The sequence below is a fragment of the Xanthobacteraceae bacterium genome (assembly GCA_019454205.1).
GTDB lineage: Bacteria > Pseudomonadota > Alphaproteobacteria > Rhizobiales > Xanthobacteraceae.
The window spans coordinates 2731774-2786230 of sequence record CP075369.1 but is presented as its reverse complement, the minus strand read 5'-3'; the positions used below and the strand labels follow the sequence as shown (position 1 = coordinate 2786230).

At 62.5% G+C, this 54457-nt stretch carries 61 protein-coding genes and 1 tRNA gene (2 of these 62 running past the window's edge); 29 read left to right on the top strand and 33 right to left on the bottom strand.

The window, feature by feature from the left end; all coding sequences use genetic code 11:
- The 4 genes from KF794_14075 to KF794_14060 all read left to right on the top strand — a co-directional run.
- Window positions 1–1590, top strand: partial view of a 2-oxoglutarate dehydrogenase E1 component gene (locus KF794_14075; protein QYK44862.1) — the 3' portion only. Its footprint begins 1371 nt before the window's first position; the window shows 1590 of its 2961 coding nt (coding positions 1372–2961); its start codon lies off the left edge, out of view; its stop codon occupies window positions 1588–1590.
- Window positions 1591–1606: 16 nt separating this feature from the next.
- Window positions 1607–2860, top strand: a complete 1254-nt coding sequence (gene odhB, locus KF794_14070) for a 2-oxoglutarate dehydrogenase complex dihydrolipoyllysine-residue succinyltransferase (protein ID QYK44861.1) — start codon at window positions 1607–1609, stop codon at window positions 2858–2860.
- 64 nt (window positions 2861–2924) lie between these two features.
- Window positions 2925–3200, top strand: a complete 276-nt coding sequence (locus tag KF794_14065) for a nucleotidyltransferase domain-containing protein (protein ID QYK46718.1) — start codon at window positions 2925–2927, stop codon at window positions 3198–3200.
- Complete coding sequence (locus KF794_14060) at window positions 3197–4585, top strand: dihydrolipoyl dehydrogenase (GenBank protein ID QYK46717.1); 1389 nt, start codon at window positions 3197–3199, stop codon at window positions 4583–4585. Before KF794_14065 ends, KF794_14060 begins: the two co-directional genes overlap by 4 nt.
- A gap of 110 nt (window positions 4586–4695) precedes the next feature.
- Here KF794_14060 and KF794_14055 read toward each other — a convergent pair whose 3' ends face one another.
- Entirely contained in the window at window positions 4696–5694 is a 999-nt protein-coding gene (locus tag KF794_14055; protein ID QYK44860.1) for a tyrosine recombinase XerC, read from the bottom strand.
- Window positions 5695–5757: 63 nt separating this feature from the next.
- Here KF794_14055 and KF794_14050 point away from each other — a divergent pair, with 63 nt between their 5' ends.
- Window positions 5758–7932 carry a primosomal protein N' gene (locus tag KF794_14050; protein QYK44859.1) on the top strand — a complete coding sequence of 725 codons (2175 nt, stop codon included), beginning with the start codon at window positions 5758–5760 and terminating at the stop codon, window positions 7930–7932.
- Here KF794_14050 and KF794_14045 read toward each other — a convergent pair.
- Together KF794_14045 and KF794_14040 are read right to left on the bottom strand one after the other, a co-directional pair.
- Window positions 7929–8423 (bottom strand): hypothetical protein, encoded by a 495-nt coding sequence (locus KF794_14045; protein QYK44858.1) that lies wholly within the window; start codon window positions 8421–8423, stop codon window positions 7929–7931. The genes KF794_14050 and KF794_14045 overlap by 4 nt on opposite strands.
- 33 nt (window positions 8424–8456) lie before the next feature.
- Window positions 8457–9752, bottom strand: coding sequence for a sodium-independent anion transporter (locus KF794_14040; protein QYK44857.1), 1296 nt, complete (start codon window positions 9750–9752; stop codon window positions 8457–8459).
- Between the two features lie 284 nt (window positions 9753–10036).
- Here KF794_14040 and KF794_14035 point away from each other — a divergent pair, with 284 nt between their 5' ends.
- Genes KF794_14035 through KF794_14010 form a run of 6 tightly spaced genes read left to right on the top strand, consistent with a single transcriptional unit; the run spans window position 10037 to window position 15173 of the window.
- The gene (locus KF794_14035) at window positions 10037–10600 is read left to right on the top strand and encodes a F0F1 ATP synthase subunit delta (GenBank protein QYK44856.1); all 564 of its coding nucleotides are present in this window, start codon (window positions 10037–10039) and stop codon (window positions 10598–10600) included.
- Entirely contained in the window at window positions 10600–12132 is a 1533-nt protein-coding gene (atpA, locus tag KF794_14030) for a F0F1 ATP synthase subunit alpha (protein ID QYK44855.1), read from the top strand. The genes KF794_14035 and atpA overlap by 1 nt, the downstream gene beginning before the upstream one ends.
- Window positions 12133–12147: 15 nt before the next feature.
- A complete protein-coding gene (locus KF794_14025) occupies window positions 12148–13032 on the top strand; it encodes a F0F1 ATP synthase subunit gamma (GenBank protein ID QYK44854.1) in 885 nt (294 codons plus the stop codon).
- Window positions 13033–13054: 22 nt separating this feature from the next.
- Window positions 13055–14479, top strand: coding sequence for a F0F1 ATP synthase subunit beta (gene atpD, locus KF794_14020; GenBank protein QYK44853.1), 1425 nt, complete (start codon window positions 13055–13057; stop codon window positions 14477–14479).
- A gap of 21 nt (window positions 14480–14500) precedes the next feature.
- A complete protein-coding gene (locus KF794_14015) occupies window positions 14501–14743 on the top strand; it encodes a hypothetical protein (protein ID QYK44852.1) in 243 nt (80 codons plus the stop codon).
- A 13-nt stretch (window positions 14744–14756) separates the two neighbouring features.
- Entirely contained in the window at window positions 14757–15173 is a 417-nt protein-coding gene (locus tag KF794_14010; protein QYK44851.1) for a F0F1 ATP synthase subunit epsilon, read from the top strand.
- A gap of 60 nt (window positions 15174–15233) precedes the next feature.
- On the opposite strand, the gene KF794_14005 is transcribed toward KF794_14010, so the two are convergent.
- From KF794_14005 to rplU, 14 genes are all read right to left on the bottom strand, one after another.
- Window positions 15234–15749: a GNAT family N-acetyltransferase gene (locus KF794_14005; GenBank protein QYK44850.1), complete on the bottom strand. Its 516-nt coding sequence runs from the start codon at window positions 15747–15749 to the stop codon at window positions 15234–15236.
- Window positions 15746–16270 carry an RNA pyrophosphohydrolase gene (locus tag KF794_14000; GenBank protein ID QYK44849.1) on the bottom strand — a complete coding sequence of 175 codons (525 nt, stop codon included), beginning with the start codon at window positions 16268–16270 and terminating at the stop codon, window positions 15746–15748. Before KF794_14000 ends, KF794_14005 begins: the two co-directional genes overlap by 4 nt.
- Window positions 16271–16301: 31 nt before the next feature.
- Complete coding sequence (locus KF794_13995; protein QYK44848.1) at window positions 16302–17522, bottom strand: divergent polysaccharide deacetylase family protein; 1221 nt, start codon at window positions 17520–17522, stop codon at window positions 16302–16304.
- A 104-nt stretch (window positions 17523–17626) separates the two neighbouring features.
- The gene (locus KF794_13990; GenBank protein ID QYK44847.1) at window positions 17627–18946 is read right to left on the bottom strand and encodes a S41 family peptidase; all 1320 of its coding nucleotides are present in this window, start codon (window positions 18944–18946) and stop codon (window positions 17627–17629) included.
- Entirely contained in the window at window positions 18943–20238 is a 1296-nt protein-coding gene (locus KF794_13985; GenBank protein QYK44846.1) for a peptidoglycan DD-metalloendopeptidase family protein, read from the bottom strand. The genes KF794_13990 and KF794_13985 overlap by 4 nt, the downstream gene beginning before the upstream one ends.
- Window positions 20238–20723, bottom strand: a complete 486-nt coding sequence (gene rlmH / locus KF794_13980) for a 23S rRNA (pseudouridine(1915)-N(3))-methyltransferase RlmH (GenBank protein QYK44845.1) — start codon at window positions 20721–20723, stop codon at window positions 20238–20240. Before rlmH ends, KF794_13985 begins: the two co-directional genes overlap by 1 nt.
- A gap of 12 nt (window positions 20724–20735) precedes the next feature.
- Entirely contained in the window at window positions 20736–21158 is a 423-nt protein-coding gene (gene rsfS, locus KF794_13975) for a ribosome silencing factor (protein ID QYK44844.1), read from the bottom strand.
- Between the two features lie 64 nt (window positions 21159–21222).
- Complete coding sequence (locus tag KF794_13970) at window positions 21223–21795, bottom strand: nicotinate-nucleotide adenylyltransferase (protein ID QYK46716.1); 573 nt, start codon at window positions 21793–21795, stop codon at window positions 21223–21225.
- A 29-nt stretch (window positions 21796–21824) separates the two neighbouring features.
- Window positions 21825–23102, bottom strand: a complete 1278-nt coding sequence (locus tag KF794_13965) for a glutamate-5-semialdehyde dehydrogenase (GenBank protein QYK44843.1) — start codon at window positions 23100–23102, stop codon at window positions 21825–21827.
- 1 nt (window position 23103) lies between these two features.
- On the bottom strand, window positions 23104–24234 hold the full coding sequence (locus KF794_13960; GenBank protein QYK46715.1) for a glutamate 5-kinase: 1131 nt from the start codon (window positions 24232–24234) through the stop codon (window positions 23104–23106).
- A 2-nt stretch (window positions 24235–24236) separates the two neighbouring features.
- Window positions 24237–25274, bottom strand: coding sequence for a GTPase ObgE (obgE, locus tag KF794_13955; protein ID QYK44842.1), 1038 nt, complete (start codon window positions 25272–25274; stop codon window positions 24237–24239).
- Window positions 25275–25334: 60 nt separating this feature from the next.
- Window positions 25335–25955, bottom strand: coding sequence for a GNAT family N-acetyltransferase (locus tag KF794_13950; GenBank protein QYK44841.1), 621 nt, complete (start codon window positions 25953–25955; stop codon window positions 25335–25337).
- 122 nt (window positions 25956–26077) lie between these two features.
- Window positions 26078–26347 carry a 50S ribosomal protein L27 gene (rpmA, locus tag KF794_13945; protein ID QYK44840.1) on the bottom strand — a complete coding sequence of 90 codons (270 nt, stop codon included), beginning with the start codon at window positions 26345–26347 and terminating at the stop codon, window positions 26078–26080.
- A 47-nt stretch (window positions 26348–26394) separates the two neighbouring features.
- Window positions 26395–26832 carry a 50S ribosomal protein L21 gene (gene rplU / locus KF794_13940; GenBank protein QYK44839.1) on the bottom strand — a complete coding sequence of 146 codons (438 nt, stop codon included), beginning with the start codon at window positions 26830–26832 and terminating at the stop codon, window positions 26395–26397.
- A gap of 759 nt (window positions 26833–27591) precedes the next feature.
- Here rplU and KF794_13935 point away from each other — a divergent pair.
- The 4 genes from KF794_13935 (at window position 27592) to KF794_13920 (ending at window position 30131) form a co-directional block, all read left to right on the top strand.
- Window positions 27592–27681, top strand: a tRNA-Ser gene (locus KF794_13935).
- Between the two features lie 38 nt (window positions 27682–27719).
- Window positions 27720–28955: a hypothetical protein gene (locus KF794_13930; GenBank protein ID QYK44838.1), complete on the top strand. Its 1236-nt coding sequence runs from the start codon at window positions 27720–27722 to the stop codon at window positions 28953–28955.
- Between the two features lie 2 nt (window positions 28956–28957).
- Window positions 28958–29665 (top strand): rhodanese-related sulfurtransferase, encoded by a 708-nt coding sequence (locus tag KF794_13925; protein QYK44837.1) that lies wholly within the window; start codon window positions 28958–28960, stop codon window positions 29663–29665.
- A gap of 124 nt (window positions 29666–29789) precedes the next feature.
- Window positions 29790–30131: a hypothetical protein gene (locus tag KF794_13920; protein QYK44836.1), complete on the top strand. Its 342-nt coding sequence runs from the start codon at window positions 29790–29792 to the stop codon at window positions 30129–30131.
- Between the two features lie 18 nt (window positions 30132–30149).
- On the opposite strand, the gene KF794_13915 is transcribed toward KF794_13920, so the two are convergent.
- Window positions 30150–30296 carry a hypothetical protein gene (locus tag KF794_13915; GenBank protein ID QYK44835.1) on the bottom strand — a complete coding sequence of 49 codons (147 nt, stop codon included), beginning with the start codon at window positions 30294–30296 and terminating at the stop codon, window positions 30150–30152.
- Between KF794_13915 and KF794_13910 the strand changes: the two genes are divergently transcribed.
- Together KF794_13910 and KF794_13905 are read left to right on the top strand one after the other, a co-directional pair.
- Window positions 30296–30610 carry a hypothetical protein gene (locus KF794_13910; GenBank protein QYK44834.1) on the top strand — a complete coding sequence of 105 codons (315 nt, stop codon included), beginning with the start codon at window positions 30296–30298 and terminating at the stop codon, window positions 30608–30610. The genes KF794_13915 and KF794_13910 overlap by 1 nt on opposite strands.
- Before the next feature lie 283 nt (window positions 30611–30893).
- Window positions 30894–31556 (top strand): porin family protein, encoded by a 663-nt coding sequence (locus KF794_13905; GenBank protein QYK44833.1) that lies wholly within the window; start codon window positions 30894–30896, stop codon window positions 31554–31556.
- 78 nt (window positions 31557–31634) lie between these two features.
- Here KF794_13905 and KF794_13900 read toward each other — a convergent pair whose 3' ends face one another.
- The 4 genes from KF794_13900 to KF794_13885 form a co-directional block, all read right to left on the bottom strand.
- Entirely contained in the window at window positions 31635–32396 is a 762-nt protein-coding gene (locus tag KF794_13900; GenBank protein ID QYK44832.1) for a TerC family protein, read from the bottom strand.
- A 60-nt stretch (window positions 32397–32456) separates the two neighbouring features.
- Entirely contained in the window at window positions 32457–32912 is a 456-nt protein-coding gene (locus tag KF794_13895; protein ID QYK44831.1) for a YbaK/EbsC family protein, read from the bottom strand.
- 47 nt (window positions 32913–32959) lie between these two features.
- Window positions 32960–34330: a chromate efflux transporter gene (gene chrA, locus KF794_13890; protein QYK44830.1), complete on the bottom strand. Its 1371-nt coding sequence runs from the start codon at window positions 34328–34330 to the stop codon at window positions 32960–32962.
- A 103-nt stretch (window positions 34331–34433) separates the two neighbouring features.
- Window positions 34434–34961, bottom strand: coding sequence for a thermonuclease family protein (locus KF794_13885; GenBank protein QYK44829.1), 528 nt, complete (start codon window positions 34959–34961; stop codon window positions 34434–34436).
- Window positions 34962–35065: 104 nt separating this feature from the next.
- On the opposite strand from KF794_13885, the gene KF794_13880 reads away from it, so the two are divergent.
- From KF794_13880 to KF794_13870, 3 genes are all read left to right on the top strand, one after another.
- A complete protein-coding gene (locus KF794_13880) occupies window positions 35066–35548 on the top strand; it encodes a hypothetical protein (GenBank protein QYK44828.1) in 483 nt (160 codons plus the stop codon).
- A 126-nt stretch (window positions 35549–35674) separates the two neighbouring features.
- Window positions 35675–36460 carry a hypothetical protein gene (locus tag KF794_13875; protein ID QYK44827.1) on the top strand — a complete coding sequence of 262 codons (786 nt, stop codon included), beginning with the start codon at window positions 35675–35677 and terminating at the stop codon, window positions 36458–36460.
- A gap of 55 nt (window positions 36461–36515) precedes the next feature.
- Window positions 36516–37298 carry a hypothetical protein gene (locus KF794_13870; protein QYK44826.1) on the top strand — a complete coding sequence of 261 codons (783 nt, stop codon included), beginning with the start codon at window positions 36516–36518 and terminating at the stop codon, window positions 37296–37298.
- Here the strand turns inward: KF794_13870 and KF794_13865 are convergent.
- Genes KF794_13865 through KF794_13845 form a run of 5 tightly spaced genes read right to left on the bottom strand, consistent with a single transcriptional unit; the run spans window position 37295 to window position 41664 of the window.
- Entirely contained in the window at window positions 37295–38908 is a 1614-nt protein-coding gene (locus KF794_13865; GenBank protein ID QYK44825.1) for a molybdopterin-binding/glycosyltransferase family 2 protein, read from the bottom strand. The genes KF794_13870 and KF794_13865 overlap by 4 nt on opposite strands.
- A complete protein-coding gene (locus KF794_13860) occupies window positions 38905–39597 on the bottom strand; it encodes an XdhC family protein (protein ID QYK44824.1) in 693 nt (230 codons plus the stop codon). The genes KF794_13865 and KF794_13860 overlap by 4 nt, the downstream gene beginning before the upstream one ends.
- 1 nt (window position 39598) lies before the next feature.
- Window positions 39599–40225 (bottom strand): LysE family translocator, encoded by a 627-nt coding sequence (locus KF794_13855; protein QYK44823.1) that lies wholly within the window; start codon window positions 40223–40225, stop codon window positions 39599–39601.
- Window positions 40226–40546, bottom strand: a complete 321-nt coding sequence (locus KF794_13850) for an XdhC family protein (protein QYK44822.1) — start codon at window positions 40544–40546, stop codon at window positions 40226–40228.
- Between the two features lie 59 nt (window positions 40547–40605).
- A complete protein-coding gene (locus tag KF794_13845) occupies window positions 40606–41664 on the bottom strand; it encodes a hypothetical protein (protein ID QYK44821.1) in 1059 nt (352 codons plus the stop codon).
- Between the two features lie 134 nt (window positions 41665–41798).
- Between KF794_13845 and KF794_13840 the strand changes: the two genes are divergently transcribed.
- Window positions 41799–42740, top strand: a complete 942-nt coding sequence (locus KF794_13840) for an ROK family protein (protein QYK44820.1) — start codon at window positions 41799–41801, stop codon at window positions 42738–42740.
- Here the strand turns inward: KF794_13840 and KF794_13835 are convergent.
- Both KF794_13835 and KF794_13830 read right to left on the bottom strand, forming a co-directional pair.
- Window positions 42727–43263 (bottom strand): O-acetyl-ADP-ribose deacetylase, encoded by a 537-nt coding sequence (locus tag KF794_13835; protein ID QYK44819.1) that lies wholly within the window; start codon window positions 43261–43263, stop codon window positions 42727–42729. The genes KF794_13840 and KF794_13835 overlap by 14 nt on opposite strands.
- A gap of 38 nt (window positions 43264–43301) precedes the next feature.
- Entirely contained in the window at window positions 43302–44423 is a 1122-nt protein-coding gene (locus KF794_13830) for a patatin-like phospholipase family protein (protein QYK44818.1), read from the bottom strand.
- 75 nt (window positions 44424–44498) lie between these two features.
- Between KF794_13830 and KF794_13825 the strand changes: the two genes are divergently transcribed.
- A complete protein-coding gene (locus KF794_13825) occupies window positions 44499–44987 on the top strand; it encodes a transcriptional repressor (GenBank protein QYK44817.1) in 489 nt (162 codons plus the stop codon).
- Window positions 44984–46246 (top strand): flavodoxin-dependent (E)-4-hydroxy-3-methylbut-2-enyl-diphosphate synthase, encoded by a 1263-nt coding sequence (gene ispG, locus KF794_13820; GenBank protein ID QYK44816.1) that lies wholly within the window; start codon window positions 44984–44986, stop codon window positions 46244–46246. The genes KF794_13825 and ispG overlap by 4 nt, the downstream gene beginning before the upstream one ends.
- Here ispG and KF794_13815 read toward each other — a convergent pair whose 3' ends face one another.
- Complete coding sequence (locus tag KF794_13815) at window positions 46247–46924, bottom strand: DUF1345 domain-containing protein (protein QYK44815.1); 678 nt, start codon at window positions 46922–46924, stop codon at window positions 46247–46249.
- Window positions 46924–47832 (bottom strand): polyprenyl synthetase family protein, encoded by a 909-nt coding sequence (locus KF794_13810; GenBank protein QYK46714.1) that lies wholly within the window; start codon window positions 47830–47832, stop codon window positions 46924–46926. The genes KF794_13815 and KF794_13810 overlap by 1 nt, the downstream gene beginning before the upstream one ends.
- A gap of 185 nt (window positions 47833–48017) precedes the next feature.
- Between KF794_13810 and mtgA the strand changes: the two genes are divergently transcribed.
- The 3 genes from mtgA (at window position 48018) to KF794_13795 (ending at window position 49525) form a co-directional block, all read left to right on the top strand.
- The gene (mtgA, locus tag KF794_13805; GenBank protein ID QYK46713.1) at window positions 48018–48797 is read left to right on the top strand and encodes a monofunctional biosynthetic peptidoglycan transglycosylase; all 780 of its coding nucleotides are present in this window, start codon (window positions 48018–48020) and stop codon (window positions 48795–48797) included.
- 102 nt (window positions 48798–48899) lie between these two features.
- Window positions 48900–49085, top strand: coding sequence for a 50S ribosomal protein L32 (locus tag KF794_13800; GenBank protein QYK44814.1), 186 nt, complete (start codon window positions 48900–48902; stop codon window positions 49083–49085).
- A gap of 83 nt (window positions 49086–49168) precedes the next feature.
- Entirely contained in the window at window positions 49169–49525 is a 357-nt protein-coding gene (locus KF794_13795) for a hypothetical protein (GenBank protein ID QYK46712.1), read from the top strand.
- Between the two features lie 4 nt (window positions 49526–49529).
- Here the strand turns inward: KF794_13795 and KF794_13790 are convergent, their stop codons facing one another.
- Window positions 49530–49787 (bottom strand): hypothetical protein, encoded by a 258-nt coding sequence (locus tag KF794_13790; protein ID QYK44813.1) that lies wholly within the window; start codon window positions 49785–49787, stop codon window positions 49530–49532.
- 169 nt (window positions 49788–49956) lie between these two features.
- Here KF794_13790 and KF794_13785 point away from each other — a divergent pair, with 169 nt between their 5' ends.
- Window positions 49957–51702 (top strand): bifunctional diguanylate cyclase/phosphodiesterase, encoded by a 1746-nt coding sequence (locus KF794_13785; GenBank protein QYK44812.1) that lies wholly within the window; start codon window positions 49957–49959, stop codon window positions 51700–51702.
- A gap of 50 nt (window positions 51703–51752) precedes the next feature.
- Here KF794_13785 and phaR read toward each other — a convergent pair whose 3' ends face one another.
- A complete protein-coding gene (gene phaR / locus KF794_13780; protein ID QYK44811.1) occupies window positions 51753–52313 on the bottom strand; it encodes a polyhydroxyalkanoate synthesis repressor PhaR in 561 nt (186 codons plus the stop codon).
- A gap of 226 nt (window positions 52314–52539) precedes the next feature.
- Here phaR and KF794_13775 point away from each other — a divergent pair, with 226 nt between their 5' ends.
- Window positions 52540–53718 carry an acetyl-CoA C-acetyltransferase gene (locus tag KF794_13775; GenBank protein QYK44810.1) on the top strand — a complete coding sequence of 393 codons (1179 nt, stop codon included), beginning with the start codon at window positions 52540–52542 and terminating at the stop codon, window positions 53716–53718.
- Window positions 53719–53854: 136 nt separating this feature from the next.
- Window positions 53855–54457, top strand: the 5' portion of a protein-coding gene (gene phbB, locus KF794_13770) for an acetoacetyl-CoA reductase (GenBank protein QYK44809.1). 123 nt of this gene lie beyond the right edge of the window; the window shows 603 of its 726 coding nt (coding positions 1–603); the start codon lies at window positions 53855–53857; its stop codon lies off the right edge, out of view.

Sequence of the window (54457 nt, the reverse complement as noted above, 5' to 3'; positions counted from 1 at the left end):
CACGTGAACGGCGACGACCCGGAAGCGGTGGTGTTCTGCGCGAAGGTCGCGACCGAATTCCGGATGAAATTCCACAAGCCGGTCGTGATCGACATGTTCTGCTACCGCCGCTTCGGTCACAACGAAGGCGACGAGCCGGCGTTCACGCAGCCGCTGATGTACCAGAAGATCCGCGCACATGCGTCCACGCTCGATCTCTACGGCAAGAAGCTGGAAGAGGAGGGCGTTGTTGCTTCTGGCGAAGTCGACGCGATGAAAGCCGAGTGGCGCGCGAAGCTGGAAACTGAATTCGAGGCGGGCCAGAGCTACAAGGCGAACAAGGCCGACTGGCTGGACGGCCGCTGGGCCGGCATGAAGGCCGCGAAGGAAATCGACGATCCGCGCCGCGGCGATACCGGCGTTTCGCTCGACGTGCTGAAAGAAATCGGCAAGCAGATCACTTCCGTTCCGGAAGGCTTCAACGCGCACAAGACGATCCTGCGCTTCCTCGAAAATCGCAAGAAAGCGATCGAGACGGGTCAAGGCATCGACTGGGCTACTGGCGAGGCGCTTGCGTTCAGCACTCTGCTGCTCGACGGTCATCGCGTGCGGCTATCCGGTCAGGACGTTGAGCGCGGCACCTTTTCGCAGCGTCATTCGGTGCTGACCGATCAGGTAAACGAAGACCGCTACACGCCGTTCAACCACATCCGCAAAAAACAGGGCCGCTACGAGGTCATCAACTCGATGCTCTCCGAAGAGGCGGTGCTCGGTTTCGAATACGGTTACTCGCTCGCCGAGCCGAATGCGCTGACGCTCTGGGAAGCGCAGTTCGGCGATTTTGCGAACGGCGCGCAGGTCGTGTTCGATCAGTTCATCTGCTCCGGCGAACGCAAGTGGTTGCGCATGTCGGGCCTCGTCTGCCTGCTGCCACACGGTTACGAAGGGCAGGGACCGGAACATTCCTCGGCGCGTCTGGAGCGCTATCTCCAGCTTTGCGCCGAAGACAATATGCAGGTCGCAAACTGCACCACGCCCGCGAACTACTTCCACATCCTGCGCCGTCAGCTGAGGCGCGACATCCGTAAACCGTTGATCCTGATGACGCCGAAGTCGTTGCTTCGTCACAAGCGGGCGGTTTCGCGCCTCGACGAACTCGGTCCGGAAACCTCGTTCCACCGCGTGCTGTGGGATGACGCCCAGTACCTGAAGAATCAGCCGATCAAGCTGGTCGCCGACGACAAGATGCGCCGTGTGATCCTGTGCTCCGGCAAGGTCTATTACGACCTTTACGAGGAGCGCGAGAAACGCGGCCTGAACGACATCTACATCCTGCGCGTGGAGCAGCTTTACCCGTTCCCGTTGAAGGCGCTGACCACCGAGCTTTCGCGCTTCAAGAACGCGGAAGTGATTTGGTGTCAGGAGGAACCGAAGAATCAGGGTGCCTGGGCGTTCGTTCAGCCTTACGTCGAATGGCTGCTAGAAAACGTGGGTGCCAAAAACAAGCGGGCGCGCTATGTCGGCCGCGCGGCATCGGCCTCGACGGCCACCGGCCTAATGTCGATGCACCTGAAGCAGTTGCAACAATTCATGGAAGAAGCGCTGGGCTAAAGCGCTGGAGAAAAAAATGGCGACCGAAATCCGCGTGCCGACCTTGGGCGAGAGCGTTACCGAAGCTACCATCGGCAAATGGTTCAAGAAACCGGGCGATGCGGTGAAAGCCGACGAGCCGCTGGTCGAACTCGAAACCGACAAGGTGACGGTCGAAGTGCCTGCGCCTGCCGCCGGTGTGCTCGAGGAAATCATCGCGAAGGATGGCCAGACCGTCACCATCGGCGCGGTGCTCGGCTCCATTAAGGAAGGCGCTGGCGGTGCCACCGCTCCGGCCGCCAAGGATAAGGCGACGCCTGCCGCTGCGGGCCGTCCCGACCAGAAAACCGAAACTGCGAAGCCGATCGCAGCCGGCCCCGTGCCGGTTACGCCGCGTGCCGGCGCGGAAGGGCAGGCTCCGTCCGTGCGCCGCCTCGGCGCGGAAAGCGGCGTCGATCCCGCAGGCGTTGCCGGCACTGGCCGCGATGGCCGCGTGACCAAGGGCGACATGCTCGCCGCCATCGAGCGCGGTCCTTCCGCTTCGCCGCAGCCGGTGGCGCAGATGCGCGCGCCTTCTTCCGCCGACGATGCGTCGCGCGAGGAACGCGTGAAGATGACGCGGTTGCGCCAGACCATCGCGCGCCGCCTGAAGGACGCACAGAATACCGCGGCCATGCTCACCACGTTCAACGACGTGGACATGAGCGCGGTCATGAAGATGCGCGCGGAATACAAAGACGCTTTCGAGAAGAAGCACGGCGTGAAACTCGGCTTCATGGGCTTCTTCGTGAAGGCTTGCATTCAGGCGCTGAAAGAAGTGCCCGCGGTGAACGCGGAAATCGACGGCACCGATCTCGTCTACAAGAATTATTATCACATCGGCGTTGCGGTCGGCACCGAGAAGGGCCTCGTGGTTCCGGTGGTGCGCAATGCGGACATGATGTCGATTGCCGAGATCGAGAAGAAGATCGCGGAATACGGCAAGCGCGCGCGCGACGGCCAGCTTTCCATCGACGAGATGCAGGGCGGCACGTTCACGATCTCGAACGGCGGCATCTACGGTTCGCTGCTCTCGACGCCGATCCTGAATGCGCCGCAGTCAGGTATCCTCGGCATGCACCGCATCGAGGAGCGTCCGGTAGCGATCAAGGGTCAGGTCGTGGTGTGCCCGATGATGTATCTCGCGCTCAGCTATGATCATCGCATCGTCGACGGCCGCGAGGCGGTGACCTGCCTTGTCCGCATCAAGGAAGGCCTTGAGGATCCTGCAAGGCTAGTTCTGGATTTGTGAGCTTAGGTAGCGAGCAAAAAACTGGAATGAGCAGTTAGCTGCTTGGGCTCGAAGTAAGCCTACGATAGCAGAGCTTTGGATTTTCGGTAGCCGCGCTCGCGGCGATCACAAGCCGGATAGTGATTTGGATGTGGCTGTCATAATGGCAGAAACGTCTGAAAATTCCCGTTATACAAACTGGTTTTTTGCTTGCGATGGTTGGCGTGCAGAACTGTCATCCTTATTGCCAGTTTCCATTGATCTAGATATCGGTGATGCCGATATCTCAACCACAATTGTCGCGCCTGCCTTGAAGAAAGAGGGCGTTCGTATTTACAGCCGGCAAGAGGAAAAACTCTGATGTCCTACGATCTCGTCGTCATCGGCTCCGGCCCCGCGGGTTATGTCTGCGCCATTCGTGGCGCGCAGCTCGGTTTGAAAACCGCGGTGATCGAGAAGGACAAGACTTTCGGCGGCACTTGCTTGAACGTCGGCTGCATTCCCTCGAAGGCGTTGCTGCATGCTTCGCATCTGTTCGAGGAAGCGGGACACGATTTCGCCGGCATGGGCATCGGCGTTCCGAAGCCGAAGCTCGACGTGAAGCAGATGCAGGCCTTCAAGCAGGAAGGCGTCGACGGCAACGTGAAGGGCGTCGATTTCCTGTTCAAGAAAAACAAGATCGACACCATCAAGGGCACCGGCAAGATCGTCGCGCCCGGCAAGGTCGAAGTGGATGGCAAGACTATTGAAGCCAAGAGCATCGTGATTGCGACCGGCTCGGACGTGACGCGCCTCAAGGGCATCGAGATCGACGAGAAGCGCGTGGTGTCGTCCACCGGCGCGCTCGCGCTCGACAAGGTGCCGGGAAAACTGCTCGTCGTAGGTGCGGGCGTGATCGGGCTTGAGCTTGGTTCGGTGTGGCGGCGCCTGGGCGCGGAAGTGCAGGTCGTCGAATTCCTCGACCGCATTCTTCCGGGCATGGACGGCGAAGTCGCGCGCCAGTTCCAGCGCATTCTCGAAAAGCAGGGCATGACCTTCAAGCTCGGCTCGAAGGTCACGGGCATCGACGCGAAGGGCAAAACGCTGAAAGCCAGCGTCGAACCGGCGGCGGGCGGCAAGGCCGAATCCATCGAAGCGGATGTGGTGCTCGTTGCCGTGGGCCGCGTGCCGTACACGCAAGGCCTCGGCCTGAAAGAATCGGGCGTCGAGATGGACGAGCGCGGCCGCGTGAAGATCGACGATCACTTCCAGACGAATGTGAAAGGCATCTTCGCGATTGGCGACGTGGTGCGCGGCGCGATGCTTGCGCACAAGGGCGAAGATGAAGGCGTCGCAGTTGCCGAGCTGATCGCAGGCAAGGCGGGTCACGTAAACTACGATGCGATCCCGAACGTGATCTATACCTATCCGGAAGTGGCTTCCGTCGGCAAAACCGAGGAAGAACTGAAGCAGGCGGGGGTCGCCTACAAGGTCGGAAAATTTCCGTTCACCGCGAACGGCCGCGCCAAGGTGAACAAGACCACCGATGGCTTCGTGAAAATTCTTGCCGACGACAAGACGGATAAAGTGCTCGGCGCGCATATCATCGGGCCGGACGCGGGCACGATGATCACCGAGATCACGATTGCGATGGAGTTCTCAGGCTCGGCGGAAGACATCGCGCGCACCTGCCATCCGCATCCGACGTTGTCGGAAGCGGTGAAGGAAGCGGCGCTCGCCGTCGACAAGCGCGCGATTCATATGTGATTTTTTACCTCATCCTGAGAAGCGGGCCGCAGGCTCGCGTCTCGAAGGATGAGTAAAGTCGCTCAAGGTTCGAGACGCATCGCCTCGCGATGCTCCTCACCATGAGCTTGCTACCGCGCTCTTGGATGCGCGGCGCGATACGCTTCCAGCAAATGCGTGCTGTCGACTTGCGTATAGATCTGCGTGGTCGCTAGTGAAGCGTGGCCGAGCAATTCCTGAATCGACCGGAGATCGCCGCCGCGCGCGAGCAGGTGCGTGGCAAAGGAATGGCGCAGTGCGTGCGGCGTTGCGCTGTCGGGCAGGCCCAGCGCGCCGCGCATGCGTTCCATCGCAAGCTGCACGATGCGCGGGCTGAGTGGCCCGCCTTTCTCGCCGCGAAAAACGGGTTCGTCTTTCGGAAAGTCGAACGGGCAAATCGCGATGTAATCGGCAATCGCCTGCGTAATCTGCGGCAGCAGCGGCACCATGCGCGTCTTGTTGCCCTTGCCGGTGACCGTGATGGTGTCCGCGGTGCCCGGCGCGGGAATCTCGCCGCGCTTCAGCGAAAGCGCTTCGGCGATGCGAAGGCCCGCGCCATATAAAAGCGAAAGCACCGCCGCGTCGCGCGCGAGCACCCACGGCTCACGCTCTTCATGTGCGCGGCTTGCGGGGTCGGCGAGTGCGCGGGCGGATTGCGCATCCAGCGGCCGCGGCAAACCTTTCTGAATCTTCGGCGCACGGACCGCGTTCAGCGCCGCGACGCTGCCACGTCCCTCGCGCTCCAGAAAGCGCGCAAAGGAGCGCGCGGCGGCAAGCGAACGAACCAGCGTGCGCGGCTGGACGTCCTGCTTGCGGCGATGCGCGAGAAAGGCGCGGACATCGGCAGGTGTCAGCTTCGCGAGCGCCGCGAGTTTCGGCGCTTCGCCGAAATGTTCGCGCAGGAAAGCGAGGAAGAACGCCACGTCGCGGGCATAGGCTTCGCAGGTTTTCGGCGACATGCGGCGCTCGTCGCGCAGCGAACCGAGCCAGCGTTGCGCGGCGGCGGATGTATCCTGCGCAGCGACTGCTAGCAGCGCTGCTTCCGCAAAGTCGCGGGCATCCCCATTTATGCGTTTCGTGCGGCTTGACATGGAATCTCGTTGTCGCTCCGCTTCGCTTAACTTCCGCTTAAACCCCGTAAACCCGCAAGAATCATGGCCGCAAAGAAACTGGCCGAACGAATCATCGACGTGCTCGTGCCGCTCGCGGTGGACCGGCCTTATTCCTATATGGCGGGCGAAGCGCTGGAGCCGGGCGACATCGTGCATGTGCCGCTGGGCAATCGCGAGGAAACCGGCGTGGTGTGGCCGGGGAGTTTCGACCGGCCCGCAAAAGCGAAACTGAAAGAAGTCATCGCGAAATCCGACCTGCCGCCGCTGCCGCTCGAACTCGTCAAGCTCATCGGCTGGATCGCGGATTACACGCTGGCACCCCGCGGTATGGTGCTGCGCATGGCGCTGAGGCGAAGCGAACTGGGCGCTGCGCGCGAAAAGATCGGCGTGCGCGTGACCGGGATAAAGCCCGAACGCATGACGGAAGCGCGCGCGCGCGTGCTGTCTCTGCTCGAGAACGGCTTGCTGCGTTCGAAATCGGAAGCGGCGGAGGAGGCCGGCGTTTCGCCGGGCGTGATCTACGGTCTGGTCGATCAGGGTGCGCTGGAAGCGGTCGCGTTGCCGCCGGAGCCGATTGCGCTGCCGCCGGATGCAGACTTCGCGGTGCCCGAACTGAATCCGGCGCAGACATCTGCGGCGAAGGAATTGCGCGAGGCCGTACGCGTGAAAAAGTTTTCCGTCAGCCTGCTCGACGGCGTCACCGGTTCCGGCAAGACGGAAGTCTATTTCGAGGCGGTAGCGGAGGTCATCAAGGCAAAGCGGCAGGCGCTAATCCTGCTCCCCGAAATCGCGCTGACGACGCGCTTTCTCGATCGCTTCGCAAAGCGTTTCGGCGTGCGTCCGGCGGAATGGCATTCGGAGATCGCGCCGCGCAAGCGCGCGAGAACATGGGAAGGTGTTGCGAAAGGCGAAATCAGCGTGGTCGCGGGCGCGCGTTCGGCATTGTTTCTGCCGTTCCGCGATCTCGCGCTGATCGTGGTCGATGAGGAGCACGATCCTGCCTACAAGCAGGAAGACGGCGTGCATTACCACGCGCGCGACATGGCGGTGGTGCGCGGGTCGCTGGCGCAATCCGCCGTCGTGCTCACCTCCGCGACGCCAAGCATCGAAACCGAAAACAACGCGCGTCGTGGCCGGTACAAGCGGCTGCAACTTTCCGAGCGCTACAGCGGCACCGAAGTGCCGCAACTCGAAGCGATCGACCTCAAGAAAGAAGGTCCGCGCAAGGGCCGCTGGATTTCGCCGCGTCTCGAACAGGCGATCCGCGATACGACTGCGCGCGGCGAGCAGTCGCTCCTGTTCCTGAACCGGCGCGGGTATGCGCCGCTGACGCTTTGCCGTTCTTGCGGGTTTCGCATTCGCTGCGTGAATTGCGACACCTGGCTGGTCGAGCATCGCTATCGCAAACGGCTGGTGTGCCATCACTGCGGGTTCGACATGCCGCCGCCCCAGCATTGCCCGAAATGCGAAGCGCCGGATTCTTTCGTGCCCATCGGTCCCGGCGTCGAACGTCTGGAGGAAGAAGTGCGCGCGATGTTTCCCGAAGCGCGCACGCTTGTGCTGTCCAGCGACATGGCGGGCGGCGTCGAGCGGCTGCGAGCCGAACTCGAAGCAGTGACGAACCGCGACGTCGATATCGTGATCGGCACGCAGCTTGTCGCGAAGGGGCATCATTTCCCCGGCCTTGCGCTGGTCGGCATCATCGATGCCGATCTCGGCCTCAACTACGGCGATCCGCGCGCGGCGGAACGCACGTTCCAGCTTCTGCATCAGGTTGTCGGCCGGGCGGGGCGCGAGAAAGCCGGCGGGCGCGGTTTGTTGCAGACCTATCAGCCCGATCATCCGGTGATGAAGGCCTTACTCGCGGGCGACCGCGACGCTTTCTACGACAGTGAGATTGCCGCCCGCGAGGAAGCGGGGCTGCCTCCGTTCGGACGCATGGCGGCGGTCATCGTTTCCGCAAAGGATGGGCCAAGCGCCGAAAAGCACGCGCGTCATCTTGCGGCGAGTGCACCGCTATCAGACGAAGTGCGCTTGCTTGGGCCGGCGGAAGCACCGCTCTCGATGATCCGCGGGCGGCATCGCTGGCGGTTGCTGGTCACCTCGCCGCGCGACTTCGATCTCTCGCATTACGTGCGCGAATGGCTCGAAGGCGCGCCGCCTGCAAAAGGCAGCGTGCGCGTGCAGATCGACGTCGATCCGCAGAGTTTTCTCTAATTCTTCGGACCCTTGAAATCGTCGAGTGCCGCGCTCGGAATCACGATCCATCCGGTCGGCGCGGGCATCGCGGTGACGTTCTGTGTCTTTCCGTAAAGGCGAACGAAGAACAACGAAGGGCCGTCCTTTCCGCCGAGTGCAAATGAATTATTCGCCGCCTCCAGCCGTGCGCCCGCATAGAACACCGTTTCCGCAATCAGGCCGCCGTTCTGCGTGCGGCCGATGATCGTGAGGCAGAGGTCTTCATTCGCATCACAGGTAGTCTTGCCGGTGACGCGAACGAGAAAAACCTGTTTGGTCAGTTGCCAGTATCGCGTTGAGGCGGCGAGTTTGTCCGCGTCCTTCCAGCCGGTCGCCGCGAGAAACGCGGCAAGCGGCTTATGCAGGGAATCCGGCAGCGCGCTGACGATTTCATCCTGCGCGCGTGCGCCGACGGCGAAAGCGCCTTGCAGCGCAAGCGTGACGGAGAGAATCCGGAACAGGTTTCGCATAGCCGAGACCTAGCAGGTTTCGTGCCGGTCCCGTCAGGTTTTGCGCTTCATCTGGATCGCGCGAAGCAAGAAGACGAGCGCGGTACCGACGCCGATTGCCACCACCAGATCCTCGAAGGCGGTGAGCAGGAAGGTGACCAGCAACACCAGCGCGTCGGCCCAGTTGTTTTTCAGTAGCGACCAGAATTCGTGCCGCTCCGCCATGTTCCACGCGACCACCGCGAGCACGGCGGCAAGCGCCGCAAGCGGGATGTAAACGGCGAGCGGTGCTGCGATCAGCATGAACAGCAGCAGATAGAGGGAGTGCAGCATGCCGGAAACCGGGCTGCGCGCGCCGGCGCGTACGTTGGTCGCGGTGCGCGCGATGGTGCCGGTTACGGGAATGCCGCCGAAGCAAACGGAGGCGATGTTGGCAAATCCCTGCGCGACCAGTTCGCCGTTCGGGCGGTGTTTTTGTCCGCTCATGCGGTCGGCGACGACGGCGGAGAGGAGCGATTCGATGGAGCCGAGCAATGCAATCGCGATGGCATCGGGCAATACGGCTTTCACCTTCTCCCAGCCGAAAACCGGCAAGGCCGGCGCAGGCAGCGAGTTCGGCACCGCGCCGAAGCGCGAACCGATGGTGGCGATGTCGAGATGAAACAGCGCGGTGATGGCCGCGCTTGCGATCACTACGATCAGGAAGCTGGGCCAGTTCGGGCGAACCTTCCGGATCAGCCACACCGCAGCGATGCATCCGAGCGCCACTGCAACCGCCGCAGGCTTGATGGTGCCGAGCGCACCCCAGAGTGCGGCGAGCTTCGCGGCAAGCGGTCCGGGTTCCTTTGTCAGTTCCAATCCGAGCAGGTCGCGCAACTGGCTCGCAAAGATGATGACCGCGATACCGGCGGTGAAGCCGACCGTCACGGTGAAGGGGATGTGGCGGATGTAGCTGCCGAGCCGCAGCAGGCCGATTGCCAGCATGATCGCGCCCGCCATCGCGGTCGCGAGCACGAGGCCGTCATAGCCATGCCGCTCCACGGTCGCCGAGACGAGGACGATAAAGGCGCCCGCGGGGCCACCGATCTGGAAGCGGCTGCCGCCGAGCAGCGAGATCAGGAACCCCCCAATGATCGCGGTGTAGAGACCCCGCTCCGGCGGCACCCCGGAGGCGATGGCAAGCGCCATCGAGAGCGGCAGGGCGACCACGGCGACCGTCAGCCCCGCGATGATGTCCGCCCGCAGGCTTGTCAGGCCGTAGCCCCGCTTGAGCACGGAAATCAGTGCGGGTTTGAACAGGAAGTCCTTGTCCGTTCCCGGGCTTTGGCTGCTGGAATCGTATGGAATCATCGCAAGTTCCCATCGTCAGCGTTGCATTCCGGGGGCGCTACCGGAAAGTCGCATCGGCTGCGGCCAAATGGGTGATTTTTCCTGCGCCCATGCGGCAAATCGGACGGGGGAAAACATTGCGTAACGGCGCGCCCGCATGGTAGCAAACGCCCGATTTTGCAGGGGTTTCGGGGGCATTCCGGCGCGTTCCGCAAAATCGGAATTCCCACTTGGATTCCAATAGTTTACGGGGCCGCCTGCGGTGGCACCGGACGCTTGGAGCGGGCATACAAGAACAGACACAGATGGCGGCTGAACAACCCATCATTTCCGGCATGGCCGGTCGTTATGCGACGGCTCTTTTCGAGCTGGCGCAGGAAGCCAAATCCGTCGATGCCGTGAAGGCCGATCTCGGCCGCTTCTCGGCTCTTCTCGCCGACAGCGGCGACCTTCTCCGCCTTGTCCGCAGCCCGGTCTTTACCGCGGAAGAGCAGACCAAGGCGGTCGAGGCCGTGCTCGCGAAAGCGAAGATTTCGGGTCTGGCCGGAAAATTCATCTCGACGGTGGCGTCCAACCGCCGCCTGTTCGCGATCTCGCAGATGATTTCCGGCTTCAACGCGCTGGTCTCGCAGGCCAAGGGCGAAACCCGCGCCGAGGTGACGGTCGCCGAGAAGCTCGACGACAAGCATCTCGCCACGCTGAAGGATGCGATTGCCGCGTCCACCAAGCAGAAGAACGTCGAACTCGACGTCAAAATCGATCCCTCGATCCTCGGCGGCCTCAAAGTGAAGATCGGCTCCCGCATGATCGATGCGTCTCTGAAAACCAAACTCAACTCCATTCGTAACGCGATGAAAGAGGTCCGCTGATGGACATCCGCGCCGCTGAAATTTCGGCAATCCTGAAAGAGCAGATCAAGAACTTCGGCGAAGCCGCCGAAGTGACCGAAGTAGGACAGGTGCTTTCCGTCGGTGACGGTATCGCCCGCGTCTATGGTCTCGATAACGTCCAGGCCGGCGAAATGGTCGAGTTCGAGAACGGCATCCGCGGCATGGCGCTCAACCTCGAGAGCGACAACGTCGGTATCGTGATCTTCGGCTCCGACCGCGACATCAAGGAAGGCCAGACCGTCAAGCGCACCCGCGCAATCGTGGACGTTCCGGTCGGCAAGGAATTGCTCGGCCGCGTCGTCGACGCGCTCGGCAATCCCATCGACGGCAAGGGTCCGATCAAGGCCGCCAAGCGCGCCCGCGTGGACGTGAAGGCGCCGGGCATCATCCCGCGGAAATCGGTGCATGAGCCGATGGCGACGGGCCTGAAGGCCATCGACGCGCTGATCCCGATCGGCCGCGGCCAGCGCGAGCTGATCATCGGCGACCGTCAGACCGGCAAGACCGCGGTCGCGCTCGACACCATCCTCAACCAGAAGCCGCTCAACGCCGCCGGTTCGCCGGAAGCGCAGAAGCTCTATTGCGTCTACGTCGCCGTCGGCCAGAAGCGCTCGACGGTTGCGCAGTTCGTGAAGGTGCTCGAAGAGCAGGGTGCGCTGGAATATTCCATCGTCGTCGCCGCGACTGCTTCGGACGCAGCGCCGATGCAGTTCCTCGCGCCGTTCTCCGGCTGCGCGATGGGCGAGTTCTTCCGCGACAACGGCATGCACGCGGTTATCATCTATGACGACCTTTCCAAGCAGGCCGTCGCGTACCGCCAGATGTCGCTGCTGCTCCGCCGTCCGCCGGGACGCGAAGCCTATCCGGGCGACGTGTTCTATCTCCACTCGCGCCTGCTCGAGCGCGCGGCGAAGATGAACGACACGCAGGGCGCAGGCTCGCTGACCGCGCTGCCGGTCATCGAGACGCAGGCGAACGACGTCTCGGCCTACATTCCGACCAACGTGATTTCGATCACCGATGGCCAGATCTTCCTCGAAACCGACCTGTTCTATCAGGGCATCCGCCCGGCGGTGAACGTCGGCCTCTCGGTGTCGCGCGTCGGTTCTTCGGCGCAGACCAAGGCGATGAAGAAGGTCGCCGGCAAGATCAAGGGCGAGCTGGCACAGTACCGCGAAATGGCGGCGTTCGCGCAGTTCGGCTCCGACCTCGACGCTGCGACCCAGCGCTTGCTGAACCGCGGTGCGCGCCTGACCGAACTCTTGAAGCAGGCGCAGTTCTCGCCGCTGAAGATGGAAGAGCAGGTCGTCGTGATCTGGGCCGGCACCAACGGCTACCTCGACCAGCTTCCGCTCAACCGCGTGAAGGCATTCGAGGACGGCCTGCTCGGCAACATCCGCTCGCAGCATGCCGGTTTGCTCGACTCGATCCGCAACTCGAAGGATCTGTCGGACGCCGATGCCGCCACGCTGAAGGCGGCGGTCGACGCTTTCGCCAAGTCGTTCGCGTAAGGAAAACGCCCGCCAATGGCTTCGCTCAAAGAACTTCGCAATCGCATCGCCTCGGTGAAGGCGACGCAGAAGATTACGAAGGCGATGCAAATGGTCGCCGCGGCGAAGCTGCGCCGCGCGCAGATGGCCGCGGAAGCCGCGCGCCCCTATGCCGAACGCATGGACGAAATCCTTGCGAGCATCGCGGGCAAGGTGGCCGGACAGGCCGGCGCTCCCGCGCTGCTCGGCGGCACCGGCAAGGACGACGTGCACATGCTGCTCGTCTGCACTGCCGAACGCGGCCTTTGCGGCGCGTTCAACTCTTCGATCGCACGCCTCGCGCGCGACCGCGCCAATGCGCTGATGGCTGCCGGCAAGACCGTCAAGATCATCTGCGTTGGCCGCAAGGGCTACGACATTCTGCGCCGCACCTTCGCGAAGCAGATCGTCGAGGTCATCGACCTGCGCACGGTCCGCACGCTCGGTTACGAGAACGCCGCTGAAATCGCGCAGAAGATCGTGGCGCGCTACGAAGCGGGCGAGTTCGACGTCTGCACGCTGTTCTATTCGCGCTTCAAGTCGGTGATCGCGCAGATCCCGACCGCGCAGCAGATCATTCCGCCGCAGCTTCCCGAAACCAAGGCCGAAGCCGCGGGCACCAATACGCCGGTTTACGAATACGAGCCGGAAGAAGACGAGATTCTCGCCGAATTGCTCCCGCGCAATCTCGCGACGCAGGTGTTCCGCGCGTTGCTGGAAAACGCAGCCTCGGAGCAGGGCGCGCGCATGTCCGCGATGGACAACGCGACCCGCAACGCCGGCGACATGATCCGCAAGCAGACCATCACTTACAACCGCACCCGTCAGGCGATGATCACGAAGGAACTGATCGAGATCATCTCCGGCGCGGAAGCGCTCTAAATTTCAGGTACGAGGTCGAACAATGGCAACGAATACTACCGGAAAAATCACGCAGGTCATCGGCGCCGTCGTCGACGTGCAGTTTGACGGTTATCTGCCGGAAATCTTGAACGCGCTGACCACGAAGAACGGCGAACAGACGCTGATCCTCGAAGTCGCGCAGCATCTCGGCGAATCGACCGTCCGCACGATTGCGATGGACTCGACCGAAGGTCTGGTGCGCGGCCAGAACGTCACCGACACCGGCCAGCCGATTGCGGTGCCGGTCGGCGACGGCACGCTCGGCCGCATCATGAACGTGGTCGGCGAGCCGATCGACGAAGCTGGTCCGGTGAAGGCTTCGGGCACACGCCCGATCCACGTGCCTGCGCCGAGCTACACCGACCAGTCGACGGAAGCGGAAATTCTCGTCACCGGCATCAAGGTCGTCGATCTCCTCGCGCCCTACGCAAAGGGCGGCAAGATCGGCCTGTTCGGCGGCGCGGGCGTCGGCAAGACCGTGCTCATTCAGGAACTGATCAACAACGTCGCGAAGGCACACGGCGGCTATTCTGTGTTCGCCGGCGTGGGCGAGCGTACCCGCGAAGGCAACGACCTTTATCACGAGTTCATCGAGTCGGGCGTGAACAAGAAGGGCGGCGGCGAAGGCTCGAAGTGCGCCCTTGTGTTCGGTCAGATGAACGAGCCGCCGGGAGCGCGCATGCGCGTCGCTCTCTCCGGACTCACGGTCGCAGAACACTTCCGCGACCAGGGCCAGGACGTGCTGTTCTTCGTCGACAACATCTTCCGCTTCACGCAGGCGGGTTCGGAAGTGTCGGCGCTGCTCGGCCGTATTCCTTCGGCGGTCGGCTACCAGCCGACGCTCGCCACCGACATGGGCGCGTTGCAGGAACGCATCACCACCACGCAGAAGGGTTCGATCACTTCGGTGCAGGCGATTTACGTGCCGGCCGACGACTTGACCGACCCGGCGCCGGCGACCTCGTTCGCGCATCTTGACGCGACGACCGTGCTGTCGCGCTCGATCGCTGAAAAAGGCATCTACCCGGCGGTCGATCCGCTCGACTCCACCTCGCGCATGCTCTCGCCGCTGATCGTCGGCGAGGAGCACTACGCGGTGTCGCGTCAGGTGCAGCAGATTCTCCAGCGCTACAAGGCGTTGCAGGACATCATCGCCATTCTCGGCATGGACGAGCTTTCGGAAGAAGACAAACTCGCGGTCTCGCGCGCGCGCAAGATCGAGCGCTTCCTCTCGCAGCCGTTCCACGTCGCCGAAGTCTTCACCGGCTCGCCGGGCAAGTTCGTCGACCTCGCCGACACCATCAAGGGCTTCAAGGGTCTTTGCGAAGGCAAGTACGACCACCTGCCGGAACCGGCCTTCTACATGGTCGGCACCATCGAAGAGGCGGTCGAGAAGGGCAAGAAGCTGGCTGCGGAAGCAGCGTAAGCTTTCAGCGCGGTGGGACGGATGAATATTAAAGTCATCGGTCTGGTGCTCGGTATCGTCGCCGGTCTCCTGATCGGCTATGTCACCCGGCCCGTCACGACCGCCGCCATTCGCGTGCCGGGCATCAACCTCGAAATCAAGACGGATGCGCCCGCGAATTCCGGCGGCCTGAATCAGGAGCAGACCCAGCACCTCGTGATCTGGGCGATCATCGGCGCCATCGTCGGTTTCGGCGGCGGCTATATCGCGGAACGCCGCCGCTAAGGATTGACGCAAGATGGCAACCTTCAAGTTCGAACTCGTCTCGCCGGCCAAGCTGCTGTTCTCCGGCGAAGTGGATGAAGTGATCGTCCCGGGCACGGAAGGCGAGTTCACCGTGCTGCCCGGTCACGCGCCGGTGGTCTCGACGCTGCGTCCTGGCATCCTCACCGTGAAGGCGGGTGCCGACGTGAAGCGCCTCTATGTCCGCGGCGGCTTTGCGGAAGCGAGCGAGCGCGGCCTCACCGTGCTGGCGGAAGATGCGACGCCCGTGGAAGAAGTGAACGCCACTGCGTTCGCTGCCGCTATCGCGGACTACGAAGGCAAGATCGCCTCGGCTTCTTCTGAAGAAACGAAGTACAAGATGGCTGAGACACTCTACCAGCTCAAAGCGGTACAGGCGCAGCTCGGCGGCAGCGCTTCCGCCGGACACTAGGACTTCGCTGAAGAGGTTTACGGGCCGCGCTTCAACAGTGCGGCCTTTTTCGTTCCCGCCTCACGCGGGATCGAGTTCGCGGGTCATGAAGACGGCGGAGCCGTAACCGGCGGTCTGGGCTTTCAGTTTTTCGTCCATGATGGTGCGGCGGAATCCGTAGCGGAACCACACCTCCTCCGAACCATAGACGGCGGCGAGGGTCATGCGCTGCAAACCCAGATCGCGTGCGGCGATGCTCAGTCTGGCCAACAGTTCCTGCAATAGACCGAGGTGGCGCGCGCGGGGCAGGAGCGCGACGTCGTGGATGAACAGCACGTCCGCATCTTCGGGCAGCTTGCCGAACAGGGTGTCGAGTTTCGGCACGTCGTTATCGCGCCAGGGGTAGGCGATGGCGTAGCCCCGCACGTTGCGGCCGTCGCAAACCACCAGACAGGTCGAAGGAGAAAGGCGGCATTTTTCCGCGAATGACTCTGCATCTTCCGGCAGGTCGGGATGAATGATCTTCGCGATCCGGTCGATTTCGGAAATGTCGGCAGTCGTCGCCGCGCGCCAGCGTGGATCGCCTGTTTCCGTCATGATCCGTTTGCGAATCCCATAAAGCCTCTGACGACGTCATCGTAAACCGGCCGCTTGAACGGCACGATCAGTTGCGGGGTATTCTCGAGGCGCTCCCAGCGCCATTCCACGAACTCGGGCTTGTGCGCGCCGCCGCCCGGTGTCGCGACGTCGATCTCGCTCTCGTCGCCGGTGAAACGCAACGCGAACCATTTCTGTTTCTGGCCGCGGTATTTGCCCTTCCACGCCTGTCCCGCGATGCCGCGCGGGATGTCGTATTTCAACCAGCCGTCGATTTCGCCGAGTCTCTTGATCGAGCGGATGTTCGTCTCTTCGTAAAGTTCACGCAAGGCTGCCTCGAACGGGTCTTCGTTCTCGTCGATGCCGCCTTGCGGCATCTGCCAGGAATGGGTTGCGTCCACATGTTCGGGACCGCCCAGCCGGCGGCCGACGAATACACGGCCTTCCGGATTGAAGACCGCGAGGCCGACGCAGGCACGATAGGGCAGGTCTTCGAAGTTTTGCTTTTCGCTGTTCTTCATGGGCGCGTTCTACAACGCGGCCGCGTCACAGTCAGCTTTGTTTGGCGCGGCGGAGGAAGGCGGCGCTGACCGGAACCAGCCGGATACCACGGGCTTCAAGTGTCTTTGCCCACCGCGCGATCCGTTCCAGCGTGACCGGCAAGGCGGCCGCCGTGGCGATGGCGACGCCTTTTTCGTTGGCCATGGTTTCGAGGCGCGCAAGCGCCGCGTCGATCTCCGACCAATCGGTTTTCATGTCCAGCACGGCATCCGCGCGCAGCAACAGGTTCTTCGGATTGCCGGGAACCGTGCGCACCGTGGAACGTGGCGAGGAACCGTCGTCGAGATATAGCAGCCCGCGCTTGTTGGTATCGGCGATGACCGGGGCGAGCGCGTCGGCGCTGGCGGTGAAGCGTGCGCCCATGAAGTTCATCACGCCGACATAGCCCTGCGCGCGGCTCAGGAAGAAATGCAGGCGGTCGATGTTCTGGTCTTTCGGTGCACTGGTGATCAGGGTTTGCGGACCGGGGTCGTTGTCGGGGTAGTCGAACGGCTCCATCGGAATCTGGAGCAACACCTCGTGGCCGGTGCTGCGCGCACGTCCGATCCAGCGCTGCAATTCGCTGCTGTAGGGAATGAAGGCGAGGGTGACGCCGGGCGGCAGTTTCAAGATCGCGTCATTGGTCGCGCTGTCGCTGACGCCGAGGCCGGTAATGACGATTGCGATCAGGGAGTCGGCGCTGCCGGCCGGGACGGGAAGCGGGCTGGCATAGACATCCAGCGGGCGGCTGCCGTCGGTACCGGTCTTCGGGATCGAGCCGTGCTTGCCCGGTTCGATCAGGCGGGGATCGGCGCCCGGCAAATTGCTGTTGTCGGGTACGGTCTGCAACTGCGGCGCATTCGGATTGTCCTGCGGCTGCTGTTGCTGTTGCGGCGGGTCGTTGACCAGCACTTCGCGCTTCTGGCCGGTCTTGCCGTCGATGATGGTGACGGTGCGGTCGTTCGCGGAGGGCGGTTTGACCGGCTGCTGGTCTTTTGTCTTTTGCTGCGGCGGTTGCTGGGGTTGATCCGCAGGCGGCGCGGTATTCTCGATCTTCACGATGGCGCGCGGCTCGCCGCCGAGCGGGTCGTCGTGCAGGAGAATCCAGATCATCGCGCCCGCGAAGGCAAGCGTCAGCCCGCCCGCGATCAGCGTCAGCGGACGCACGGGAAACCGGAAGCGCGGGGCCTCCGGGGTCTTCGCTTTCAGGGGCTTTTCGAGATCGTCCGCCACAGCGATCTCCTTCGTTTCCGAATCAAGCGGCAGTTTATCACGCCAAAGCAAAAGCCCCGCCGGGATGCGGCGGGGCTTTCGATTTTATCTTCGTTTGCGAAGGCTTAGTTCGGGACCGCCTTCGGGTTCGGCGGGAAGGCCGAATGCTTCTGAATACCGCGCAGGAGATCGAGCGCGAGGTTCAGCTGCTTGTCGTCCTTCGGATCCGGCGGGATGTAGGCCGGAGAACCCGCCTGTTCCTCGCCTTCCTGGGTCTTCAGGTGGCCCTTGAGCGAAGCCTCGCCCTTCGGCTCGAACTTGCCTTTCAGCTCATCCGGCAGGTCCTGCACCAGCTCGATGTCGGGCGTAATGCCTTTCGCCTGAATCGATTTGCCGGAGGGCGTGTAGTAGCGGGCCGTGGTCAGCTTCAGCGCACCGAAGTTGCCGATCGGGATCACGGTCTGCACCGAGCCTTTGCCGAAGGTGCGCGAGCCGAGCAACGTCGCGCGCTTGTGGTCCTGCAACGCGCCGGCCACGATTTCGGAAGCCGAAGCCGAGCCGCCGTTGGTCAGCACGATCAGCGGCTTGCCGTTGATCACGTCGCCGGGACGCGCGTTGTGACGCTGCGCGCCGTCGGTGCGGCCGCGGGTCGAGACGATCTCGCCGCGTTCTAGGAAGGCGTCCGAAACCGCGATTGCCTGGTCGAGCAGGCCGCCGCCGTTGTTGCGCAGATCGAGGATGTAGCCCTTGAGCTTGTCGTTCGGGATCTTTTCCTTGATCTCCTTCACCGCTTCGAGAAGCTGCGTGATGGTGCGTTCGCCCTGGAAGCTGACGAGGCGGATGTAGCCGACGTCATCCTCGATCTTGAAGCGTACGTTGCGGATCGAGATGACTTCGCGCACCAGCTTGATTTCGACGGGCTTCTCGACACCCTTGCGCTGGATGCGGATGGTGATCGGAGTATTCACCGGCCCGCGCATCTTCTCGACCGCCTGTTCGAGCGAAAGGCCCTTCACTGGTTCGCCGTCGAGATGCGTGATCAGGTCGTTCGGCTGCACGCCGCCGCGCGCGGCGGGCGTGTTGTCGATGGGGGAGACCACCTTCACGAGGCCGTCTTCCATCGTGACCTCGATGCCGAGGCCGCCGAACTCGCCGCGGGTCTGCGTCTGCATATCGCGGAAATTCTTGATGTCGAGGAAGGCGGAGTGCGGGTCGAGCGACGAGAGCATGCCGTTGATGGCCGCCTCGATCAGCTTGGCGTCGTCGACCTTCTCGACGTACTGCGCGCGGACATGCTCGAAAATATCGCCGAACAGATTGAGCTGGCGGTATGTGTCGGACGTCGCGGCGCGCGCGCCCGAGAACAGCTGCGGCTGGGCGGCCACGGCTGCAAGCAAGGCGCCGGTTACGGCGCCAATCAGAAACAACGAAAGTTTACGCATCATCCGCGAGCCTTCTGGTTGTCGGTTGCCAGCCACCACGGGCCGGAATCAATCGATTCGCCGTCCTTGCGAAATTCGACATAGAGAATCGATTTTGGGGTCTTGGCCTCCTTGCGGGAGGCTGCTTCAGGTCCTGGTCCCATCACTGCCACGGGTTCGCCCGAGCGGACGAATTGCCCAAGTTCCACAGTGAAATTTCCCACCCCCGCCAATAAGACATGATACCCGCCGCCTACGTTGAGGATCAAGAGATTGCCGTAGCCACGGAAAGGTCCGGCAAACACGACCCGGCCGTCGGCGGGGGCAATTACGTCGCTTCCGGCGCTGGTTTCGATGGAAATACCGGCCGATTGCGGCTTCGGATCGGTGCCGGAAGGATTTTCTCGTAAAATTCTGCCCCGGACCGGTAACGATAATTTGCCCCGCGTTTTTGCGAAGGGGATCGCCGGGTCCTGCCGGGTGGGGTCGGCGAGCGTGGGGTCGATGGCCGTCTCCCGGTTCGCGCTGGCTGCCTTGGTGGAGGCTTCGATTTCGCGCTCCATGCGCGCAACCAGATCCTGCACGTTGCCGGCCTGCTGGCTCAGGGCGAGCGCGCGATTTTTCTGTTCGCGGAGCTTGGCGTCGTTCGCGTTGATCGCGCGCTGGCGTTCGGCGACCAGCGCGGCGAGGCGGCGACGCTCCAGATCGAGTTCGGCGCGGGATGCGGTGAGTGTGCTGCGCTCGGCGTCTATCTTCGTTCGGGTAGCGGAAAGTTCGGCAAGCTGCGCGGTTAGTTCGCTCGCCTGTTCGCGGAGAACGGGTGCGGCTTCGCCAAGCAGCAACGCTGCGCGCGCAGACGCGACTGCATCGCCCGGATGCAAAAGAAGCGCGACCGATTGCTGGCGGTTCATGCGCAGCAACGCGCCGAGCGCCGCCTCCAGCGCCGTGCTTTGCGTTTGCAGGGAGGCGGATAGCTGCGCTTCGCGTTTCAGGAGCGGTGCCAGCTCTCGTTCGATGGCTGCAAGGCGCGTTTCGATTTCACGAATGCGCGCGACGGTATTCGTCAATGCCTGCGAAAGCCGGACGCGGTCGCCGCGCAGCGCTTCCGCCTCGGTTTTCAGTTTCGCGTTGATGGCTTCCGCGCGCTTGAGGTCGTCTTTGAGGATTTCGAGTTCGCGCTCGCGTTCGAGCTTCTCGATTTCCTTCGCGGACTGCGGGGTCTGCTGCGCAAGCGAAATCGCGCCGCCGGCGAGCGCGGCGGCGAGAACGGAGATCGTAAGCGCTACTACTTTCCTTGCCGCATTGCCGGGAAGCATCAGTCGCCGCGGTGATAGGGGTGTCCCGAAAGAATCGTGACGGCCCGGTAAATCTGCTCGGCCAGCAGGATACGGACGATCTGGTGCGGAAACGTGGCGGCGCCGTAAGCGACGGTGAGATCGGCTTTTTTCCGGACGGTATCGTCGAGGCCGTCGGCGCCGCCGAGCAGGAAGGCGACGCTACCCGCGCCGTCGTCGCGCAGCCGCGCCAGCTTCTTCGCGAAATCCTCGCTGGAAATGCTTTTCCCGCGCTCGTCGAGCGCGATGATTTTCGCTTTCGCAGGCAAGGCCGCGAGCAGCGCTTTCGCCTCGTCGGATTTTCGCTTCATCGCGGTTTGCGCCGGGCTTTCCGGAATCTCGGCGATTTCCAGCGGCGCGAGCGAGAGTGCTTTTCCGGTTGCGTTGGTGCGCTCGACATAGCGCGCAAGCAATTCGCGCTCCGGTCCCGCCTTCAGGCGGCCGACGGCAGCGATCAGCAGCCGCATCGCGTGCGCGCTTTACGCCTTGGCGGTGGCGCGGGAGCGCACCGACCACATCTTCTCTAAATTGTAGAACTCGCGCACTTCGGGGCGGAAGATGTGCACGATCACGTCGCCGGCGTCGATCAGTACCCAGTCGGCGGCGGGCAGGCCCTGCACGCGCGTTTTTATGCCGTGCTTGCCGAGCGTTTCGGTCAGGTGATCGGCAATCGCGGCAACATGACGGTTCGAGCGTCCGGTGGTGACGACCAGATCGTCGGCGATGGACGTTCGCCCGCGGACATCGATCGAAACCGTGTCCTCGGCCTTGTCGTCCTCAAGCTGTTGCAGGATAGTGGGAAGAAGGGCGGGCTGTTCTGTGCGCGCCACAACTTTGGGCTTCGCGGCCTTTCGTGCCGTTACGCTGCGTACCTTGGTTGCCAGGCTATCGATTCCTTCCATCAGGCCTCGGGTAGCGAATCGGTACTGAGGGAAAGCATACGCCTCTCCTGTTACCGTTCAATTACTAACCCTGCCGTGTTCCCTTCATGCGTAAGCTGGTGGAAGAGAGCGGCGATTTCAAGCCGTGCAGATAAATCCACGCAGGCGGCTGCATGGACATCAAGAGAGCCGCATCGCTTTCGTCCATGCGGTAGCGGGCGAGCGCATGTGAGGCTTTCGAGGAAAGCGGTGCGTCCTCGTCGCCGGGCCGCTCGATCACGGCGAAGGGCATCATGCGCGCAATTTCCTGCCAGCGCTTCCAGCGGTGGAACTGCGCGAGGTTGTCCGCGCCCATCAGCCAGACGAAGCGCACGCGCGGATGTTCCGCGGCGAGACGTTTCAAGGTGTCGAAGGTGTAGCGAGTCCGGTAGGCGACTTCCGGTGCGCATACATCGATATAGGGAGAAGCCGCGACCGCGCGCGCCTGTTCGATGCGCTGCTCGACCGGCGGCAACGCGGCGTTCTCCTTCAGCGGATTGCCGGGCGAGACCAGCCACCACACGCGGTCGAGGCCAAGGCGTTTCCATGCGAGTAAACTGAGCGCGCGGTGCGCTTCATGCGCGGGATTGAAACTGCCGCCGAGCAGGCCGATCCGCATTCCGGGCGAAGCGATGGGCGCGCGGAAATTCAAGGGCGGGTCTGGCCGTTGCCGTGGACGCGATACTTGAACGAGGTGAGTTGCTCGACGCCGACCGGGCCGCGCGCGTGCATGCGCCCGGTGGCGATGCCGATTTCCGCGCCGAAGCCGAACTCGCCGCCATCCGCGAACTGCGTGGAGGCGTTATGCAGCACGATGGCGGAATCGACTTCGCGGAGAAAAACTTCCGCTTCCGAAGGATCGTCGGTCACGATGGCGTCGGTGTGCTGCGAGCCGTATTTCGCGATGTGATCCATCGCGGCCTGCAAGCCGTCGACGACCTTCACCGCGATGATCGCGTCGAGATATTCCTTCGGCCAGTCTTCCTCGCTCGCCGCCTTCACGCGCGGATCGGCGGCGCGGGTCGCTTCGTCGCCGCGCACTTCGCAGCCGGCCCCGAGCAGCATTTCGACCAGCGGCTTCAGGTGCGTGGCCGCGGCCTTTTTATCGACCAGCAACGTTTCGGCGGAACCGCAGACGCCGGTGCGGCGCATCTTAGCGTTGAAGACGATGCCTTTCGCCATTTCGAGATCGGCGGGCGCGTGCACGTAAACGTGGCATACGCCTTCGAGGTGCGCGAACACGGGTACGCGCGCTTCCTTCTGCACGCGCGCGACCAGGCTTTTGCCGCCGCGCGGCACCACGACGTCGATGTTGCCGTCGAGGCCGGAGAGGATTTCGCCGACGGCGGCGCGGTCGGTGGTCGGCACAAGCTGGATTGCGTCTTCGGGCAGGCCCGCTTCCTTCAGGCCCGCGACGAGACATTCATGGATCGCGCGGCTGGAATGGAAGCTGTCGGAGCCGCCGCGCAGAATCACCGCGTTGCCCGCTTTCAGGCAAAGCGAACCGGCGTCCGCCGTGACGTTCGGGCGGCTTTCGTAGATCACGGCGACGACGCCGAGCGGCGTGCGCACGCGCTGGAAGATCAAGCCGTTCGGCTGCTGCCAGTCGGCGATGACTTCGCCGACAGGATCGGGCAGCAGCGCGACCTGCTCGACGCCCGCGGCAATCGCATCGACGGATTTTCCGGTCAGCGTGAGGCGGTCGAGGAATGCCGCGGAGATGTTCTGGCTTTTCGCGGCCTCGATGTCCTTGGCATTGGCCGCGAGGATTTTATCCTTGTTCGCGCGGATGGCCTTCGCCGCGGCTTCCAGCGCATCGGTCTTGCGCGCGGATTCGGCAAGGCCGAGCACGCGCGCGGCCTTGCGCGCACGAACGCCGATGTCGCGCATCAGCACCGTCACGTCGCCGGTTTCGCGGACGTTCATCTCACTCTCCCGCCATCGCGAGATCGTCGCGATGGATCATGGCGGCGCGGCCTTCGTAGCCGAGAATAAGCACGATCTCGTTCGTGGACTTCTTCACGATCTTCGCCGCGTCTTCCGAGTCGTAGGCGATCAGCCCGCGCGCGATTTCCTCGCCGTCAGGACCGCGCACCAGCACGGCGTCACCGCGCGCGAACTCGCCGGAAACTTTTACCACGCCCGCGGGCAGCAGGCTCTTTCCCTTGCGGAGTGCGGCGACCGCGCCGGCATCGACATGAATGATGCCTCTCGGTTCCAGATTGCCGACGATCCATTTCTTGCGCGCCGTCACCGGATTAGCGGGGGTAAGGAACCACGTGCAGGCTTCTCTCGCCGCGATGGCGCGAATGGGATGCAGCTTCCGGCCCGATGCGATGATCATGTGCGCGCCCGCGAGGGTCGCGATCTTCGCGGCTTCCACTTTCGTCACCATACCACCGCGCGAAAGCTCGGAGCCGGCCGCGCCGGCCATGCCTTCGATCTCGGCGGTGATGCGCGGAATGACGGGGATGAGTTTCGCATCCTTGTTCGCGCCGGGCGGCGCGCTGTAGAAGCCGTCGATGTCCGAGAGCAGGACCAGCAGGTCCGCGCCGATCATGGACGCCACGCGCGCGGCAAGGCGGTCGTTGTCGCCGTAGCGGATTTCGCTGGTCGCGACGGTGTCGTTCTCGTTGATCACCGGCACCGCGCCGATTTCGAGGAGCTTGCCGATGGTCGCGCGCGCGTTGAGGTAGTTGCGGCGCTCCTCGGTGTCTTTCAGCGTGAGCAGCACTTGCCCCGCAATGAGGCCGACCTTGCCGAGCGCTTCCGCCCATGCGCGCGCCAGCGCGATCTGGCCGACCGCGGCGGACGCCTGGCTCTCTTCCAGTTTCAGCGCGCCTTTGGGCAGCTTCAGCACGGTGCGGCCGAGCGCGATCGCGCCGGAGGAAACCACGACAATCTGCGCGCCGCCTTTCGCGCGCTCGGCGAGATCTTCCGCGAGCGCGTTCAGCCATTCGCTTTTCAGTTCACCGCGCGCGGAATCGACTAGCAGCGACGAACCGACCTTGACCACGATGCAGCGAAATCCCGCGAGATCGGGCGTGACAGAAGCCATGCTTACGGACGCCATGCGGTTCTCTTTTCGGTTACTTCTTCTTCCGCCTGCTTACGTTTCGCGGCGAGCTTGAACAGTGCGCGCAGCGCTTCCGGCACGCCCTTCTTCGATTGGGCGGAGAGGGCGAGCGGTTTTTTCTTCGTCACCTTCTGCAGCTTCTTCATCTGCGATTCGATTTTCTTCGGCGTTAGCGCGTCGATTTTCGAGAGCGCGACGATTTCCGGCTTGTCCACGAGGCCGCCACCATAGGCTTCGAGTTCGTGGCGCACGGTGCGATAGGCTTCCGCGACATCCTCCTGCGTTGCATCGACGAGATGCAGCAGCGCTGCGCAGCGTTCGATGTGGCCGAGGAAGCGGTCGCCAAGGCCCGCGCCTTCATGCGCGCCCTCGATCAGGCCGGGAATGTCGGCCAGCACCAGCTCGCGGTTGTCCGCGCGCACGATGCCGAGCTGCGGGTGCAGCGTCGTGAAGGGATAGTCCGCGACTTTCGGCTTCGCGGCGGTGACGCTCGCGAGAAACGTGGACTTGCCCGCGTTCGGCAAGCCGACGAGGCCTGCGTCGGCGATCAGTTTCAGGCGAAGACGGATGGTGCGCTCCTGTCCCTCCTGTCCGGGATTGGCATGGCGCGGCGCGCGATTGGTGGACGACTTGAAATGCGCGTTGCCGAAACCGCCGTTGCCGCCTTCCAGCAATACGATGCGCTGGCCGATCTCGGTCATGTCAGCGAGGACGGTCTCGCCGTCCTCTTCCAGAATTTCCGTGCCTTTCGGTACTTTCAGCACGGCATCTTTCCCGCGGCCGCCCGCGCGATTCTTGCCCATGCCGTGGATGCCGGTGCCGGCCTTGAAGTGCTGCTGGTAGCGGTAGTCGATCAGCGTGTTCAGGCCGCTCACGCATTCGATGACGACATCGCCGCCGCGGCCGCCGTCACCGCCGTCGGGTCCGCCGAACTCGATGAATTTCTCGCGGCGGAACGAGACCGACCCCGCCCCGCCATTGCCGGACCGGACATAAACCTTGGCTTCGTCGAGAAATTTCATCGCTCATCACGCTGTAAAACCGCGTCCCATGTAGCGCACACGGGATGCGGTATCAGTTCTCTATCCCGCCTTGGTAAACGTAGGCAAAGCGGAAGCGCCCCATGCGCGCAGGCTCTCCCATGTCCGCCGCTCCAGCACGAAGCGGTCCACCGGCACGGAAGCGTTCAGCGCCTTCACCTGATTCAAGCCGGTGCCGGTCCACTGGAAGCCGCACTTCTCGATCACGCGGCGCGAGGCCGCGTTCTGAATCCGGCAAGCCGCGTTCAGCGCGTCGATGTCGGTTTCCGAGAAGGCATGGTCGATCAGCGCGCGCGAGGCTTCGGTCGCATAGCCGCGGCCCCAGAACGGCTCGCCGATCCAGTAGCCGATCTCCGGAATGTGCTCCTCGCCGCGATGGCCGAAGCCCGCGACGCCGGCCAGCACGCGCGTTTCTTCCTTCGCGAACACCACCATCGAGTGGCCGCGGCCGCTGTTGACCTTTTCCAGCCAGCTTTCGGCGTCCTCGCGAGTGTATGGATGCGGAATCGTCGCGGTCATCTCCGCGACGCGCGGATTGTTCGCAAGCTCCACGATGCCGTCGAGATCGCGTTTGCACGGCGCGCGCAATACGAGGCGGGCGGTCTCGATGATGAGGCCGCCTCTGTTCTCGCGGGGGATGCTCGCTTCCATCTGCAACGTCATGACGGATCTCCGGTCTTCAAAAACAATTCAGGGGAGACACCCGTCTCCCCTGAAATTCAGACCCGTCTTTTTCTTGGGGTCCCGCGGAGCGACGAGTGCCGGCGGGACTTTTAAGGTCTCGCCTATTCGGCTGCTTTCGGCATCGGTACGATCGATACGTGGTTGCGGCCTTTGCCGCCGGCCTTGAACTCGACAATGCCGTCGGTAAGCGCAAAGAGAGTGTGGTCGCGGCCGATACCGACGCCGGCACCCGGATGAACCTTGGTGCCGCGCTGGCGGATAATGATGTTGCCGGCGAGCACGGCTTCACCGCCGTAGCGCTTCACGCCGAGGCGGCGGCCAGCCGAGTCGCGGCCGTTGCGCGAGGAGCCGCCTGCTTTCTTATGGGCCATCGTAGAAACTCCGAATTCGTGCGGGGCCTATACCCCAAAATGCTCGATTAGTCTTTCTTTTTTGCCTTGGAGGCCGTTTTGGCCTTCTTGGCAGGCTTTTCCGTGACTTCGCCTTCGGCCGTTTCCGGCTTGGCCTTCTTCTCCGGCTTCGGACGCGCGGTCTTGGTGGGCTTCGCGCCGTCGAGCAGGATTTCGGTCACGCGGACCAGCGCATAGTGATCACGATAGCCGCGCTTGCGCTTCGAGTTCTGGCGGCGGCGTTTCTTGAAGGCGATGACGGTGCGGCTGTGGGTCTGGGCCAGCACTTCCGCCGCGACGGTCGCGCCTTCCACTACCGGGGTGCCGAACTTCGGCGTGTCGCCGCCGTGGGCAATGACGGGGAAGGTGACGATGTCGCCGACCTTCGCGTCGTGCAGGTGAACCTTGAGAGTCTGGTCGGCAACAACGCGCTGCTGTTTGCCGCCGGTCTTGATGACCGCGAACATGGTTTGTCTCTTTCTCCGGTCTCGATGGACCCGGCTTCTTGCGGTCAGCCCCGGAAATCCGGGCCTGCCGGGACGTCGTTCATGCGTCCTGCTTGGATGGCGGGGGTGATAGAGGCGGGGGGTGGGGGTGTCAAGGAAGCATGGCTTCCGGCCCCTTCCGGCACGCCGATTGCTCCATTTTCAGGCGTAAGAACCCCGAATCCGGCCTTCCCGCTGAGGGCGTAAACGCCGCCGCCCTCCAGCCTTTCGAGCCGGTCTGGAGATGGCGACATGGACGCAAGCAACTTCATTCCCTGGCTGATGATGGCGGGTACGCTCGCCTTCATTCTGGTGGCGCCGCTGCTCAGCCGCGAGATCCCCGACTACGAACCCGCGCCGATACGGAAGAACCGGCAGAAAAAGTAACCGGTCCACCGCGCGGGAGCGCAGAAATTACTGCCGAATTTAGGTGCCGGGCCTGCGCGGCCTCTGGAGGCTTTACGCGGCCTGCCCCTAGCTTCGCGGGGATGGACCTCACCTGGACTCCGGTTTTCCTGATGGCGGCGCTGTTGGCGCTGATCCTTGTCGCGCCGCTGATCGAGGGCAGCCCGCCGGATTTTCCGGACCGGCGCAACGACCCGAAATAGGCTTTTGCCCTTAAAACCCGCTCCGCTCTTGTTCGGGAACAAGAAGTTCGAGCTTCAGCTTGTGCCGGACGGGACGCTTCGTTAAGTAGCGGCCCTTACGAATGGACCCCGGATCGACCCGGTCCATCGGCGCGGAGAGGTGCCAGAGTGGTCGATTGGGACGGTCTCGAAAACCGTTGTGCGTGCAAGCGTACCGTGGGTTCGAATCCCACCCTCTCCGCCATTTTCCATTTTATCATATCGTAGACTGCGGAGAGCTAGATGGCAGAGAAGTCCTCAAGCCAACCGTTTTATGTATTTCCTGATGAAACCGGAACAGAGAACTTAATATTTGGAAGTCAGGCGGATTTTCAGAAGTGGGTTGAAATTCAGTCAGGCAAGTGGGTACGGGTACTCGAATTTCCAAGCGAGAAGGTGCCTAAGTCGCTTCGTAGATACTTTGATGCGAATCGAAATTTGCTTCGTCGATTTCTTAACGCAGCATACGCACTCGCGAGTAATCCGACTGACGAAGCTAGAGCACAGTTGCAAAGTGCATACTCGCAAGCAGTCGTTCAGAATGGAATTCCGCTGCTTAAACCTGAGTACGAAAGTTTCCTCTCTAATATCGAGAATGTCGCTAGCGAAAGTGCTGCGATGTCGGCCTTTGCAAGCAACGGAACATTGAGAGCTGAGGGCGTTGCATCAACCATCGATTTTGCAAATCCCGATGTCCGACTAGGCGTAATTGCCGCGGAGATGTTTCGTCTTGGAGTTAATTCACTCGTTCAAGACGCATCGTCAGATAGACTACGCTATCTCACCAACCAATACGAAACCGCAATAGCTCAATTGCACTCATCGTTCGATGATTTTGAAAAGAATTATCGTTCGGTTTTGTCAGACTTGCGAACCAAGTCTGAACTTGCGCGCCAACAAGACCGCGCAGAAACCGATCAAGCGGTGGCTGAGTTTGAAGTGTCGGGCGCAAGCGCTCTCGAAAGCATTAAATCCACGGAAGCAGCATTCACCAAGCAGATGCAGTTGCAGGCCTCCGTCAACTATTGGGGGGACCGCGCAAAAAGTCAGCAGGCTTCCGGCTGGATATACTTGGGCTGCTTAGCGCTATTCGTTCTGGTTTCCTACCGCGTGGGTCAACATTTAGCGGAAATGTATCTACCGATCTTATTGAAGGTGCCGCTAAACGAGCAGCCCGCGCGCTATGGCGTAGCACTAACAATAACACTCCTTCTCACTACGGTGTTCTTTTGGGCTGCACGAGTTCTCGTACGACTGTTTCTTAGCTCTCATCATCTATCGAATGATGCTCGCGAGCGAGTGGTAATGATCGAAACTTACCTGGCATTGCTTAAAGAAGGAAAATTGGAAGAGAGCGATAAGGCACTTGTGCTTACTCCTCTGTTTAGAGCGTCCTCTGATGGTATTGTGAAGGATGAGGGTGCTCCAGACACATCAGCGGCCTCGCTGCTCGCTCGTCTCCTAGACAGAAATAAGTAAGCATGTGGACCGTCGCCGCCCTTTATCGCTTTCAAACCGTTGCCGACGCGGAAGCGCTGGCGGCCACCTTGCGCGCGGCGTGCGATGAATTTGAGATCTGCGGCACGCTGATTGTCGCGAGCGAAGGCATCAACGGAACGATTGCTGCAGCACACGGCGCGCAGATGGATAACATCCTGCGCGTTATCCGCGCGCATTTCGATCAACTCGAACTGAAGATGTCGAGCGCTTCCGAAAGGCCGTTCCAGCGCATGAAGGTCAAGGTAAAGCCGGAAATCGTGACCATGCGGACGCCGCATATCGACCCGACAAAAAATGTCGGCGTCTATGTGGACGCCAAAGACTGGAACGATCTCATCGCCGATCCCGACGTGGTCGTGATCGACACGCGCAATTCTTTCGAATTCGAGAAAGGCACGTTCGCGCGCGCCATCGACCCCGGCACAACGAGCTTCGGAGAATTTCCGGACTTCGTCGAGAAGTCGCTCGACCCCGCGAAGCACAGGAAGATCGCGATGTTCTGCACCGGCGGCATCCGCTGCGAAAAAGCGTCGAGCTATCTGATCGCGAAGGGCTTCAGTGAAGTCTATCACCTGAAGGGCGGCATCCTGAAATATCTGGAAGAGGTGCCGGAAGCGCAGAGCAAATGGCAGGGACGCTGTTTTGTGTTCGACGAGCGCGAGTCGCTCGGCCATGGCCTCTCCGAGTAAAAACAAATGGCAAAAGACAAAAAGAAACCCTGCAAGAATTGCGAAGGCCGCGGGTTGCTTAAAGTGGGCGACCGTAAAGTGAAGTGTCAGCGCTGCGGCGGCACGGGCGTGCAGTCGTGACGCGATGATCGCGCGCGTTCTTTTTATTCTGCTGGCAGTCTCCTTCGTTTCGCGGGCGGCGAGCGCGCAGTCCGCGTTTGAGCCTGCGTCCGTCACTTACGTCGTCTGCGTCACCAGCGAAACGAAGAAGCTTGCATTGCGCGTGCCGCCATTGGCGAAAGACGGCGTGATCGAGCAGGCGTTTGCCGCCTGCGTGGCGGAAGAAAAGGAATTGCGGAAGCTGCTGATGGAGAAGGGTGCAACAAACGCTGGCGCAGATATGCAGCTTTCGCAGATCAGGAAGTTCATTGCGCAGAGCGCACACGTCGATATCGACCGTGTACGCGCGAATATCAAACCGCGTTGATGCAGCGCGCTTAATTCTTCAGCAGCGCTTGCGGATATTGCCGTTGAACACGGCAGTTTTCATCTTTCTGGCCTCCGAAAAACTACGCATGCGCGCAGCCGCCGCAGGCTGCGCCATATTCACGTTGTTAAACTGTCGCCGGGCGGCAAGGAAAAGGAAATCCAATGCTGAGATCCAAGATATACGGCGCGGCGGCTGCGGGATTACTCGTCGTCGCGGGAGCGCTGGCGGTGCCTGCCTCTGCCGCGCCTGCGGCTCCGGCGGCAACGATCGCGCCAGAGTCCGCGCAAGCAACCGATGTGCACTGGCGCCATCGTCACCGGCGGCATCGCCACTGGCACCGCCATCACTGGCACGCGCCTTACTACTACGGCTATCACCGGCCGTATTACCGTCCTTATTATCGTCGGCACTATTATGCGCCGATCCCGTTTTACTTCGGCCCCGGCTTTCATCGTCACCGCCATTATCATTGGTGACGTTAAGGGCGCTCGCGCGCCCGGGTCGTAATCGCCGCAAACGAAAACCGCCGCAGGTTTGCCCGCGGCGGTTTTTTTTGCTTTCCGCGCGCCGTGCCCGCGGCACGCATGCGAGCCAGAACCAGCAACCGTGGTGGAAAATTTCTGTGTCTTCCAGGTGACAGCGCTTTGAAAAGTAACGGCTACCCAGCCCTGTGCCGCAGCGGCGGCTTGTGGATCACCCGGCGCTCGCGCAAAAAGGTTCCATAAAGAACAAATCAAGTTCTCCGGGGGCTTTCCTAATATGAAATTCCGTCTCGCTCTGGCTGCGATCGCATTTGCGTTTGCGGCCTCCGCGGCTTCGGCCGCCGATCTTAAGCCGGTCTACAAGGCACAGCCTTACGCGGTGAACTGGAACGGCTGGTACGCCGGTCTGGGTGTCGCCTATCACCAAGGCGACATCAACGAGAGCGGTTGCGTGGGCGCTTGTCCGGTGAACCAGAATATCGACGGCGCATTCCTCGCGGTTCAGGCCGGCTTCGACCGCCACCTCAACCGTAACTGGGTGCTCGGCGCGTTCGTGACGACGCCGATCACGAAGGTGAAGGACGAGCTTGCGCTGACGCCGCCGGTCGCGACCTTCGCCATCGATCCGCGCTTCGCGGTGCTCGGTGCGGTGCGCGTCGGCTACGCCACCGGCAATGTGTTGCCTTATGCGTTCGGCGGCATTTTCGTAGCCAACCAGCGCGCGACCGCGAGCTTCGGCGGCACGGACTCTGCCACGCATGTCGGGCCGGCGCTCGGTGTCGGCATCGAGTATGCGCTCAACCCGCGCTGGAGCCTCGATCTGCGTTACACCTACACCGATCTCAGCAAAGAGCCTTACGACTTCGGCGGCGGCATCACGCGCCTCGGCGAAGAAGGCCACACCGTGCAGTTCGCGATCAACTACCGCTTCGGCCGCTAAGCGCCGCGCGAAGAAAGTTAAGGGCGCCCGCGATTGCGGGCGCCTTTTTTCTTTGTTGGCGAAGTTGCTGCGCTTCGTTCAGCGCTTCACGTTCATCCGCGCCGCGTCCGTTCGCTTCTTCTTCGCGCGGCGGGAGAAGATGTTGAGCGCTTCGACGAAGCCGGAGAACAGCATCGCGGCGTAGACGTAGCCTTTCGGCACTTTCGCGCCGAAGCCTTCCGCGATCAGCAACATGCCGATCATCAGCAGGAAGCCGAGTGCCAGCATCACCACGGTCGGATTGGCGTTGATGAAGTTGGCGAGCGGGTTGGCTGCGACCAGCATCACCGCGACCGTCACCACCACGGCGATAATCATGATGAGGATCTGGTCGGTCATGCCGACCGCGGTGATGATGCTGTCCACCGAGAATACGAGATCGAGCAGCAGGATCTGGCCGATGGTTGCGGCATAGGTCATGCCCGCGCGGCCGCTGAATACGTCTTCCTTCGGGTCGGGATCAACGTTGTGATGGATTTCCTTGGTCGCCTTCCAGACCAGAAACAGGCCGCCCGCGATCAGGATCATGTCGCGCCAGGAAAAGCCCTTGCCGAAGATGGTCAGCACCGGTGCGGTTAGCTGCACGATGACGAACACGGTGCTGAGCAGCGCGAGCCGCAGCACAAGCGCGGCGCTGATGCCGATGAAGCGCGCGCGGGCGCGCTCCGCTTCCGGCAGTTTGTTGGTCAGGATGGAAATGAAAATCAGGTTGTCGATGCCGAGCACGATTTCCATTGCGATCAGGGTCGCGAGCGCGGCGAGGTTGGCGGGATCGGAGAAGATGGCGACCGGATCGAACATCGGTTTCTCGCTTTCGTGCGCAAACGGCCCGGAAATATACAGTATCGGCGGCGGACAATCTCAGCAGACTTCAACCCATTCGGCCCGGATAAGTTCGGCCATGCGTTGCGTGCCGATCTTCACGGCGGCATTGCCCGCGCCCGCCGCTGGCACGACCATCTCATATTTTTTCAGCGAAACATCACAATAAATCGCGAGTGGCGCCGCCAGCCCGAACGGGCACACGCCGCCTACCGGATGGCTGGTCAGCGCCAGCACTTCTTCCGCACCGAGCATCCGCGGGCGCACGCCAAAGACGTTCTTGAACTTCTTGTTATCGAGCCGCGCGGCGCCGCTGGTCACAATCAGCATGACGCGCTCGCCCGCGCGTACGCAGATGGTCTTCGCGATCTGGCCCGGCTCGACGTTATGGGTGCTCGCCGCGTCCGCAACGGTAGCAGACGAGGTTTCGGTCACCAGCACTTCGATGTCGGGGGCATGTTCCGCGAACCATGCGCGGACGGAGGAAAGGCTCATGGTTTCCGGTTAGTCGAAAGTCGGGTGAGGCACAAACGAAAATTCGATCAGACGAAGCCGAGGAGATGCAGCGCGATCCCCGCGAATGCGCAGGCGACAAGTACCGGAATCATGCGTGCCTTGAACAGGAACATCGCGACGATGGCCGCGGCGGCGAGCAGGGCCGCCCAGGGATTGATGCTTGCGAAAACCGGGGCGTCGAAACTCACCGGGCCGAAAGCGATGTCGCGGGTTTGCGCGAAGATCGTATGGACCGCGAACCAGAGTGCGAGATTCAGAATTACGCCCACGACGGCGGCGGTGATCGCAGCCAGCGCTGCGGCGAGCGCGCGGTTCGCGCGCATCGTTTCGACATAGGGCGCACCTGCGAAAATCCACAGGAAGCAGGGCGCGAACGTCACCCATGTCGCCAGCAAGCCGCCGAGCGTCGCGGCAAGCAGCGGATGCATCATGCCGGGATCGCGGAAACCGGCGAGGAAGCCGACGAATTGCAGCACCATGATCAGCGGTCCCGGCGTGGTCTCGGCAAGGCCGAGGCCGTCCAGCATTTCGCCGGCCGAGAGCCATGCGTAGTTATCGACCGCCTGCTGCGCGACATAGGCGAGCACCGCATAGGCACCGCCGAAGGTCACCATCGCCATCTGGGAAAAGAAAACCGCGATACGGCTGAATACATGCGCTTCGCCGAGCGCGAGCAACAATGCGGCGACGGGAACCAGCCAGATCGCGAGCCACGTCAACGACACGCGGATGAAGCGCAGAAGCGATGGCTTCGTATGCTCCGGTTGCTGCTGATCGAGCAGCGCATCGACCACGGCATCGGATTTCGACGGGCCGTGCAATACGTTCACGTCGAAGCCGGGTGCGCCGAGTTTGCTGCCGAGGTATCCGATCAGCCCCGCGCCGAGCACCACGACCGGGAACGGTACTTTCAGAAAATAGATCGCGATGAATGCGCCGCCCGCAAGCGAAACGAGCGACGGGTTCTTCAGTGCGCGTTTGCCGATGCGGACGACGGCTTCGAGCACGACAGCCAGGATCGCGGCTTTCAGGCCAAAGAAGATCGCGGCGACGAAACCGACCTTGCCGAACAGTACATAAATCCAGCTCAGCGCCATGATCGAAGCGACGCCGGGAAGGATGAACAGAAGGCCAGCGACCAGCCCGCCGCGGGTTTTGTGCAGGAGCCAGCCGACATAGGTTGCGAGTTGTTGCGCTTCGGGGCCGGGCAGCAGCATGCAGTAGTTCAATGCGTGCAAAAAACGGCTGTCGGAAATCCAGCGCTTCTCATCCACCAGTACGCGATGCATGAGTGCGATCTGCGCGGCGGGGCCGCCGAACGATAGCAAGGCGATCTTCAGCCATACGCGGGTGGCTTCGGCAAAGGTGGGATGTGCTGGCGCTTCGGCTCGCTGCATGGCGGTGTTCTTCGGTAGGCTTTTTACCACGCCGCCAGAACACAGGGAGGCCGCGCGCTGCGTTCACCCATGTTTATTGCGAGAACAACGCCGCGTTACACCTTTATGACGGGCACCAAGGTTCGCGGCGGCCATTCCAGCGGCGGGCCAGGCCTTCGGTAATCAGAATGTCGCCGAGCGATTTTCCGTCGCGCATTACGACACGGAGCTTGCGGCCGTAGCGGTCGGTGTCGCGGCTCTTGTACGATTGCAGTTCGAACGGTCCTGCGTTCAGCAATTCGCGCAGGCGCCGTGTCGCGCGATTGCCGAGTTGGGATTCATAAGAGCAGCGAGCGCCTCCGGTCTCCGGTGCGTCGATGTCGGCAATGCGGATTTTGTCGCCCATGAGGTAGAACGTATCGCCATCGACCACGCAGTTGTCGCGCAGTACTGCCCCGCATGCAGAGAAGCGTACGGTTTTCGTTTCCGGGGAAACTGCGGGGAGGCTGTGTCGCGCGAAAGCGTAATACCCGGCCATACCAAGCGTCGCCGCCAGCACAAGCAGGAGAAGCGGCAGCGTGCTTCCCTTGCGCGTGCCGCGGTATCTTGCGCGTGGATAGAGTTGGCGGCGGAGCGGCCCGACGATTCCCATAAGCGAATCGGTAGCTGGAAACGCTTCCCGATGCGTTAATACGGATGAATGCCTTATACGAAACGCAATCCGGCGACAGGGTATCCGCGCAACAAGGAGGTCCGATGAAGCGAATCATCCTGCTCGTGGTTTTTCTCGTCTCATGCGTTCTGCCGGTACGGGCCGATGAATATAAATGGCTCGGCAACCAGGACGAGGAAGCGGCAACGCTGAGCTACGCGATACCGGAAAGCGACGCGCTGAAAATCGACTTCCGCTGCGAACGAAAGACCCGCCGCGTCACGGTGACATTCGAGCATGAACCGCCGGTCGCGAAGGACGGGGTTCGCGCGACGATTCGTCTTTCCTCGCGGGGAACCGGATCGGACGCGGTAGTGAATGTGCCTGCAACCGGCGAGCGGCTGGAACTGGACGACAAGTTCGTGTTTCAGGGCGAGACGCCGATGAGCGGGAACCTGCGGCGTATTCTTCTCGATGGCAAAGTGCTGGTGGTCGCGATCGACGGGCGCCGGGAAGAAATTCCGCTGAAAGGTGCCGCGCAGGCAGCCCGGCATTTGCTCGCGGCATGCCCGCCTGCGAGCAGTTGAAGCAAGGGACAAGGTACTGTCGCGCCTTGCGATTACTGCGAAAAAGCAGCACTGTAGCGCGCGTTTTGGACGGGTTTCGGTGCGCCGGCCGGGGTTGGCCCTGCACCTGCTGACAGGGGACGGCGCGTGGCGAAAGAAGCGAAGAAAACGGAAAAGTCGGGCGGCGGTAAGCAGAAACCGGCCGTCATTATCGTTGGCGCGGATAAGGGCGGTGTCGGCAAGACCACAGTCGCGCGCACGTTGCTCGATTATTTCGCGGGCAAGAACGTGCTGGCGCGCGCCTTCGATACCGAAAGCCCGCGCGGCACGCTGAAGCGCTTTCATCCCCGCAATACCGAGATCGTCGACATCACGCAGGTCGCCGACCAGATGAAGATTCTCGACACGCTCACTTCTTCCGAAGTGAAGGTGACGATCATCGACGTGCGCGCGGGCCTGCTGTCGCGCGTGCTGAAAGACCTGACCGATGTCGGCTTCTTTGACGCGGCCAAGGAAGGCGACTTCAAGTTCGCGCTGTTCCATGTGCTCGGCCCGTCGGTCGCTTCCCTCAGCGAGATCGAGGAAATCCTGCCCTTCACTTCCGACGGCGATTATTACGTCGTGAAGAACCACATCAACGAAACCAACTTCTTCGAGTGGGATCAGGCGACCTACGACCGCTATTTCAAGAAGGCGAAGAAGACCGCCACCGAAATCACCGTGCCGAAGCTCAACGAAATGGCCTACGAGCAGGTGGAAATCGCGGGCGTGCCGTTCGCGGCATTCGGAAAGAACAAGAACGCGAAGAACCAGAACGCGGATTATTCGCTGGTGCTGCGCGGCTATACCCGGACCTGGCAGAAGAACGTCAACGAACAGTACGACGATGCCGGGTTGCTGGAATGGGCGACCGAAGGCGCGCAGGCTTCGTAATCGAAGCGCGCTTTTAGCGGGCCGCGTAAAAGACGCGGCGTGATGTAGGGGCGACATGCTCGGAAAGAGCCTTGCGATCATCGTCGCCTCGCCGCGCGAGAAATCCGGAACCACGTTGCTCGCCCGGCTGTTCGCGGACTTCTTCATGCTGGCCGGCGACGCGCCGCTGCTGTTCGACACCGATACGAAGAAGGCGAAGCTCTCGAAGTATTTTCCCGGCCGCGCCGAGCTGATCGACCTGGAGAATACCAAGGGGCAAATGTCGCTGTTCGACCGGCTGCCGCTGCGCGCGCATGTGCCGAAGATCGTCGATGTCTCGTCGCGCTCGTTCGCGACCGTGTTCAGCTTGATGCGCGACATAGAGTTCATCCGCGAGGCGCGCGCGAACGCGGTCGAACCTGTGATCGTCTACCTGCCGCACTACGAGGCGGAAGACTTCGAGCGCGGATTCCGGATGCGCGAGCACTTCGATTGCCAGTTCGTGGTGGCGGAGAACGCATTTCTCGGCGCGGCGCCCGCCAGCCTGCATCAGCTCACGGCATACTGGGCGCTGAAGGCGCATCCCGTGCACCTGATGTTGCCGGTGCTCGATACGATGAACATGGTGCTGCTCGAAGACGAACGGATTTCATTCGGGGAGTTCTTGCGCCAGACCGCGCCGAAAGTGCCGATGCCGACGCCGGGGCAGGCCGCGCACATGCCGCTCGCTTATCTCTCGCTCGAAGCGCGTTCGAAAATCCGCAGCTGGCTGAAACCCGCGTTGCATGAAGTGCAGCGGACGGTGAACCTGATCCAGCAGCGCATCGAGACGCCGCCGAGCGAAGTCGCGCCGTTCTAGCCCGCCACCTTGCGCGCGATTTCCAACGTTTCCGGCGTGTCGATGTCGAAGAACGCGCCGTCGTCGCCGACTTCCACTTCCGCGATGCCTTCCGCATAGGCGCTGGCGAGATTACGCGCGCCCATATCGCCTTCGAGCCGCAGGAGGTCGGGGAAGAAGCGCCGCGCCCACAGCACGGGGTTGCCGCGCCGTCCATTGCGCACGGGCGCGACGATGAGCGCGCCGCGCGCGGGATCGAAGTTGTCGATCAGCTTGTCGATCAGCGCGGGCGAAACCTGCGGCATGTCGCCGAGGCAGACGATGGCGGCGGTGACGCCGGAAGGCAGCGCCTTGATGCCTGCCTTTACGGAAGTGGAAAGGCCCTCGGCATAATCGGGATTGGCGACGAAGCGGACGTTCAGGCCCGCGAGCGCCTTGCGGACACCGATTTCGTCGTGGCCGGTGACCACGAACACGGAGGATGCTTTCGAAGCCAGCGCGTTTTCGGCTGCGCGGCGCACGAGCGGCGCGCCATTGACCTCTTCGAGCAGCTTGTTCGGCCCGCGCATTCTGCTGGAGCGTCCGGCCGCGAGCACAATGGCGGCGATGTCCGCGCGTTTTTCTTCGACCTTCTCTTCGCGCGGTTGCGGGCGGGTGACGATCTCCATGAGCAGGCCGCCGACGCCCATGCGCGCGATGTCGGTGCGCGAGACCGTCAGCTTCGCCAGCAGGCGCGCGAGAATCCAGTCGAAGCCGTTTTCCTTCGGGCTGCGCGCGCAGCCGGGCGCACCGATCACGGGGACGCTGCCGACATTGCCGATCAGCATGAGGTTGCCGGGATCGACCGGCATGCCGAAATGCTCGATGCGGCCGCCCGCGGATTCGATCGCAGCGGGGATGACGTCGCGGCGATCCGCGATGGCGGAAGCACCGAAGACGAGCACGAGTTCGGCGCCTGCATCGAGGCACTCCGTAATCGCGTTCTGCAACATACCGGCATCGTGCTCAATGCGCTTTTCGAGAACGATCTTCGCACCGGCCGGCGCGAGGCGATCCTCGGTCACGCGAATGGTCTTCTCGATCACTTTTTCGGCGAGGCCGGGAAGCCGTGTGGAAACCACGCCGACCTTCTTCACGGCGTAGGGCACGACGCGCGTAAGGCCCTCGGTGTGAATTGCGGCGAGCGCCGCCTTGTGCGAATCCAGCGACACCGCAAAGGGAATGATTTTCGCTGTCGCGATCATCTGTCCTTCGGCGACCGGCGCGAAGGCGGGAAGCGTTGCGAAGGTGATGGCCTCGTCGACGCCGTTGAGGCGGTCGATGTTTGCGCGATCAACGATCAGAACACCCGCGCGATCCGCGAACAGATTGGCGCGTCCGGTAAAGGCGTCATCCACGCGGACATGCGGCCCGGCGGCGGCGGTTGCGATCTCGCGCGCGGACTGGTCTTCAGAGATGTCGCCTGGTTCCAGTTTGGCGACCGTGATGGTCGCAATTCCCGCGTCGCGCAGCGCAAGGATCTCCAGGTCGCCGATCACGGTGCCTTTCTTCAGGACGAATTTCGCCGTGCGAATGGAGTGGACGGCGACGCCGCCGCGCGCTTCTTCGAGGGACAGGGAACCGAACTTCATGCCGCGGTATCCTTCGGCAGACGCAGCCGCGCGGTGATCTCCGCCATGATCGAAACCGCGATCTCGGCGGGCGTCGAAGCGCCGATGTCGAGACCGATGGGCGCGTGGATGCGGCGGATGGCTGCTTCGGACATTCCTTTGGCTTTCAGACGCTCGACGCGGGCGGCATGAGTTTTCCGCGAGCCGAGGGCGCCAATATAGAAGCAATCCTTTGATAATGCATGAAGCAGGCCGGGGTCGTCGATTTTCGGGTCGTGGGTCAGCGCGACGAAGGCGCTATGCGCGTCGACGCTGAGCGATGGCAATACCTTGTCGGGCCATTCCGCGAGCAGGTTGATGCCTTCGAAGCGCTCCTTGGTGGCGAAGGCCGTGCGCGGATCGATCACGGTCACGTCGTAGCCGAGTTGCATCGCCATCGGCGCGAGCGCCTGGCTGATGTGCACCGCGCCGGTGATGACGAGGTTCGGCGGCGGTACATGCACGGTGAGAAAGAGCTTGCCGCCTGCGATCTCCTCGATGCCGCTTTTCCCCGAGCGCAGCCGCGTTTCAAGCGGGATGGCGAGCGGATCGCGAACGGTTTCGCTCGCTTTCACGAGGCGCTGCTGCCCGCTCGCAAGATCGGTCACGACCACGCAGGCGCGGCGCGCGGTGCGTTCTTCGTTCAGCGTGGCGAGCAAGGAGGACTTCATGTCAGGCCTTGTCGGTGCCGAGTTTCAGGCCGAGGCCGATCGGCAGCCCACCGCCGATCCACCGCGCGAAGCGCTCAGCAGTGCCGGATTTTTTCAGCCGCGTCACTACGGCGCTGGCCGTGAACACGGTAACGAGATCGGCCGAGGAGAAAGCGAAGTTCACGATCATGCCCAGGATCAGGGATTGCAACCAGATCGGCAGCGATCCTGCGGGGTCCACGAATTGCGGAAGGAACGCGATGAAGAAGATCGCAACCTTCGGGTTGAGTAATTCAACGATAATGCTCTCCGCGAACGCGCGGCGCGTGGATTTCGGTGCGATTGCCGGCGCTTCGTTCGCGCCGCTACCGCGCAGCATGGTGATGCCGAGCCAGACGAGATAAGCGGCGCCTGCAATCTTCAGCGCGGTATAGGCTTCCGGGACATAGCGAAAGATGGCCGAAAGTCCCAGCGTCGCCGCGATCACATGCGCGTAGCAGCCGATATGGATACCGAACGCGGCCATCAATCCAGCCCGCTTGCCGCGGGCGAGCGTCTGCGCCGCGGTGTAGAGCAGCGCGGGGCCGGGAAAATACGCAAACAGCGCGGTAGCGATTGCGAAGGCGATCAGAACGTCGTTCGAGGCCATCTACGTCACCGGCTCGACATACACGCTGATCTTCCCGCCACAGGACAAACCGACTTCCCATGCGGTTTCGTCGGCTACGCCAAAGGAAACGACCTTCGGCTTGCCGCTGGTCATCACGTCGAGCGCTTCGGCGACCACCGCGCCTTCGACGCAGCCGCCCGAAACCGAGCCGAGGAAATTACCCTCGCTGTCGATGACGAGATTGGCGCCGACCGGGCGCGGCGCCGAACCCCAAGTTTCGGTGACGGTAGCCAGCGCGACCTTGCGGCCTTCGGCATGCCAGCGCGCGGCGGTGGCGAGCAGATCTTCGCGATCCATCATGGCGGCGTTCCTCGATTTTCCCGACATGGTAGCCGGTTTGGCCGCCTGCAAGAAACCGCCTAGCGCGGGGCACCCTTGCCCTTCGGATTGACCTTTTTCTGCCCCGGCACATCGGGCGGCGTCTCGGTTTCGTCGATGACGAAGCACTCGTAATAGTCGCGGCGGCGGTCGCGGCGTCCCGACGCACACTGATGGACAGGGAGCAGGTCCTTCACGTCGCGATAGAGCGCGTAGGACGCGATCAGGTAACGCTCGGAGCCGTCCGGGTTGCCGCCGAAGCGGTCGATCTTGCCTTTCAGTTCCGGCGCGACTTCTAGAATCGCATCGCGCAGTTCGTCGCCTTTCAGGAAATTGTCGGGCAACTGGTCGAACGGTCCGTCGAAGTAATTGTTGGCGAGCGCGTTGGCCTCGAACACGCCGATCAGGATTTTCCGCTCGCGCTGCGTATCGCGGTAATAGGCAAAGCCGGTTCGCGTGCCGATCAGGATGCGGTCGGTGAACTCGGCGCGGCTGAACTGGTCGTGTACGGGCACCGTTTCATCCAGCACGTAGAGAAAGAATTTCAGCTTCTTATTGAAGACGAGAAAGAAGCGCGTGCCGGATTCGTCGAATACGGGGCCGAGGAATTGCTCGTCCGGGGCGAGCGCCGCTTCCGGCGGCTTCACGTTCGAGAGATCGTTCAGTTCGAACAGCACGGATTTGCCGCCGAAGGTCACGCGATAGAGAAACGCTTCCACCTTCTCGACGATGACATTCTCTTCGCGGCCGAGGCGCGCATAGATGCCCGGCAGTTCCGGCTTCCAGCCGACATAATCGATGTAATAGGCAAAGTGCAGCTTGCCTTCGTCGCGGTCGCTAGCGTCGAGACGGATGTTGCCGGCGTAGCGCACGCCGCCGGAGTTGAACGAGAAGTAATAATAGTTTTCGGTCGGATAGACTTTCACGCGTTCGGGGAGTGCCTGCAGCACATAACGCAGCACTTCCATGCGGTCGGTAACGGGTGCGTTACGGCTCAGCTCCTCGACGTAATTCTGGTTGGTGTCGAGCTTCGGCAGGTTCTGCGCATGCGCGGGCAACATGCAGACGAGCAGCGCCAGAACGGGACATATTTTTCTCATCACCGCCTCGCGATATTGCGTTGCCGCAAAATTATAATCATCCGCCGAACCTACCAAGAGGATTTATTTAGTAGGACGCAAGGCAATTTGCTGTTAATCGGTAATACCGCGCGGGCGAAGCAGAGTTTGGCCAAATGCAGCACGCAGCACTAATCGCAGATATCGGCGCCACCACGACGCGGACGGCTCTTGTCGGCGCGAACGGCGCCTATGAATCTGTCGTATCCGTTTCCAACATGGAAGCGGGCGATCTTTCCGATTATCTCGCGCATACGCTGGAACGCGCCAGCCCAAGACCGCGGCGTGCGGTGCTTGCGGTCGCGGCGCCGGTCGATGGCGAGGAGATTGTGCTGACGAATCATCCGTGGTCGTTCGCGCGCAAGCCGCTCTCCGAGAAGCTCGGCCTGCGCGAACTGACCGTGGTGAACGATTTCGCGGCCGCCGCCTATGCGATCCCGCGTCTTCGCGAATCCGACACCATGCAGATCGGCGCGGGCGAGGCGGTGCCGGGCGCGACGCAACTCATCCTCGGTCCGGGCACGGGCTTCGGCGTGGCGGCGGTGCATTACGCCGACGGCAAGGCCAGCGTCATTCCGAGCGAGGCGGGACACATGCGCTTCGGCGCGACCACGCCGGAAGAAGCGGCGGTGCTGGATTCGCTCTCGCGCGATCTCGGCTCGGTAACGGTCGAGCACATTTTGTCCGGCGAAGGCATCGCGCGGCTGCATCGCGTGCTGCACGGAAAAGACGCGCGGCCGAAACAGATCATCGCGGACGCGGCGGAGGGGCTGGACGAGGAGCGCCAGACGATCTCCGTGTTCCTGCGCATCTTTGGACGCATCGTTGGCGATTTCGCGCTGGCGTTCGACGCGCGCGGCGGGATTTTCCTGGCCGGCGGCGTGGTGCGTTCGCTCGCGCCGCTGATCGCGGAGTCGCCGTTTTTCGCGAACTATCGCGAGCATCCGCCCTACGAAGGGCGGCTCGATGCGATCCCGCTCCACCTCGTATTACATTCAATGCCGGGATTGCTGGGCGCGGCCAGCATCGCGCAGGGCGCTTCGCTCACCCCGCAGTAAGGCGTTGCAGCGCATCGCGGTGATGATGCGCGGACGCTTCCGAGAAGCAGCAGAACGTCACGTTCGCGATGCCGCGCGCTTCGCGTAGCGAAGTGTGGACCGCGATCTGCGCCGCGCGGTGGATCGGGAAGCGATAGACGCAGGTCGAGATTGCGGGGAAGGCGACGGATTGCAGCCGGTGGTCACGTGCGATTTTAAGCGAGCGGCGATAGCAGCTTTCCAAGAGTGCATCTTCATTGTTGTCGCCGCCATTCCAGACCGGGCCGACAGTGTGGATTACATGGCGCGCGAGCAGGCGATGGCCTTTGGTAATCTTGGCATCGCCGGTCGCGCAGCCTTGCAGGGCGCGGCATTCCTCCAGCAATTCCGGGCCGGCCGCGCGATGGATCGCGCCGTCCACGCCGCCACCACCGAGCAATGAATTATTCGCTGCATTCACGATGGCGTCGCGGACGAGTTTCGTGATGTCGCCGGTGACGATCTCGAAGCGCGTGCCGTTTCGTTCAGCGGAGAATTCGCTCATCGCGCGATGCTAGGCGAGCGCGGCCGTGCGCGAAAGGCTCAGGCCGCTTCCGCGCGCAGATCGAGCGTGGAGCGCTTGCCGATGGCGCGGTAGTTCTTCTTCAGGAATTCGCTCGCGGCGTCGCGGCCGATGTCGCGCAGGTGTTCGAAGAACGACCATTCCACCGTGAACTTCGAACTGGAGGTCAGCTCGGTAAGTTTGTCGCCAGCCGTGATGCGATGCAGCCGCACGTCGGTCAGCTTCTTGCCCATCATCCGGCGGAACACATTGAAGCGGGCGAGGCGGCTGACGAAACCGATCGCGCGGAATTCGGATGCCAGCGAAGCGTTGAAGGTGATCTCGTTGATGCGGTTCCAGATGTCCCGCGCGCTTTGCGGCGTCTCCTCGCGCACGACCGGGTTGGTTTGTACCAGCAGCACGTCGCCGGATTCGCCCGGACGGAAAAAAGGAAACAGCGGCGGATTGCCGACATAGCCGCCGTCCCAGTACGGCGTGCCGTCGATCTCCACCGCCTTGAACAGGAACGGCAGGCAGGCGGAAGCCATCACCACGTCGGCGTCGATCTCGTTGTTCCTGAACACGCGCACCTTGCCGGTGTGGACGTTGGTGGCGGAGAGAAAAATCTTGATGCGGCGGTTCTTGCGCAGCGCCTCGAAATCCACTTCGCGTTCCAGCACGTCGCGCAGCGGATTGATGTTGAACGGGTTGAAGTCGTAGGGCGAGAGAAAGCGCGTCGCGACATCCATCGCGAGGAACATCGGGTTCTTGTCGAGCGACCAGTTGCCGAGCAGGCGGTCCATGAGACCGCGCTGGAGCGGGCTGAGGCGTCCGTCGCGCGAAACCGCGCGCCAGAATTTAGCCAGCGCTTCGCGCGCGCCTTCGCGGCCGCCGTTCTGATAGCCCGACGCCAGCACCACGGCGTTCATCGCGCCCGCGCTGGTACCGGAGATGGCCTCGATGCCAAGCCGCTCGTCTTCGAGCAGGCGGTCGAGCACGCCCCATGTGAACGCACCGTGCGCGCCGCCGCCTTGCAGGGCCAGATTGACCGGCTTGGTGGTGGCCACGAATCGGCTCCTCAGTTCGGGAAGTTCCAGCCAGCCCAGACGGATGGGGCCGCTGGCGGCCTCTGGCTGACGCAGGGTTTGCCGAAATGGCAACATCGGGCATATATTGTGCGCCGCAGCAAAGTCTGCAAGGGCTGGTTTTAGGCACTTCCCGCCTGATATTCTGTATCCATGCACAAACCTTTTCCCGCGCCGGGGCACGACCACGGCCAATGCGTCGAGGACGCGCTGTCCCGCGCCGAGAAAGCCTGCGGCACTCGCGGCTTGCGGCTGACGCCATTGCGGCGGCGCGTGCTCGAAATTCTGGCGGGAAGCCACGCGCCGGTCGGCGCCTATGAAATCGTCGACAAGCTGGCGGCGGCGGGCGAGGCGGTGCCCGCGATGTCGGTCTATCGCGCGCTGGATTTTCTCGTCGCCGAGCAACTCGCGCACCGGATCGAAAGCCGCAACGCATTCCTTGCCTGCAACAGCGGGCACCTGCGCGCGGAGCCGGCGATGTTCCTGCTCTGCGAGAAATGCGGAACGGTGGCGGAGATGCCGGCCGTTGCCTTCGCACGCGACGTAACCAAGGCGGCGAAGGCCGCCGGGTTCGAGCCGAAGTCATCCGTGGTTGAAGTCAGCGGCACCTGCGAAGCGTGCCGCAAGAAAGCGAAGCGATGAACGCGAGCGTTCTGGGATTTGGTGCATCGGCGCGGCGCTTGTCCGTGCCCGTGGATGTGGGGGGCGTCATCGTCGGCGGCGGTGCGCCCATCGTCGTGCAGTCGATGACCAACACCGACACCGCGGACGTGGATGCGACCGTGCGGCAGGTGGCGGCGCTGTTCCGTGCCGGTTCCGAGATCGTGCGTATCACGGTGGACCGCGACGAGGCGGCGGCGGCCGTGCCGCATATCCGCGAGCGGTTGCTGAAGATGAACCTCAACGTCCCGCTGGTCGGCGACTTCCACTACATCGGCCACAAGCTGCTCGCCGATCATCCTGCCTGCGCGGAAGCGCTCGCGAAGTACCGCATCAATCCGGGCAACGTGGGTTTTCGCGAAAAACGCGACAAACAATTTTCCTCGATCATCGAAATCGCGCTGAAGCACGGCAAGCCCGTGCGCATCGGTGCGAACTGGGGTTCGCTCGATCAGGAACTGCTCACGCACCTGATGGACGAGAACGCGAAGTCCGCCGCGCCGATCGAAGCGCGCGCGGTGACGCGGGAGGCGCTCGTGCAGTCGGCGCTGATCTCGGCGTCGCGCGCGGAAGAACTCGGCATGAAGCGCGAGCAGATCATCCTCTCGGCGAAAGTCTCCGCAGTGCAGGATTTGATCGCGGTGTATCAGGATCTGGGGCGGCGCTCGGACTATGCGCTGCATCTCGGTTTGACTGAAGCCGGGATGGGGTCGAAGGGCATCGTCGCCTCGGCCGCTTCGCTCTCCATTCTTTTGCAGCAGGGCATCGGCGACACCATCCGCATCTCGCTGACGCCGGAGCCGAACGGCGACCGCACGCTGGAAGTGCAGGTGGCGCAGGAACTGTTGCAGACGATGGGCTTTCGCACCTTCGTGCCGCTAGTCGCGGCGTGCCCCGGTTGCGGGCGCACGACTTCCACGGTTTTTCAGGAACTCGCGTTTGAAATCCAGTCCTACATCCGCGACAGCATGCCGGCCTGGAAGCAGAAATATCCCGGCGTCGAGACGCTCAACGTCGCGGTGATGGGCTGCATCGTGAACGGTCCCGGCGAATCGAAGCACGCCGACATCGGCATTTCGCTGCCCGGCACCGGGGAAGCGCCCGCCGCGCCGGTGTTCATCGACGGCAAGAAAGCCGTAACGCTGCGCGGGCCAACGCTGGCCGCCGACTTCAAGGCGCTGGTGGAAGATTATGTCGCGCGCCGTTTCGGCGGCGCGGCGCACAAACCGGCCGCGGAATGATCAGCCGCCGAGCAATTTCGAGGCGACGCTAACCGTCAGCGCGATGATCGCGGTGTTGAACAGGAACGCGACCAGCCCCTGCACCATCGCCGTCCGCCGCAACACGCGCGAGCGGATTTCGACATCGGAAGTCTGGAACGTGGTGCCGAGCACCATCGCGAAATAAAGAAAATCCCAATAGTCCGGTTCTTTCTCGTTCGGGAAGTCCAGCGAACCGATGCTGAGTTTCGTGCGGTAGACTTCGTGTGCGTAATGCAGCGCGAACACGAAATTCACGAACAGCCATGAACCGAAGATCGCCGCGAGTGCGATGGCGACGCGCAGCGGCTTGTCCTGTGCATTCGCCTGCAAGGCATCGGAAAGTTCGAAGCCAAGTGCGATCAATGCAACTGCCGTGGCCGCGGTGACGACCGCAAGCGTCGCGACCCTGCCTTCTTCCTCCATTCCCGCGCGCCTGCGCAGGTCGATTATGCTGGCCGTTGCCATCATTTTCAGGACCAGCAACAGGAAAAGCCAGATGGCTGCATTCCAAGCGACCAGAAAGCGCGTCACGGGGAGGAAGTTTCGCGCGGCAAACCAGACAAGGATGCCCACTGCAATCGCGATAAGGATTCGCGCGTGGGCGAGCACCTGCCGCTGCAACATTCCCGCGCGATACTTCTGTGGCCTTTTCGCCATCAGGATTTCCGCTCCGCGATGTATTGCGCAATAACGCGGAGCCAGCGTCCGCGTTCACCGAAGGTGCTGAGGGAATCCTTCGCCTCCATCACGAGCTTGCCGAGTTCGCGCTTCGCGCCGTCGAGGCCGAGCAGCGAGACGAAGGTGCCCTTGCCCTTTTCCGCGTCCTTGCCGACCGCCTTGCCCACGCTCGCGGTGTCGCCTTCCGCGTCGAGAAGGTCGTCGGCGATCTGGAATGCAAGGCCGATGGTGCGGCCGTAATTCCTGAGCGATTCGGTTTCGCGCGCGGAGGCCTTGCCGAGAATTGCACCGGCTTCGCAGCACGCGGCCAGCAGCGCGCCGGTCTTCATGCGTTGCAGCCGCGTGATTTCTTCCAGCGATAGTTTGCGCGGCGTGCTGCGCTCAAAGCGGCCTTCCGCTTCTAGGTCGAGCATTTGTCCGCCCGCCATGCCGCCGATGCCGGATGCCTTCGCAAGACACTGCACCAGTGCCGCGCGGATCACCGGATCGGGATGCGTGCTCTCGCGTGAGAGAATATCGAAGGTGAGCGTCTGCAAGGCATCGCCTGCGAGGATGGCGGTCGCTTCGTCGAAGGCCCGGTGCAGGGATGGCCGGCCGCGCCGCGTGTCGTCGTCGTCCATCGCCGGCAGGTCGTCGTGGATGAGCGAATAACCGTGCAGCAGTTCGAAGGCGATGCCGCTGTGGAGCGCGAAATCGAACGGCGCATCGAACAGCGCCGCGCTTTCCAGCACCAGCAGCGGACGGATGCGCTTGCCGCCGCCGAGCACGGCATAGGCCATGGCATCGCGCAGGCGCGCAGGGCGCGCGATTTCGCCGGGCTGCGAATCCGTAGTCAGCGCTTCTTCGAGCGCTTCCTCGATGCGCACCAGCGCCGATGTGCGGCGCATTTCGAAAAGACCGGAGTGGTCCAAGCGTTTTCCGTCGGTCGTGTTGCTCTTGTCTTGCGGTCGTGCCGCGTTTCCCGTTGCGCGTCAAACGATTGAGCAGGGTTTTGCTTGCGATGCACCCGCTCGGCCGGTCTAATGCGCGCCGCATGGAAACGGACCCGCCGCCTTCGAACGCCGCGCCGCCAATGGGCGGGCCGCACCGCAGCCCGCCGCCTGCGGCTCCTTATTCCTACGAGCACGAATACTCGAACGCGCGTCCGCACCGCATCGCCCCGCCGCGGCGTTCGTGGCTTGGGCGTATCCTGCGCGTATTGATCGTGATTGCACTGATCCCGGTCGTGCTGGTGCCACTCTATATTGTCGTGCCGCCGGTCTCGACGCTGATGATATGGCGCTGGGTCACGTTCCAGCGCGTCGAGCGCCACTGGGTGCCGCTCTCTCGGATTTCGCCCGACCTGATCCGCGCGGTGATCGGCGGCGAGGACGTGCGCTTCTGTACGCACCATGGTGTCGATTGGCGCGAATTGCTCAGCGTCATCGAGGATGCCGACGACCTCGGCGATCTTTCCTTCTCGCGTGGTGCGTCCACCATCCCGATGCAGACGGCGAAGAACCTGTTTCTTTGGCCGGGCCGGCAATATGTGCGGAAAGTGATCGAGATTCCGCTGGCGCTTTATATGGACCTCGTCTGGTCGAAGCCGCGGATGCTGGAGATCTACCTCAATATCGCGGAATGGGGTCCGAACGGCGAATTCGGCGTGGAAGCGGGCGCGCGGAGGGCCTTTAACAAGAGCGCGGATGAACTCTCCTCGCAGGAGGCCTACCTGCTCGCCGGGGCGCTCCCGAACCCGATCCTCTACAACCCCGGCAGGCCCGGTCCCCGGCTGCGGGCGGCTGCGACCAAGCGCTCCGCCCGTGCCCAGAGCCTCGGATCGCGAGCGTATTGCGTCCTTCCGGGCCGATAATCGCGACTAGCGGCCCCCGGCCTGATCCTCTATAAGCCCCCACTTCCAGATCAGACCTGCCGGCCCGGTCCTTCCGACCCGAGGCCGTTTCCGGAGACGAAAATGGCCGTTCCCAAGCGAAAAACCTCGCCCTCGCGCCGCGGCATGCGCCGCTCGGCCGATGCCCTGAAGACGACCGCCTATGTCGAAGACAAGGATTCGGGCGAACTGCGCCGTCCGCACCACGTCGATCTGAAGTCGGGCATGTACAAGGGCCGCCAGATCCTGAAGCCGAAGGGCGAAGCCTGAGCGATCTCCGCTACAGGAATGCATCACGGGGGCCGGTCTTGGTCGCCTTTCCGCTGCTGCTCATCGCGTTCGCGATCTACAACATGGTCGCGTTCCTCACGCCCGGCGTGGCGTGGACCGACCGCGTGTTCGGCGTGCCGATGCCGTCGGGCGTCGAATGGGCGGTGAGCGCGGGCGACCTGCTGATCGCCTTCGCGTTATTTCTTCTTTTCTTCGAAGTGCTGAAAGCGGCGCGCAACACCGCGCGTTCGCTGTTCGATCACCTGCTTTCGACGGTGATCTTCATCGGCGCGCTGGTCGAGTTCCTGCTGGTGAAGCAGGCCGCGACCTCGACCTTTGCAATTCTGTTGCTGATTTCGCTGGTCGATGTGCTCGGCGGCTGGTCGGTGGCAGTGCGCACCGCGCGGCGCGATTTCTCGATCGACCCTTCGCAGCCTTAATTCGTCAAAGCCAGGCGACGGTGCGGCTTTCGCGTGTGTTCGCCGGGCGCTCGTTCGCTGCGCGATAGGTGACCGCGCAGGTTTCCGGGTCGGCGCGGCGTTTCACGCGGTAAATATCGAAGCCCTTCACGTTGGCCGTTAACTGTACGAGGAACGGCGCGGCCGGAAACGCGCCGGCCATGCGCACGGAGCGATCCTGCGGGGCGAGCGCGACCAGTGCGCGGCATTCGCTCTTCTTTTCGCTCTCGTTGTTGGCGTTCATGGCGTGTCTCGATCCGGGACGTTGTTTGTTTTTGCCTCCTATTCATTGCAAGCGGTGGACCGGCCGCTTCGTTCCATGGCGCAACAGTTCGTTAAGGATGAGGGGTGACCGGGAATTAACGGCAGGCGGGTAAGTAACGGACAACGAAAGAAAAAATCCGGGGAGCCTAATGGCTGTCGTACCCACGCGTTCGTCGCGGCTGATGCCGGTTACCGGCGAACCCACCGCCGCAACGCAGACGAGTCTCGCGCCCGGCCGCGTGATGACGGCACTGTTTGCAAGCGGCGAGGCTGCTTATGCGTGGGATTGCGTATCCGACGAACTGATCTGGAGCGAGAATGCGCAATCCTTGCTCGCTGCCGCTCCCGAACAACTTGCAACAGGCCGCGGTTTTGCGGGCCTGCTCGATCCGCGAAGTTGGCAAAATCGCCACGACACCGTGTTCGGTGATGCGCGCAAGGACGAGGGCGAGGGCGTTTCCTACAAGCTGCGCTATGCGCTGAAGTGTCCGCAGGGCAAAGACTGCCGCTGGATCGAAGACAGCGGCCGCTGGTTCGCTTCCGCCGATGGCAAGCCGGCGCGCGCCGAGGGTCTGGTGCGTATCGTCACCGAACAGCATCAGCGCGAGGAAGAACTCGCGCGGCTTTCCGCTTCCGATCCGCTGACCGGCGATCTCAATCGCGTCGTGTTGACCAAGGCGATCGAGGAAGAACTGGAATCGGCGGAGAAGTTCAAAACCAGCTTCGGTTTTCTCATCGTCGGCATCGACGATCTTTCGCACTTCAACCGCTCCTACGGTTTCGGCGTCGGCGACCAGGCGATTGCAGCGATTTCGGAGCGGCTGCGCGCAAAGAAGCGCGGCAAGGATCTGATCGGCCGCTTCTCCGACAATAAGTTCGGAATCCTTGTGCGCGAATGCAGTCCTGACGACCTCATGGTAGCGGGCGCGCGGTTCGTGAACGCGGTGCGCGAGGCGCCGTTCGAGACTTCCGCAGGTCCGCTGGTGCTTTCCGTCACGACAGGCGGCGTGGTCGCGCCACGTTATGCGCGCGACGTCAGCGAGATCATGGCGCATGCGCATGAAGCACTCGACGAAGCGAAGGCTGCGGGCAAGGGTTCGTTCCGCGCCTACAAGCCGAATGTCGAGAACCAGCAGCGCCGCCGCGAGAACCTGCGCATCACCGACCTGATCGTCGCCGCGCTGAACGAGCGCCGTGTCGGCATTGCGATGCAGCCGGTGGTCCGCACCCGTACGCGCGAGATCGCGTTTCACGAGTGTCTGGTACGCCTGAGCGATGCGGAGGGTGCCGCGGTGGACGCGAAGACCATCGTGAACGTCGCCGAGCAGCTCGATCTGGTGCGCCTGATCTATCACCGCGTGCTCGAACTCGCATGCGAGAAGCTGCGCGCCGACCCGGCATTGCGCGTTTCGATCAACGTCTCGGCCGCCACCATTCATGACAACGTCTGGATGTCGGCGCTTGCAGCGGAAGTGCAGGGCGGTATTGCCCCGCGCCTTATTGTTGAAATCACCGAGTCGGCTGCGATCCAGGACGTGGAAGCGAGTTATCGCTTCGTGGCGCATGTCCGCAGCAAGGGTTGCAAGGTCGCGATCGACGATTTCGGGGCGGGCTATACCTCGTTCCGCAACCTCAGGAAGCTCGGCGTCGATATGCTGAAAATCGACGGCTCTTTCGTCGAGAATCTGGACACGGCGGTGGACGACCGCGCCTTCGTGAAGGCGCTCCTGCAGCTTGCCAAGGATCTCAAAATAGAAACGGTCGCCGAATTCGTGCAGACCGACAGTGTCGCCGAATGGCTGCTGGCGTGGGGCTGCGATTATCTGCAGGGCGCGCTGACCGGGATGCCGGCACGTGCAGAAGTGCCTGCAAACGCGCAGAAGAAAACGGCATAAGAAAAAAAGCGGACCGTGAGGTCCGCTTTTTGTTTTCGTTTCCGGATCGCTTACTCGCCGATCTTGTCGAGCTTCTTTTGCATCTCCGACACCTGACGCTTGAGCGAGTCGATGTCGTCGCCGCCGGCCGCTTCCGGCGGCGGGTTGGTGACGTTGTCCTTCGCGGTCGGCAGGAACATCGTGAAGGCGCGCTGGAACATCTCCATGTTGCGCTTCACCTGATCCTCGAACGCACCGAAGCCCGGAATGTTGAAGGTCTTGCCCATCTGTTCGCGGAACTTTTCCTGCTCTTGCGTGAAATGCGAGAGCGAGGTTTCGAGATACCGCGGAACCAGCAATTGCATGGAGTCGCCGTAGAAGCGGATGAGCTGGCGCAGGAAGTTGATGGGCAGAAGGTTCTGCCCGCTCTTGCCTTCCTGCTCGAAAATGATCTGGGTCAGGACCGACCGGGTGATGTCCTCGCCGGTCTTGGCGTCGTAGACCACGAAATCCTCGCCGGACTTCACCATGACGGCGAGGTCTTCCAGCGTGACGTAGGCGCTGGTTCCCGTGTTGTAGAGCCGCCGGTTGGCGTATTTTTTGATCGTTACCGGTTCTTGCGGCTTGGCCATTCGCTACTCCCTCACGCTACGCAGAGCGTTTCCCCCGCTGAACTTTCAACAGCTTAGGGTTTTTCCCGCGGTGCGGCTACCGCTTTGTGCAATGCCGGTAAACGAATGACGCACAGCAACAACCGGCCTATATAGGCTATTGGCAACAGGCTGGTGGCCGGGGTCCAATACGGACGGCGCCGGCAGCAAGTCAGCGAAAAACAAAGCGATCAGCGAGGAACAGGAAATGGCGGACGGAGTGGTGATTGTCGGCGCAGCGCGTACCCCGGTCGGAGCCTTTAACGGCTCGCTGGCGGGCATTCCTGCGCATGAGCTTGGAAAAGTCGCGATCGAGGCCGCGCTTTCGCGCGCAGGCGTCGAGGCGGGACAGGTTTCGGAACTCATTTTTGGTCAGGTGCTGACGGCCGCGCAGGGCATGAATCCTGCGCGTCAGGCTTCGAAGGCAGCGGGTCTTCCGAACGAAACCCCTGCGTGGCTCGTTAACCAGGTCTGCGGTTCGGGTCTGCGTTCGGTCGCGCTCGGCTACCAGTCGATCATGAACGGCGACAGTGAGATCGTTATCTCGGGTGGTCAGGAGTCCATGTCGAACTCGGTGCACGCGGCGCATCTGCGCGCGGGTCATCGCATGGGCGACGTGAAGTTCATCGACACCATGATCCGCGACGGGTTGTGGGATGTCTTCAACGGCTACCACATGGGCGGAACGGCGGAGAACGTCGCGAAGCAGTGGCAGATCACGCGCGAAATGCAGGACCAGTTCGCGGTCGCCTCGCAGAACAAGGCCGAAGCCGCGAAGAAGGCCGGCAAGTTCAAGGACGAGATCGTGCCGGTGACGATCAAGTCGAAGAAGGGCGACATCGTATTCGATACCGACGAATACATCCGCGATGGCGCGACCCTCGACGCCATGGCGAAGCTGAAGCCTGCCTTCGACAAGGAAGGCACGGTCACGGCCGCCAACGCTTCAGGCATCAATGACGGCGCTGCAGCGCTCGTATTGATGAAGGAGAGCGAAGCGAAGAAACAGAACAAGAAGATCATCGCCCGCATCGCCTCGTGGGCGCAGGCGGGCGTCGATCCGTCGATCATGGGTACCGGTCCGATCCCGGCATCCCGCGCGGCGCTGAAGAAAGCCGGCTGGAACGTGCAGGATCTCGATCTGGTCGAAGCCAACGAAGCCTTCGCGGCGCAAGCCTGTGCCGTGAACAAGGACATGGGCTGGGATCCGGCCAAGGTGAACGTGAACGGCGGCGCCATTGCCATCGGTCATCCGATCGGCGCTTCCGGCGCCCGCGTCCTCGTCACGCTGCTTCACGAAATGGAACGCCGCGGCGCGAAGAAAGGGCTTTCCACGCTCTGCATCGGCGGTGGCATGGGTATCGCGCTCTGCGTAGAGAGAAACTAAAACGCAACGCACAAAATCAAAAACGTCTCCTCGACTAAATAACGTGATGCCCGGGCTTGTCCCGGGCATTGTCGTCTTGAAGAATGGTATCGGGAGAAGGATGGCCGCATAGACGGCCACGACCAAGGAGAGGGACATGGCACGCGTTGCGTTGGTTTCCGGCGGCACCCGTGGAATCGGGGCTGCAATTTCCAGAGCGCTGAAGGATGCAGGTTACAAGGTTGCGGCCAACTACGGCGGCAACGACGAAGCAGCGGCGAAGTTCAAGGGCGAGACGGGCATCAACGTCTACAAGTGGGATGTAAGCTCCTTCGACGCCTGTTCGGAAGGCATCAAGAAGGTCGAGGCCGATCTCGGGCCGATCGAGGTGCTGGTCAACAACGCGGGCATCACGCGCGACGCGATGCTGCATCGCATGACCGCCGACCAGTGGAACGCAGTTATCACCACGAACCTCAACTCGCTGTTCAATATGTGCCGCCCGGTGATCGAGGGCATGCGCGCGCGCAAGTTCGGCCGCATCGTCAACATTTCGTCGATCAACGGCCAGAAAGGCCAGATGGGCCAGACCAACTATTCGGCGGCGAAAGCAGGCGACATCGGTTTCACCAAAGCGCTGGCGCAGGAATCGGCGAAAGCGGGCATCACCGTGAACGCGATCTGTCCAGGCTACATCAACACTGAGATGGTGCAAGCGGTGCCGAAGGATGTGCTGGAGAAGAATATCATTCCGCAGATT

Coding starts and splice junctions, on each gene's coding strand:
- odhB (QYK44861.1), top strand. CDS start 1,607: ATGGCGACCGAAATCCGCGTGCCGACCTTGGGCGAGAGCGTTACCGAA.
- KF794_14055 (QYK44860.1), bottom strand. CDS start 5,694: ATGTCAAGCCGCACGAAACGCATAAATGGGGATGCCCGCGACTTTGCG.
- KF794_14050 (QYK44859.1), top strand. CDS start 5,758: ATGGCCGCAAAGAAACTGGCCGAACGAATCATCGACGTGCTCGTGCCG.
- KF794_14045 (QYK44858.1), bottom strand. CDS start 8,423: ATGCGAAACCTGTTCCGGATTCTCTCCGTCACGCTTGCGCTGCAAGGC.
- KF794_14040 (QYK44857.1), bottom strand. CDS start 9,752: ATGATTCCATACGATTCCAGCAGCCAAAGCCCGGGAACGGACAAGGAC.
- KF794_14035 (QYK44856.1), top strand. CDS start 10,037: ATGGCGGCTGAACAACCCATCATTTCCGGCATGGCCGGTCGTTATGCG.
- atpA (QYK44855.1), top strand. CDS start 10,600: ATGGACATCCGCGCCGCTGAAATTTCGGCAATCCTGAAAGAGCAGATC.
- KF794_14025 (QYK44854.1), top strand. CDS start 12,148: ATGGCTTCGCTCAAAGAACTTCGCAATCGCATCGCCTCGGTGAAGGCG.
- atpD (QYK44853.1), top strand. CDS start 13,055: ATGGCAACGAATACTACCGGAAAAATCACGCAGGTCATCGGCGCCGTC.
- KF794_14015 (QYK44852.1), top strand. CDS start 14,501: ATGAATATTAAAGTCATCGGTCTGGTGCTCGGTATCGTCGCCGGTCTC.
- KF794_14010 (QYK44851.1), top strand. CDS start 14,757: ATGGCAACCTTCAAGTTCGAACTCGTCTCGCCGGCCAAGCTGCTGTTC.
- KF794_14005 (QYK44850.1), bottom strand. CDS start 15,749: ATGACGGAAACAGGCGATCCACGCTGGCGCGCGGCGACGACTGCCGAC.
- KF794_14000 (QYK44849.1), bottom strand. CDS start 16,270: ATGAAGAACAGCGAAAAGCAAAACTTCGAAGACCTGCCCTATCGTGCC.
- KF794_13990 (QYK44847.1), bottom strand. CDS start 18,946: ATGATGCGTAAACTTTCGTTGTTTCTGATTGGCGCCGTAACCGGCGCC.
- KF794_13985 (QYK44846.1), bottom strand. CDS start 20,238: ATGCTTCCCGGCAATGCGGCAAGGAAAGTAGTAGCGCTTACGATCTCC.
- rlmH (QYK44845.1), bottom strand. CDS start 20,723: ATGCGGCTGCTGATCGCTGCCGTCGGCCGCCTGAAGGCGGGACCGGAG.
- rsfS (QYK44844.1), bottom strand. CDS start 21,158: ATGGAAGGAATCGATAGCCTGGCAACCAAGGTACGCAGCGTAACGGCA.
- KF794_13970 (QYK46716.1), bottom strand. CDS start 21,795: ATGCGGATCGGCCTGCTCGGCGGCAGTTTCAATCCCGCGCATGAAGCG.
- KF794_13965 (QYK44843.1), bottom strand. CDS start 23,102: ATGAACGTCCGCGAAACCGGCGACGTGACGGTGCTGATGCGCGACATC.
- KF794_13960 (QYK46715.1), bottom strand. CDS start 24,234: ATGGCTTCTGTCACGCCCGATCTCGCGGGATTTCGCTGCATCGTGGTC.
- obgE (QYK44842.1), bottom strand. CDS start 25,274: ATGAAATTTCTCGACGAAGCCAAGGTTTATGTCCGGTCCGGCAATGGC.
- KF794_13950 (QYK44841.1), bottom strand. CDS start 25,955: ATGACGTTGCAGATGGAAGCGAGCATCCCCCGCGAGAACAGAGGCGGC.
- rpmA (QYK44840.1), bottom strand. CDS start 26,347: ATGGCCCATAAGAAAGCAGGCGGCTCCTCGCGCAACGGCCGCGACTCG.
- rplU (QYK44839.1), bottom strand. CDS start 26,832: ATGTTCGCGGTCATCAAGACCGGCGGCAAACAGCAGCGCGTTGTTGCC.
- KF794_13930 (QYK44838.1), top strand. CDS start 27,720: ATGGCAGAGAAGTCCTCAAGCCAACCGTTTTATGTATTTCCTGATGAA.
- KF794_13925 (QYK44837.1), top strand. CDS start 28,958: ATGTGGACCGTCGCCGCCCTTTATCGCTTTCAAACCGTTGCCGACGCG.
- KF794_13920 (QYK44836.1), top strand. CDS start 29,790: ATGATCGCGCGCGTTCTTTTTATTCTGCTGGCAGTCTCCTTCGTTTCG.
- KF794_13910 (QYK44834.1), top strand. CDS start 30,296: ATGCTGAGATCCAAGATATACGGCGCGGCGGCTGCGGGATTACTCGTC.
- KF794_13905 (QYK44833.1), top strand. CDS start 30,894: ATGAAATTCCGTCTCGCTCTGGCTGCGATCGCATTTGCGTTTGCGGCC.
- KF794_13900 (QYK44832.1), bottom strand. CDS start 32,396: ATGTTCGATCCGGTCGCCATCTTCTCCGATCCCGCCAACCTCGCCGCG.
- KF794_13895 (QYK44831.1), bottom strand. CDS start 32,912: ATGAGCCTTTCCTCCGTCCGCGCATGGTTCGCGGAACATGCCCCCGAC.
- chrA (QYK44830.1), bottom strand. CDS start 34,330: ATGCAGCGAGCCGAAGCGCCAGCACATCCCACCTTTGCCGAAGCCACC.
- KF794_13885 (QYK44829.1), bottom strand. CDS start 34,961: ATGGGAATCGTCGGGCCGCTCCGCCGCCAACTCTATCCACGCGCAAGA.
- KF794_13880 (QYK44828.1), top strand. CDS start 35,066: ATGAAGCGAATCATCCTGCTCGTGGTTTTTCTCGTCTCATGCGTTCTG.
- KF794_13870 (QYK44826.1), top strand. CDS start 36,516: ATGCTCGGAAAGAGCCTTGCGATCATCGTCGCCTCGCCGCGCGAGAAA.
- KF794_13865 (QYK44825.1), bottom strand. CDS start 38,908: ATGAAGTTCGGTTCCCTGTCCCTCGAAGAAGCGCGCGGCGGCGTCGCC.
- KF794_13860 (QYK44824.1), bottom strand. CDS start 39,597: ATGAAGTCCTCCTTGCTCGCCACGCTGAACGAAGAACGCACCGCGCGC.
- KF794_13855 (QYK44823.1), bottom strand. CDS start 40,225: ATGGCCTCGAACGACGTTCTGATCGCCTTCGCAATCGCTACCGCGCTG.
- KF794_13850 (QYK44822.1), bottom strand. CDS start 40,546: ATGATGGATCGCGAAGATCTGCTCGCCACCGCCGCGCGCTGGCATGCC.
- KF794_13845 (QYK44821.1), bottom strand. CDS start 41,664: ATGAGAAAAATATGTCCCGTTCTGGCGCTGCTCGTCTGCATGTTGCCC.
- KF794_13840 (QYK44820.1), top strand. CDS start 41,799: ATGCAGCACGCAGCACTAATCGCAGATATCGGCGCCACCACGACGCGG.
- KF794_13835 (QYK44819.1), bottom strand. CDS start 43,263: ATGAGCGAATTCTCCGCTGAACGAAACGGCACGCGCTTCGAGATCGTC.
- KF794_13830 (QYK44818.1), bottom strand. CDS start 44,423: ATGTTGCCATTTCGGCAAACCCTGCGTCAGCCAGAGGCCGCCAGCGGC.
- KF794_13825 (QYK44817.1), top strand. CDS start 44,499: ATGCACAAACCTTTTCCCGCGCCGGGGCACGACCACGGCCAATGCGTC.
- ispG (QYK44816.1), top strand. CDS start 44,984: ATGAACGCGAGCGTTCTGGGATTTGGTGCATCGGCGCGGCGCTTGTCC.
- KF794_13815 (QYK44815.1), bottom strand. CDS start 46,924: ATGGCGAAAAGGCCACAGAAGTATCGCGCGGGAATGTTGCAGCGGCAG.
- KF794_13810 (QYK46714.1), bottom strand. CDS start 47,832: ATGCGCCGCACATCGGCGCTGGTGCGCATCGAGGAAGCGCTCGAAGAA.
- mtgA (QYK46713.1), top strand. CDS start 48,018: ATGGGCGGGCCGCACCGCAGCCCGCCGCCTGCGGCTCCTTATTCCTAC.
- KF794_13800 (QYK44814.1), top strand. CDS start 48,900: ATGGCCGTTCCCAAGCGAAAAACCTCGCCCTCGCGCCGCGGCATGCGC.
- KF794_13795 (QYK46712.1), top strand. CDS start 49,169: ATGGTCGCGTTCCTCACGCCCGGCGTGGCGTGGACCGACCGCGTGTTC.
- KF794_13790 (QYK44813.1), bottom strand. CDS start 49,787: ATGAACGCCAACAACGAGAGCGAAAAGAAGAGCGAATGCCGCGCACTG.
- KF794_13785 (QYK44812.1), top strand. CDS start 49,957: ATGGCTGTCGTACCCACGCGTTCGTCGCGGCTGATGCCGGTTACCGGC.
- phaR (QYK44811.1), bottom strand. CDS start 52,313: ATGGCCAAGCCGCAAGAACCGGTAACGATCAAAAAATACGCCAACCGG.
- KF794_13775 (QYK44810.1), top strand. CDS start 52,540: ATGGCGGACGGAGTGGTGATTGTCGGCGCAGCGCGTACCCCGGTCGGA.